General features: G+C 48.2%; 59 protein-coding genes and 1 other annotated feature. Of the genes, 6 read left to right on the top strand and 53 right to left on the bottom strand.

Annotated features, from left to right (window positions below):
- Window positions 1-11: 11 nt before the first annotated feature.
- The 3 genes from ACM6JA_RS05035 to ACM6JA_RS05025 all read right to left on the bottom strand — a co-directional run bounded on the left by ACM6JA_RS05035 (window position 12) and on the right by ACM6JA_RS05025 (window position 2,774).
- A complete protein-coding gene (locus ACM6JA_RS05035; RefSeq protein ID WP_414851436.1) occupies window positions 12-851 on the bottom strand; it encodes a metal ABC transporter permease in 840 nt (279 codons plus the stop codon).
- Window positions 852-886: 35 nt separating this feature from the next.
- Window positions 887-1,657: a metal ABC transporter ATP-binding protein gene (locus ACM6JA_RS05030; RefSeq protein ID WP_414851435.1), complete on the bottom strand. Its 771-nt coding sequence runs from the start codon at window positions 1,655-1,657 to the stop codon at window positions 887-889.
- 136 nt (window positions 1,658-1,793) lie between these two features.
- On the bottom strand, window positions 1,794-2,774 hold the full coding sequence (locus ACM6JA_RS05025) for a metal ABC transporter substrate-binding protein (protein WP_414851434.1): 981 nt from the start codon (window positions 2,772-2,774) through the stop codon (window positions 1,794-1,796).
- 192 nt (window positions 2,775-2,966) lie between these two features.
- Between ACM6JA_RS05025 and ACM6JA_RS05020 the strand changes: the two genes are divergently transcribed.
- The 3 genes from ACM6JA_RS05020 (at window position 2,967) to ACM6JA_RS05010 (ending at window position 5,197) form a co-directional block, all read left to right on the top strand.
- Entirely contained in the window at window positions 2,967-3,461 is a 495-nt protein-coding gene (locus ACM6JA_RS05020; RefSeq protein WP_414851433.1) for a PCYCGC domain-containing protein, read from the top strand.
- Window positions 3,462-3,572: 111 nt separating this feature from the next.
- The gene (locus tag ACM6JA_RS05015; RefSeq protein ID WP_007729943.1) at window positions 3,573-3,908 is read left to right on the top strand and encodes a PadR family transcriptional regulator; all 336 of its coding nucleotides are present in this window, start codon (window positions 3,573-3,575) and stop codon (window positions 3,906-3,908) included.
- Entirely contained in the window at window positions 3,905-5,197 is a 1,293-nt protein-coding gene (locus ACM6JA_RS05010) for an FtsW/RodA/SpoVE family cell cycle protein (protein WP_414851432.1), read from the top strand. The genes ACM6JA_RS05015 and ACM6JA_RS05010 overlap by 4 nt, the downstream gene beginning before the upstream one ends.
- A 61-nt stretch (window positions 5,198-5,258) precedes the next feature.
- Here the strand turns inward: ACM6JA_RS05010 and nadA are convergent, their stop codons facing one another.
- From nadA to ACM6JA_RS04935, 15 genes are all read right to left on the bottom strand, one after another.
- Window positions 5,259-6,203: a quinolinate synthase NadA gene (nadA, locus tag ACM6JA_RS05005; protein ID WP_017246967.1), complete on the bottom strand. Its 945-nt coding sequence runs from the start codon at window positions 6,201-6,203 to the stop codon at window positions 5,259-5,261.
- 137 nt (window positions 6,204-6,340) lie between these two features.
- Complete coding sequence (locus tag ACM6JA_RS05000; protein WP_414851431.1) at window positions 6,341-7,210, bottom strand: HAD family hydrolase; 870 nt, start codon at window positions 7,208-7,210, stop codon at window positions 6,341-6,343.
- 347 nt (window positions 7,211-7,557) lie between these two features.
- On the bottom strand, window positions 7,558-9,504 hold the full coding sequence (gene ftsH, locus ACM6JA_RS04995; protein WP_414851430.1) for an ATP-dependent zinc metalloprotease FtsH: 1,947 nt from the start codon (window positions 9,502-9,504) through the stop codon (window positions 7,558-7,560).
- Between the two features lie 69 nt (window positions 9,505-9,573).
- Window positions 9,574-10,113: a hypoxanthine phosphoribosyltransferase gene (hpt, locus tag ACM6JA_RS04990; RefSeq protein ID WP_017246961.1), complete on the bottom strand. Its 540-nt coding sequence runs from the start codon at window positions 10,111-10,113 to the stop codon at window positions 9,574-9,576.
- Window positions 10,110-11,537 (bottom strand): tRNA lysidine(34) synthetase TilS, encoded by a 1,428-nt coding sequence (gene tilS, locus ACM6JA_RS04985; RefSeq protein ID WP_414851429.1) that lies wholly within the window; start codon window positions 11,535-11,537, stop codon window positions 10,110-10,112. Before tilS ends, hpt begins: the two co-directional genes overlap by 4 nt.
- Window positions 11,509-11,961, bottom strand: a complete 453-nt coding sequence (locus tag ACM6JA_RS04980) for a threonine/serine exporter family protein (protein WP_414851428.1) — start codon at window positions 11,959-11,961, stop codon at window positions 11,509-11,511. The genes tilS and ACM6JA_RS04980 overlap by 29 nt, the downstream gene beginning before the upstream one ends.
- Before the next feature lie 5 nt (window positions 11,962-11,966).
- Window positions 11,967-12,716 (bottom strand): threonine/serine exporter family protein, encoded by a 750-nt coding sequence (locus ACM6JA_RS04975; protein WP_414851427.1) that lies wholly within the window; start codon window positions 12,714-12,716, stop codon window positions 11,967-11,969.
- 15 nt (window positions 12,717-12,731) lie between these two features.
- The gene (locus ACM6JA_RS04970) at window positions 12,732-13,667 is read right to left on the bottom strand and encodes a serine/threonine protein kinase (RefSeq protein ID WP_414851443.1); all 936 of its coding nucleotides are present in this window, start codon (window positions 13,665-13,667) and stop codon (window positions 12,732-12,734) included.
- Window positions 13,657-14,418 (bottom strand): vWA domain-containing protein, encoded by a 762-nt coding sequence (locus ACM6JA_RS04965; RefSeq protein WP_007726408.1) that lies wholly within the window; start codon window positions 14,416-14,418, stop codon window positions 13,657-13,659. The genes ACM6JA_RS04970 and ACM6JA_RS04965 overlap by 11 nt, the downstream gene beginning before the upstream one ends.
- A gap of 120 nt (window positions 14,419-14,538) precedes the next feature.
- Window positions 14,539-17,013, bottom strand: a complete 2,475-nt coding sequence (gene spoIIE, locus ACM6JA_RS04960) for a stage II sporulation protein E (RefSeq protein WP_414851426.1) — start codon at window positions 17,011-17,013, stop codon at window positions 14,539-14,541.
- A 285-nt stretch (window positions 17,014-17,298) separates the two neighbouring features.
- A complete protein-coding gene (locus ACM6JA_RS04955) occupies window positions 17,299-17,670 on the bottom strand; it encodes a S1 RNA-binding domain-containing protein (protein ID WP_173620741.1) in 372 nt (123 codons plus the stop codon).
- A gap of 41 nt (window positions 17,671-17,711) precedes the next feature.
- A complete protein-coding gene (locus tag ACM6JA_RS04950) occupies window positions 17,712-18,020 on the bottom strand; it encodes an FtsB family cell division protein (protein ID WP_007726411.1) in 309 nt (102 codons plus the stop codon).
- Window positions 18,021-18,039: 19 nt separating this feature from the next.
- Window positions 18,040-18,612, bottom strand: coding sequence for a spore cortex biosynthesis protein YabQ (gene yabQ / locus ACM6JA_RS04945; RefSeq protein ID WP_414851425.1), 573 nt, complete (start codon window positions 18,610-18,612; stop codon window positions 18,040-18,042).
- On the bottom strand, window positions 18,609-18,893 hold the full coding sequence (yabP, locus tag ACM6JA_RS04940) for a sporulation protein YabP (protein WP_007726414.1): 285 nt from the start codon (window positions 18,891-18,893) through the stop codon (window positions 18,609-18,611). The genes yabQ and yabP overlap by 4 nt, the downstream gene beginning before the upstream one ends.
- 373 nt (window positions 18,894-19,266) lie before the next feature.
- Window positions 19,267-21,306 (bottom strand): copper amine oxidase N-terminal domain-containing protein, encoded by a 2,040-nt coding sequence (locus tag ACM6JA_RS04935; RefSeq protein WP_414851423.1) that lies wholly within the window; start codon window positions 21,304-21,306, stop codon window positions 19,267-19,269.
- Window positions 21,307-21,506: 200 nt separating this feature from the next.
- Here ACM6JA_RS04935 and ACM6JA_RS04930 point away from each other — a divergent pair, with 200 nt between their 5' ends.
- Window positions 21,507-22,025, top strand: coding sequence for a hypothetical protein (locus ACM6JA_RS04930; RefSeq protein ID WP_414851422.1), 519 nt, complete (start codon window positions 21,507-21,509; stop codon window positions 22,023-22,025).
- A 22-nt stretch (window positions 22,026-22,047) separates the two neighbouring features.
- On the opposite strand, the gene ACM6JA_RS04925 is transcribed toward ACM6JA_RS04930, so the two are convergent.
- The 12 genes from ACM6JA_RS04925 to glmU form a co-directional block, all read right to left on the bottom strand.
- Window positions 22,048-24,183 carry a GDYXXLXY domain-containing protein gene (locus ACM6JA_RS04925; RefSeq protein WP_414851421.1) on the bottom strand — a complete coding sequence of 712 codons (2,136 nt, stop codon included), beginning with the start codon at window positions 24,181-24,183 and terminating at the stop codon, window positions 22,048-22,050.
- Window positions 24,184-24,294: 111 nt separating this feature from the next.
- Entirely contained in the window at window positions 24,295-24,588 is a 294-nt protein-coding gene (locus ACM6JA_RS04920; RefSeq protein WP_012683879.1) for an RNA-binding S4 domain-containing protein, read from the bottom strand.
- Complete coding sequence (gene mazG / locus ACM6JA_RS04915; protein ID WP_414851442.1) at window positions 24,575-26,047, bottom strand: nucleoside triphosphate pyrophosphohydrolase; 1,473 nt, start codon at window positions 26,045-26,047, stop codon at window positions 24,575-24,577. Before mazG ends, ACM6JA_RS04920 begins: the two co-directional genes overlap by 14 nt.
- Window positions 26,048-26,056: 9 nt before the next feature.
- Complete coding sequence (locus ACM6JA_RS04910; protein WP_007726423.1) at window positions 26,057-27,721, bottom strand: polysaccharide biosynthesis protein; 1,665 nt, start codon at window positions 27,719-27,721, stop codon at window positions 26,057-26,059.
- Window positions 27,722-27,829: 108 nt separating this feature from the next.
- Window positions 27,830-28,372, bottom strand: coding sequence for a stage V sporulation protein T (gene spoVT / locus ACM6JA_RS04905; RefSeq protein ID WP_007726425.1), 543 nt, complete (start codon window positions 28,370-28,372; stop codon window positions 27,830-27,832).
- A gap of 236 nt (window positions 28,373-28,608) precedes the next feature.
- Window positions 28,609-29,679 (bottom strand): peptidylprolyl isomerase, encoded by a 1,071-nt coding sequence (locus tag ACM6JA_RS04900; RefSeq protein WP_414851420.1) that lies wholly within the window; start codon window positions 29,677-29,679, stop codon window positions 28,609-28,611.
- A gap of 40 nt (window positions 29,680-29,719) precedes the next feature.
- Window positions 29,720-33,268, bottom strand: a complete 3,549-nt coding sequence (mfd, locus tag ACM6JA_RS04895) for a transcription-repair coupling factor (protein ID WP_414851419.1) — start codon at window positions 33,266-33,268, stop codon at window positions 29,720-29,722.
- Window positions 33,269-33,414: 146 nt separating this feature from the next.
- Complete coding sequence (locus tag ACM6JA_RS04890) at window positions 33,415-33,645, bottom strand: anti-sigma-F factor Fin (protein ID WP_007726431.1); 231 nt, start codon at window positions 33,643-33,645, stop codon at window positions 33,415-33,417.
- A 61-nt stretch (window positions 33,646-33,706) separates the two neighbouring features.
- On the bottom strand, window positions 33,707-34,276 hold the full coding sequence (gene pth / locus ACM6JA_RS04885) for an aminoacyl-tRNA hydrolase (protein ID WP_173620749.1): 570 nt from the start codon (window positions 34,274-34,276) through the stop codon (window positions 33,707-33,709).
- Window positions 34,277-34,381: 105 nt separating this feature from the next.
- Complete coding sequence (locus tag ACM6JA_RS04880; protein WP_414851418.1) at window positions 34,382-34,990, bottom strand: 50S ribosomal protein L25; 609 nt, start codon at window positions 34,988-34,990, stop codon at window positions 34,382-34,384.
- Window positions 34,991-35,081: 91 nt separating this feature from the next.
- Complete coding sequence (locus ACM6JA_RS04875) at window positions 35,082-36,032, bottom strand: ribose-phosphate diphosphokinase (protein WP_007726399.1); 951 nt, start codon at window positions 36,030-36,032, stop codon at window positions 35,082-35,084.
- 22 nt (window positions 36,033-36,054) lie between these two features.
- Window positions 36,055-37,440 carry a bifunctional UDP-N-acetylglucosamine diphosphorylase/glucosamine-1-phosphate N-acetyltransferase GlmU gene (gene glmU / locus ACM6JA_RS04870; protein ID WP_414851417.1) on the bottom strand — a complete coding sequence of 462 codons (1,386 nt, stop codon included), beginning with the start codon at window positions 37,438-37,440 and terminating at the stop codon, window positions 36,055-36,057.
- 195 nt (window positions 37,441-37,635) lie between these two features.
- Here glmU and ACM6JA_RS04865 point away from each other — a divergent pair, with 195 nt between their 5' ends.
- On the top strand, window positions 37,636-38,652 hold the full coding sequence (locus ACM6JA_RS04865) for a CobW family GTP-binding protein (protein ID WP_414851416.1): 1,017 nt from the start codon (window positions 37,636-37,638) through the stop codon (window positions 38,650-38,652).
- Between the two features lie 55 nt (window positions 38,653-38,707).
- On the opposite strand, the gene spoVG is transcribed toward ACM6JA_RS04865, so the two are convergent.
- The 11 genes from spoVG to metG form a co-directional block, all read right to left on the bottom strand.
- On the bottom strand, window positions 38,708-38,995 hold the full coding sequence (gene spoVG, locus ACM6JA_RS04860; protein ID WP_007719936.1) for a septation regulator SpoVG: 288 nt from the start codon (window positions 38,993-38,995) through the stop codon (window positions 38,708-38,710).
- Between the two features lie 191 nt (window positions 38,996-39,186).
- The gene (locus ACM6JA_RS04855) at window positions 39,187-39,567 is read right to left on the bottom strand and encodes a RidA family protein (protein WP_007719935.1); all 381 of its coding nucleotides are present in this window, start codon (window positions 39,565-39,567) and stop codon (window positions 39,187-39,189) included.
- Between the two features lie 6 nt (window positions 39,568-39,573).
- Window positions 39,574-40,407, bottom strand: coding sequence for a pur operon repressor (purR, locus tag ACM6JA_RS04850; RefSeq protein WP_007719934.1), 834 nt, complete (start codon window positions 40,405-40,407; stop codon window positions 39,574-39,576).
- A gap of 55 nt (window positions 40,408-40,462) precedes the next feature.
- Window positions 40,463-41,341, bottom strand: coding sequence for a 4-(cytidine 5'-diphospho)-2-C-methyl-D-erythritol kinase (gene ispE / locus ACM6JA_RS04845; protein ID WP_414851441.1), 879 nt, complete (start codon window positions 41,339-41,341; stop codon window positions 40,463-40,465).
- A gap of 216 nt (window positions 41,342-41,557) precedes the next feature.
- The gene (locus ACM6JA_RS04840) at window positions 41,558-41,737 is read right to left on the bottom strand and encodes a small, acid-soluble spore protein, alpha/beta type (protein ID WP_017246937.1); all 180 of its coding nucleotides are present in this window, start codon (window positions 41,735-41,737) and stop codon (window positions 41,558-41,560) included.
- Window positions 41,738-41,854: 117 nt separating this feature from the next.
- Complete coding sequence (gene veg, locus ACM6JA_RS04835) at window positions 41,855-42,127, bottom strand: biofilm formation stimulator Veg (protein WP_005830485.1); 273 nt, start codon at window positions 42,125-42,127, stop codon at window positions 41,855-41,857.
- Between the two features lie 216 nt (window positions 42,128-42,343).
- Window positions 42,344-43,237, bottom strand: coding sequence for a 16S rRNA (adenine(1518)-N(6)/adenine(1519)-N(6))-dimethyltransferase RsmA (rsmA, locus tag ACM6JA_RS04830; RefSeq protein ID WP_007719925.1), 894 nt, complete (start codon window positions 43,235-43,237; stop codon window positions 42,344-42,346).
- 3 nt (window positions 43,238-43,240) lie between these two features.
- Window positions 43,241-43,789 (bottom strand): ribonuclease M5, encoded by a 549-nt coding sequence (rnmV, locus tag ACM6JA_RS04825; RefSeq protein ID WP_007719922.1) that lies wholly within the window; start codon window positions 43,787-43,789, stop codon window positions 43,241-43,243.
- A gap of 171 nt (window positions 43,790-43,960) precedes the next feature.
- Entirely contained in the window at window positions 43,961-45,058 is a 1,098-nt protein-coding gene (locus ACM6JA_RS04820; protein ID WP_173620755.1) for a 3D domain-containing protein, read from the bottom strand.
- A gap of 358 nt (window positions 45,059-45,416) precedes the next feature.
- The gene (locus tag ACM6JA_RS04815; protein WP_414851415.1) at window positions 45,417-46,187 is read right to left on the bottom strand and encodes a TatD family hydrolase; all 771 of its coding nucleotides are present in this window, start codon (window positions 46,185-46,187) and stop codon (window positions 45,417-45,419) included.
- Window positions 46,188-46,214: 27 nt separating this feature from the next.
- Entirely contained in the window at window positions 46,215-48,242 is a 2,028-nt protein-coding gene (metG, locus tag ACM6JA_RS04810) for a methionine--tRNA ligase (RefSeq protein WP_414851414.1), read from the bottom strand.
- Window positions 48,243-48,300: 58 nt separating this feature from the next.
- Window positions 48,301-48,555: a binding site (T-box leader), on the bottom strand.
- Between the two features lie 444 nt (window positions 48,556-48,999).
- Here metG and ACM6JA_RS04805 point away from each other — a divergent pair.
- On the top strand, window positions 49,000-49,248 hold the full coding sequence (locus ACM6JA_RS04805) for an AbrB/MazE/SpoVT family DNA-binding domain-containing protein (RefSeq protein WP_007719913.1): 249 nt from the start codon (window positions 49,000-49,002) through the stop codon (window positions 49,246-49,248).
- 60 nt (window positions 49,249-49,308) lie between these two features.
- Here the strand turns inward: ACM6JA_RS04805 and ACM6JA_RS04800 are convergent, their stop codons facing one another.
- The 12 genes from ACM6JA_RS04800 to ACM6JA_RS04745 form a co-directional block, all read right to left on the bottom strand.
- Window positions 49,309-49,821: a class I SAM-dependent methyltransferase gene (locus ACM6JA_RS04800; protein ID WP_414851413.1), complete on the bottom strand. Its 513-nt coding sequence runs from the start codon at window positions 49,819-49,821 to the stop codon at window positions 49,309-49,311.
- A 161-nt stretch (window positions 49,822-49,982) separates the two neighbouring features.
- Complete coding sequence (gene rsmI, locus ACM6JA_RS04795; RefSeq protein WP_414851412.1) at window positions 49,983-50,855, bottom strand: 16S rRNA (cytidine(1402)-2'-O)-methyltransferase; 873 nt, start codon at window positions 50,853-50,855, stop codon at window positions 49,983-49,985.
- Window positions 50,852-51,127, bottom strand: coding sequence for a GIY-YIG nuclease family protein (locus ACM6JA_RS04790; RefSeq protein WP_007719905.1), 276 nt, complete (start codon window positions 51,125-51,127; stop codon window positions 50,852-50,854). Before ACM6JA_RS04790 ends, rsmI begins: the two co-directional genes overlap by 4 nt.
- A complete protein-coding gene (locus tag ACM6JA_RS04785) occupies window positions 51,102-51,869 on the bottom strand; it encodes a tRNA1(Val) (adenine(37)-N6)-methyltransferase (RefSeq protein ID WP_007719904.1) in 768 nt (255 codons plus the stop codon). The genes ACM6JA_RS04790 and ACM6JA_RS04785 overlap by 26 nt, the downstream gene beginning before the upstream one ends.
- 108 nt (window positions 51,870-51,977) lie before the next feature.
- On the bottom strand, window positions 51,978-52,349 hold the full coding sequence (yabA, locus tag ACM6JA_RS04780; protein WP_007719903.1) for a DNA replication initiation control protein YabA: 372 nt from the start codon (window positions 52,347-52,349) through the stop codon (window positions 51,978-51,980).
- A gap of 28 nt (window positions 52,350-52,377) precedes the next feature.
- Complete coding sequence (locus tag ACM6JA_RS04775) at window positions 52,378-53,193, bottom strand: stage 0 sporulation family protein (RefSeq protein WP_007719901.1); 816 nt, start codon at window positions 53,191-53,193, stop codon at window positions 52,378-52,380.
- 3 nt (window positions 53,194-53,196) lie between these two features.
- A complete protein-coding gene (holB, locus tag ACM6JA_RS04770) occupies window positions 53,197-54,177 on the bottom strand; it encodes a DNA polymerase III subunit delta' (RefSeq protein WP_047074446.1) in 981 nt (326 codons plus the stop codon).
- A 16-nt stretch (window positions 54,178-54,193) separates the two neighbouring features.
- On the bottom strand, window positions 54,194-54,640 hold the full coding sequence (locus ACM6JA_RS04765; protein WP_007719898.1) for a YaaR family protein: 447 nt from the start codon (window positions 54,638-54,640) through the stop codon (window positions 54,194-54,196).
- 92 nt (window positions 54,641-54,732) lie between these two features.
- The gene (locus ACM6JA_RS04760; protein WP_007719896.1) at window positions 54,733-55,062 is read right to left on the bottom strand and encodes a cyclic-di-AMP receptor; all 330 of its coding nucleotides are present in this window, start codon (window positions 55,060-55,062) and stop codon (window positions 54,733-54,735) included.
- A gap of 133 nt (window positions 55,063-55,195) precedes the next feature.
- Entirely contained in the window at window positions 55,196-55,837 is a 642-nt protein-coding gene (tmk, locus tag ACM6JA_RS04755) for a dTMP kinase (protein ID WP_414851411.1), read from the bottom strand.
- 39 nt (window positions 55,838-55,876) lie between these two features.
- Window positions 55,877-57,349 carry an aminotransferase class I/II-fold pyridoxal phosphate-dependent enzyme gene (locus ACM6JA_RS04750; RefSeq protein WP_414851410.1) on the bottom strand — a complete coding sequence of 491 codons (1,473 nt, stop codon included), beginning with the start codon at window positions 57,347-57,349 and terminating at the stop codon, window positions 55,877-55,879.
- A gap of 104 nt (window positions 57,350-57,453) precedes the next feature.
- Window positions 57,454-57,636, bottom strand: coding sequence for a sigma factor G inhibitor Gin (locus ACM6JA_RS04745; protein WP_007719893.1), 183 nt, complete (start codon window positions 57,634-57,636; stop codon window positions 57,454-57,456).
- Between the last annotated feature and the right edge of the window lie 35 nt (window positions 57,637-57,671).

Below are 57,671 nucleotides of genomic sequence, written 5' to 3'. Positions count from 1 at the left end.
TCGGATAACTCTTACCGGAAAGCGACCCGCAGCTTCTTTACACCCAATACAACCAGCATAACCAGTACTGCCATCAGTACAATTGTACCACCAGATGCCCAATCTAGGAGATAGGCAAAATACAAACCGCTCAACACGGAAAACTCCGCGAACAAAATCGACAAGAAAATCGTTTGACGAAAGCTTTTCGCGATTTGCAGACTGGCAGCCACCGGAAGGGTAATCAGCGCCGAGATTAACAAGACACCGACTATACGCATGGAAGCCGCAATCGTCAGAGCGACGAGCACCATGAACCACAGGTTGATCGAACGCCTTGCCACGCCGGAGACGCGAGCGAATTCCTCGTCGAAGGAGACCGCGAAAAGCTCCTTGTAAATCAACAAAACTGTCCCTAAAACGACAACTGCCACACCAATCAGCGCATACAAGTCTTCGATGGACACTGTTACGATTTTTCCGAACAAGTACGAGTACAAGTCTGCATTAAAACCGTCTGCGATACTGATCAATACCGTAAACAGCCCAAGCCCCGCGGACAAAATAATCGGAATCGCCAAATCTTGATACGCTTTGTACACCTTACGCAGCCGCTCGATAAACAACGAACCAATCACTGCAAACAACATTCCGAAAAACAGCGGATTGACTGCGGAGAAGAAGGCCACCTTTTTCGAAATGAGCATCCCGGCAGCTACACCGGACAGCGTGACGTGTGACAAGCCATCTGCCATCATCGACAAGCGACGAACAATGAGAAAGGTGCCCAAAATAGGGCAAATCAGACCAATTAAAACCCCTGAAAACAGGGTATACCGCAAAAAGTCATACTGCCACCAATCAGCAAGCATGTGCATATTCCTTCTTTCTTACCTATTTACAAAGCTTAATGATGATGAGACAGCAGTCTGACCGAATCACCGTACATACTTTGCAAGATTTTTTCTTGGTTATGCTCAAAATCGTGCGCCGTTCCGTGGAAGTGAATTTTCTTCTGCACACAAGCCACCTTGGTCACCCATTGCGACATGACTCCCACATCGTGGCTGACGATCATCATCGTCAATCCGTTCTCTTCCTTCAGCGAACGAAGCAAGCTGTAAAATTGATCGATCGATTCCTGATCGACCCCGACTGTTGGCTCATCGAGGATCAGCAGCTCCGGTTCAGCTACGAGAGCTCGTGCTATGAATACGCGCTGCAATTGCCCGCCGGACAAGTTGCCGATTCGTTGATCCAGCTTTTCCAGCAAGCCGACACGCTCCACCGCAGCCCGTACACTCTCATGATGCTGACCCGTCAGTCTGCGAAAAAGGCCCACTTTGCCGACCAATCCAGATGACACGACTTCTCGCACCGTCGCCGGAAATCCACCCGCTCCATGCGCGACCTGTTGAGCAACGTATCCAATGCGATTCCATTCACGAAACTTGGATAGTGGTTGCCCGAACAGCTCCACTGTCCCTTTGTTTGGCGTCAACAGACCCAAAATCAGCTTCATCAGCGTAGATTTTCCTGATCCGTTCGGCCCGACAATGCCCACAAAGTCTCCGCGTTCCAGTGTGAATTCAACCTCATCGAGAACCTGTTTGTCTTCATATTGAAAGGAGACGCCTGTGAGCTTAATGACGGGCACCTCTTGTTTATTTGGTTCCATGAAATATCCATCCCTTAAATCGGATTTGTTCTTATTTGATCCCCTTCATCGTACTACGATTTTGCCCGAACCACAAGCATCCTACTAATGAATGAAAAAATGCCGCTTGGCAAGCGACATCTTTTCGAGGGAAAGCTTATTGGAGTGCAGTCTTTAATGTATTCATATTGTCGCGCATGATGGACAGGTAATCACGGCCTGCCTTTACATCGTCTTCCGTCAAACCTTCCAACGGATTAAGCGTGGCTGTCTTCACGCCAGCTTCCTTCGCAATCACTTCCGCTACCTTCGGAGAAACCAGCGTCTCGAACAGCACATACGAAATGTTATGTTCTTTTATATGCTCGACCAAGCTCTTCAACTCAGCCGTGGATGGCTCATCAGAAGGATTGACCCCAGAGATCGATACTTGCTCCAACCCGTAGCGTTTTGCCATATAACTGAATGCGCTATGAGAAACCATGAATTCTTTCTTCGGCGCTTGCGTAACCATATCTTTGAACTCTTTATCCAGCTGCTCCAGGTCTTTTGCTAGTTGTGTGTAGTTCTTTTCGTAATCGGCAGCGTGCGCTTGATCCTTTTGCACGAGCGTATTTTTGACCTTCTCTGCCTGTGCCTTCAGTTGCATCGGATCGAGCCATACATGAGGGTCCAGATCCCCGTGGTCATGTCCTGCTTCTTCTGCGTGACCTTCTTCTGTGTGTCCTTCTCCTTCATGCTCATGCTCAGCTGCACTAATCAGCTCGAGACCTTCCGTCGCATTAACGATCGTGGTCTTGTTTTTGTCGAGGTTGGTTACAGCCTTCTCTACCCACAGCTCCAAACCACTGCCGTTATAGGCGAAGATATCTGCTCCAGACAGAGCGACCATGTCTTTTGCAGTTGGCTCGAAATCGTGAGGCTCTACACCAGCGGGAACCAGATTCGTTACCTCCACGTGTTCACCGCCGATTCGCTTCGCTACATATTCCAAGGGGTAAATAGTCGTGTATACTTTTGGCTTCCCGGACGCGTCACTGCCAGTTTGCGGAGTACCAGTCGTTTCATTCGCTGCTCCACATCCCACCAGCCCCACTGCCGTAATGAAACTGAGGGCTGCCAACATAGCTCTTTTCATTTATATTTCCTCCTGCTCCAATTCAAAATGATTCCGATTTACGTTCTCGTCGTTTTTCATTATACGGAGAGGAGCCTAAAAAGTAAATAGGATTTATTCCGATTTAAATATCATAAGTGTGCATCTTCTCTCCCAGCTTCACAATTTCTCCATCTCATTATGATAAAATAACTGGCAGGAGGTATGTCCAAGATGAAACGTAAATCATGGTTAGCCATTACTTTTATCACCGCAGCTCTGCTTACTGCCGGCTGTGGCTCTAATGATCAAGCTGAACAGAATAAAAGCGATCACACGCAACACGCTCCCAATGGTGATTTGCAGGAATTGACTGCTTCCGCTGATCAGCTACCGAAATTTTTAGACAACCAAGACCCTGTCATTATTGGATCCTACAAAGTTGCTGCGGCAAACCGCGAGCTGCTCAAATCCATTCCATGCTATTGTGGCTGTGGTGAAAGTGCTGGACACGGGCATAATGGCAACTGCTTCATCAAAGAAGAAAAGTCTGATGGCTCCATCGTCTGGGATGACCACGGCACTCGTTGCGGCGTATGCATGGAAATCGCTGTTATTTCCGGTAAGATGAAAGAAGAAGGCAAATCTACAAAAGAAATTCGTGACTACATAGACCAAACCTATGGCCAAGGCTACGGAAAACCAACTCCTACTCCGATGCCTTCCTAAACACATATAACAAGACTTCCTGACGAGGAGGTCTTTCTTTTTTCCGTTTTATGGAATAAAATGATACATAGATATTCGAGGCATCGAAATCCGAGGTATAAGGAGGTAGCTATGGCAGTCAACAAAGAGTTGATGAAAGGCAGTACGGTCATTCTCATTCTTACCTTGCTGGAACAAAAAGCAATGTATGGCTATGAGATGATCAAGACGATGGAAACTAGCTCGAACGGTGTGCTGTCCCTTAAGGAAGGCACGCTCTATCCCATTCTCCATACCCTTGAGTCTGAAGGAAAAGTCGAGGCGTTTTGGAGCGAAGGTGAAGGAGAGCGAAAACGCAAATATTATCAAATCACCCGCGAAGGCAAGAAGCATCTCAAAGAGAAAAAACAGGAGTGGGAATCTTTTCGTACCGCTGTTGACTCCGTGTTGGGAGGACAGCCTACATGAGCGAAAACAAGCGAATTGCACATTACATAAAAGAAGTTTGCGATCAGATCAAAAACAAAGAGGTTCATCCAGCCATTACGCTAGAGTTGGGGAATCATTTCGCCGAAAAGATCGAGGATTATCGTGAGGCTGGGTATACGAAAGATGAAGCAACTCGGATTGCGATTGCGGAGATGGGTGATCCTGTCGATGTAGGGCGTCACCTACATCAAGCGCATAAACCGCGGATTGAGTGGGGGATTGTTTCTATTGTTGGAATCTTGCTAGCTATCGGGCTGGTTACCCTGTATTCTCTTCATATTGCGGAAGATAATCGTAATTTGATCGGGAGACAACTGGTCGGAATCATGATCGGAACAGTCGTACTCGTGGCGATTCTCTTTTGGGATTACAGTAAATTAAAGAGATATAGTAAGATTCTGTATTTCGGCACGATGATCTTACTCCTATATACACTGCTCGCAGGCAGACCTATAGCCGGTATCCAGTATCTAGACATCGGAGGTTCTCCACTCCATTTCATTGGAATCAGTCCCTTCCTGTTCATCGTAGCCCTCGCAGGAATTTTCACAGAGTGGAAGGAGCACAATCGCTACACCATCGTAAACGTGATTTCGTACTTCCTACCTCCTTGCCTGCTTCTCACGTTAGGCCAATATGAATTTGCCATTCTCTTATATGTCGGTGGCTACATCGCGCTCGTGATTGCCACTAAGCCTAAAAAGCTTGTTATACTGAGCTTCTTCGCTATGATTTTCGCGTGTGTCGGAGGGATGGTTTACCTGTTCGCTAAGCCTTATCAGCTAGATCGTCTGATTTACTTCCTGAATCCGTACCTCGAACCAGATGGAAGAGGATATATCATCATTCAATCCTTGAAAGCCATCCAGTCAGCTACCTTATGGGGACAAGGCTTCGGAGCCTCTCTAGATGCATTGCCCGCCCTTGAATCTGACTATATTTTTGCCTACATGGTGTATATCTTTGGACCAATTGTAGGGATAGCCTTTTTCATTCTGGGCGTTATGCTGTTGCTTCGTTTGCTCCATGCCATCAGAAGAGTAAAAGATGTATACGGATCCTTGCTGTTATCCGGTATGATTGTACTCTTTTTCACGCCGTTTTTCTGGAGTATTTTCATGACTGTCGGTCTAGCTCCCCCTATAACTGTGAATCTACCATTCGTTGGCTTTGGAATCGTGCATACCGTATTGCAAATGGCCTTGATGGGACTCGTCCTGAACATTTACCGACGAAAAGACATCCAGCCTTTGATCAAAGCCTCCTAATAGAAAAAGGGAGTAAAGCCCCTGCGCTCTACTCCCTTTTTGCATTTTATCAGACTGCCCCTTAAGCAGGCGCTACCGCAAGCATGCGCTCCAACGAAGCACGTGCCGCATCAGCAACATCCTTCGGAACAAAAATCTCCGGCTTCATATTCTCCAGCGCCTCGACGCACTTCTTCAGGTTGTTCACCTTCATATTCGGGCAAACGAGGTACTTAGAAGCGAAAATGAACGTTTTGTCCGGGCTGTCCTTTTCCAGCATGTAGCGTGTGCCATCTTCCGTTCCGATAATAAACTCTTTGTGCGAAGACTCACGGCAGTATTTCAAAATTCCGGTCGTGGAACCAACGTAGTCAGCCAGGGATACCACTTCTGGGCGGCATTCCGGATGAACGACAACCACAGCCTCTGGGTGCTGCTGCTTCAACGTCATAATGTCTTCTACAGACAGTTGGTCATGCGTATTGCAGTACCCTTCCCAAATAATCATTTTCTTGTCCGTGAATTGGGATACATAGTGGCCGAGGTTTTTGTCCGGCACCCAAATGATCTCATCGCTGTCGATCGACTCGATCACGCGCTTCGCGTTGGACGACGTACAGCAGATGTAAGTTTCTGCTTTGACATCCGCAGAAGTATTGATGTAAGCCACTACTTTTGCATTTGGATGCTGTGCTTTGAGCTTGCGGAGCCCGTCTACGTTCACCATGTCCGCCATTGGACAGCCAGCTCGTTCGTCGGGTATAATGACGGTCTTCTGGGGATTGAGAATTTTTGCACTTTCTCCCATAAAGTGAACCCCACAAAACAAAATCACATCGGCATCCGTTTCTTTCGCTTTCTGCGCCAATCCAAAGGAATCTCCAATGAAGTCAGCGACCTCTTGAATCTCGGGACGTTGGTAAAAGTGAGCAAGAATGATGGCATTACGCTCTTTCTTCAGCTGCAGCAGTCGTTCACGTAACTCAGCGTTGCGCTGGGCTTTTTTTTCTAACGCTAAAGCGTCCATGGAAAAAATCCCCCTACGGTGGTGTCATAATTTACGGTCATTGTAAGCGTATAACCTCACCTTGTCAACGTGGTACATTTTGAACGAAAAAAGCAGAAGCCGGCCTGTACAGAGGCAGTTTCTGCTTTTTCATTTTCTTATTCGCCTTTTTCTCCGAGAACGCGCTCCCGAATAAATCGGGCAACGCCTTCCTCATTATGGTGCGGGGCGATATATTTGGCGACCTGCTTGATCTCGTCAGAAGCGTTTTCCATTGCAACGGAATATCCTGCGCCTGTTAATGCCTCACGATCGTTTTCTGCATCGCCAAATGCCATGACTTTCTCGGGGGAGATTCCCCATTTCTCACAGAAGTATTGAAGCCCTTCCCATTTGGAAACCCCTTGAGGAATCACCTCAACATTCTGCTTGCCGGATGAAGTGATGGTCACTTGCTCGCTCCATGGCTTCAACTGCTCTTTCACCCACTCCAGACGATCCGGGTCTTGATGCCAGATGAAGAATTTGACGATTTCTACTTCCCCGGACTCTACTTTTTCCAGCATCTCTGCCAATGGCTCTACACGAGCGAGCCTGTAGTAAGGAAAATTCAAGATCGAGAATCCTTCCACAGATGCGTCCTCACTCATGGTCGCTTCCAAGCGTTCACGGTCTTCTTTGATCATCCAGCGATTGCTGTTGGTATCATGAAGCTCATAATATATCGTTTCTTGCCTCAGTGCATGGATCGCACCGATTACCATCTCAGTAGGAAGGAGCCATCGACGGACCAGCGTGCCATCCCCTTCGAAAACAGCGCCCCCATTGCTACAGACATACCCGTCAAAAGGAAAGGAATCGATCGGAATTTGAGCGGAGCCATACATCCTGCCCGTAGACAAAACGAGTTTGCAGCCTTGCTGTTGTAATTGGCGAAGTGCTTCTTTTGTTCCTTCTGTCAGCTTTGATTCGTGAGTCAGTAAGGTTCCATCCATGTCAAATGCAGCCATGCCTGGTGTAAGCAACATATCCAATCCCTCTCATTCGCTTTGGATTTGCCTTTGAGTCAACATAGTGGAGGAGAAGAAAAAGCGCAGTTCTCTTCGACTCTGACACGCCAGCAGGGGGATTCACTGGCCGTCTCCACTTAAAAAAGGGGACCGTCGAGACAAAGCCACCCTACGGGCGGAAGCTTCTCAAGGAAGAAGTGTTCGACAAGCGTGGTCCCCTTTTTTAAGTTCCGACTGGGGTGGCCTGTCAAGGTCTACGAGCCCTGCGCTTTTTCTTCTCACCAGCTTTATTGGTTCATCGACACCTTTTAAAAACGTAACCTAATACTTTCCGATATTGCAAAAAAGGGCACCTGAGGCGCCCCTTATTGTTTCGGTTCTTCGTTTGTATCTTCTTGCTTTGGTTCTTCTTTTACTTCTTCCAGCTTCGGTTGAATGTTCACGACCACATCTTTATTTGCATCTGGATCGTTATCCATTTTACCTGTTTCGATCAATTGCTTGATCTGCTCAGCATCGAGAGTCTCTACACGGAGCAGCGTGTTTGCAATCAGATCGAGCTGATCACGGTGCGTCGTCAGCAATTCGGTACACTTCGCGTAGCACTCGTGGATAATATTTTGCATTTCCTGATCGATTTCGTATGCAATCTGATCGGAGTAGTTACGCTCATTGCCATAGTCACGGCCCAGGAATACCTGTCCTTGACTCTTACCGAACTGCATAGGACCGAGCTTGCTCATTCCGTATTCGGTAATCATGCTGCGAGCGATAGCAGTCGCGCGCTGGAAGTCATTATGTGCGCCGGTACTAATGTCCCCAAGCACTATTTCCTCCGCAACACGTCCACCCAACAGACCGACGATTTTGTCGAGCAGGTCCGTTTTGGTAGCAAAGAAACGGTCTTCTTTCGGCAGCATCACTGTGTATCCGCCAGCTTGGCCGCGCGGAATGATTGTTACCTTATGTACCATTTCTGCATTTCTCAGGTGGTATCCGATGATCGTATGACCTGCTTCGTGGAAGGCAACCAGACGTCGTTCGTCTTCGCTCACTACGCGAGACTTCTTCGCTGGACCCGCAATCACGCGGTCAATCGCTTCATCTACCTCAGTCATGTTGATTTGCTTTTTGTTTCTGCGGGCAGTCAAGAGAGCTGCTTCATTCAACAAGTTCTCCAAATCTGCGCCCGTGAAGCCCGATGTACCGCGAGCAATCACGTCCAGCTTCACGTCTTCACCAATCGGCTTGTTACGGGCATGAACCTTGAGCACCGCTTCACGGCCTTTGATATCAGGACGATCAACTGTAATTTGACGGTCAAAACGTCCCGGACGCAAGAGAGCCGGGTCGAGAATGTCAGGTCGGTTGGTCGCAGCAATCATGATGATTCCTTCGTTTCCACCAAAACCGTCCATCTCTACGAGCAACTGGTTGAGAGTTTGCTCGCGTTCGTCGTGGCCGCCGCCGAGTCCAGCTCCGCGTTGACGACCCACGGCGTCAATCTCGTCAATAAAGATAATGCAAGGAGCATTTTTCTTCGCATTTTCAAACAGGTCACGTACGCGGGATGCACCCACCCCAACGAACATTTCCACGAAGTCAGAACCGGAGATACTGAAGAACGGTACACCAGCTTCGCCTGCAACAGCGCGAGCGAGCAAGGTTTTACCTGTACCCGGAGGTCCTACGAGCAGTACCCCTTTTGGAATACGAGCGCCAACCGCATTGAACTTACGGTTGTCTTTCAGGAAATCAACGACTTCCTCCAGCTCCGCCTTTTCTTCGTCCGCTCCTGCTACGTCGTCAAAGGTAACTCGTTTCTTCTCTTCGTTGTAAAGCTTCGCGCGGCTTTTACCGAAGTTCATTACTCGGCTTCCGCCACCTTGCGCGTTGTTCAGAAGAAAGAAAAACAGGATGAAGATGATGACAAACGGAATGATAGAGGTCAAGAACGTGAGCCAAATGCTGTTACCCTCGGCAGGATTGACAACTACACTCTTCATCTTTTGTGCATCGATTTTCTCTTCGACTAGCTTAACAACATCAGAATCATACAAAGGAACATTGGTAAAAAATTTGTTACTTTCCTGTCCCGGAATAGCTTTTGCTAACGTACCTTCGACCCTGTAAGTACCATTCTCTGGTCGAATCGCCAACTCAGTGACGTTGTCAGCTTTTAGCTGTACCCGGAATTCCTGATATGTAAGTTTCCCAACCTTATCAGTACCGGAGAGGATGAAATTCACGATCCCGACCGTGACAAGAAAAATCAGTAGGTAGAACCCGGTATTACGAAAAAAGCGATTCATTCCTTACCTCCTCTCACGAACAGACACTTTTCACATTTTATCATAGAAAGCACAGTCTCCACAACAAAGCTACTTTGTGTAGACCTCAGGCTTCAATACACCGATATAAGGCAAGTTACGGTAGTGCTCGTCATAGTCCAAGCCGTATCCCACAACGAATTCGTCTGGAACATCGTAACCCTTATAGTCTGGTGAAATATCCACCTTGCGACGCTCTGGTTTGTTCAAGAGAGTCACCACTTTTACAGAAGCAGCTTCCCGATGGCGCAACAGCTCTACCAAGCGGCTCAGCGTCAGCCCACTGTCCATGATGTCTTCTACAACCAGCACATGTCTGTTTTGCACAGATGTATCGAGATCCTTCAAGATTTTCACCATGCCAGAGGATTCTGTCCCGCTTCCGTAGCTGGAAACAGCCATGAAATCCATTTCGCACGGAATATCCATGTGACGGATCAGATCAGCCATGAAAACGACTGCGCCTTTCAGCACGCAGATGACCAACGGATTTTTATCCTTGTATTCTGCAGCCAGCGTCTTGCCTAATTCTTGAACTTTTACCGCGATATCCTCTTCTGATAGCAAAATCTTCTCGATGTCTTGATTCATGAAAAAACCTCCCGCCAATCTTCTCCAAACTCTACCCGCACGTGTAGAAAACGCCTGGTCTGTCCATTGACAGGCGCTACGGCGGAACGGCGCACACCTGGTACCAAAATCACCTCATCGCCCGCCGTCAAAAGCGGAAGTTTGTCACGCCATGCTCGCGGAACTTTGGCATCAATCAATAAATCCTTCAGCTTCTTTCCATCTGCTGAGCCAAACAGGGTGATGCGGTCTCCAGGTTTTCGGTTACGCAAATACAGCGATCCTAGCAACTGATCGGCATCAAAGACCGCTTCATTCGCCGGGAGTCGCTCCCAATCCATGGGACCTTCCAGGTAAGTAATATGTACCGTGGCCTTGCTCTCGTCGATCCAGGTTACACCGGGAACGGCGAGCTCGTAACTATACGTATGTATGCGATCCTGTCGCTTCCTACGACGAAAATTGATTCGCTCGTACACCCGGTCGACTACCAGGTCATTCGGCAAATGCAATTCCGCAGAAGGGCGACTTCCCCCTAGCATGTGCAAAACGGTCTCCACATGTTGCGAAGACCATTCGGTATGTTTTGAGAGATAACTTAATATTAGAGTAATCATTCTCCTTTGTAAAGCAACGTCACAAGTTTGAAACTTGTCATTGTCCATCAAAAATGCTTCTGGTTTTTTCTCAATGGTTACCTCTTTCAACTGCTCCCGTGCCAGCCTCATTAAAAGCGCTTCGTCCTGACGGATTGCCTCCGCAGTAGCCAAGATATGCTCTCGATACTTGTCATTCACTTTTTCCAATAAGGGCATGACATTCAGACGCAGCAGATTGCGCGTATACTTGCGTGATTGGTTGCTGCTATCCTCACGAGGGACGAGTTGATGTTCCCGACAGTAGCCTTCCAGTTCTTGACGCGTTTTATGCAAGAGCGGACGCACGAGCTCAATCGGGCAATCCGCAAGCATTCTTCGCTTCGGCATCCCTGTCAGTCCATGCAACCTGCTGCCTCGCACAAAACGAAAGAGAATCGTTTCTACCTGATCGTCAGCATGATGGGCCAATGCCAGCTTGGTCGCCCCTTGCGCCAGACCTACCTCTCGATAAAGCCGATAGCGAATGTCGCGACTTGCTTCTTGCCCGCCCAGTCCCGTTTTCTCCATATAAGCGGGAACGTCATACTCAAACAGGTGGAAAGCCACGCCGAGTTCACGACATAGCTCTTCTGCATAGAGCGCGTCCTGCCTTGCTTCTTCCCCACGAAAGCCGTGGTTCAGATGGACACCATGCAGCTTCCAATGATACTGGTATTGTTTATTGAGAGAAGCCAATATATGCAACAGTGCGGTAGAATCGTTGCCGCCGGAAATTCCGACAACAACGGTCTCACCTGGAAGCAAAAGTCCCTCGGACTCAATCTCGTTGCGCACGCTTGCCAGCATAGCGGGCTCCTTTCCAAATCGTCAGAACCGAAATTCCAAATATAAGTCCAGAAGCAATCGCGCCGGCCACCATCAATGTCTTGGTCGCCAGAGTAATCCCTCCAACATAATCATTATTCACGAAGGCAAGCATGGCTTTGTAAGCCAACGATCCCGGTACAAGTGGAATAATGCCCGCGACGCTAAAATTCGTAGAAGGAACTCGCAGTATAATAGATAAGAGCTGACTGAGCAAAGAGACAGCAGCAGCTGAAACAAACGTCGACAACAAGACCTCTGCACCGTAGATAGGAAGAATGGAGTAGACGAGAAAACCGACCACTCCGGCTAAACCACCCGCTACGATTGTTCGAACCGGCACATTGAACAGCACACACCACGCTACTGAAGAGGCGAAGCTAAGCGCCAATCCTTGTAACAACATCGTACTCACCTCGTAAACGAAAGAATAATGGCCGTGGCTACCGCTACGGAGACAGCTGTCAGCATGGCTTCTACTCCGCGTGAAACACCTGCAACCAAATCACCAGCCATCAAATCCCGAAGCGAGTTGGTGATGGCGATCCCCGGGAACAACGGAAGCATCGCGCCAATAATAATGATGCTTAAATGCAGCTGCGGAAAGATCGTTACGCTTAACAAGGCGAAAAGCCCCCCAAGTAAAGCGGCGGAGAACTCCGTAAAAAACTTCATCCGGACAAACTGTTCTAAATATTCCTGGCTCAGGTTCACAATCAACCCGGCCATCGCAGAAGGAATCAGACTGCCCCAATCTCCCCCTGCAAGCATAGAAAAGGAGCCACTGGCTGTAGCGGCTGCTAAATGCTGCAACCATTTCGGATAGATCTGCCTTTTCTGATCGATCTCACGCAGCGTCCGATAGGCTTGCTCCAAATTAATTTTCCCACCGACAAACTGTCGGGAAACATCATTCACGAGCGTAATTTTATTGAGGTTGGTCGTACGTTTCGGGGTACGAACCATTCTTGTATGATCCTGTCCACTGCAACGAAAGGACAGAATGATGCTCGTAGGCGTAGCAGAGCTGTTGACGTCATCCATCCCCGCAGCCTTCGCAATCAATGCCATTGTCTCTTCCGTCCGGTATGTCTCTCCACCGTTTTTCAATATTATCGAGCCTGCCAACAAGCAAGTATCCATCACCAAATCTGAGGACACGAACCGTCACATCCTTCACATAAACCATGCGTAATACAAAGTGCCAGCCAATAAGAGTAACGAGGCGACAAAAAGACCGCTAATTCCCGCCCCTGCGCTCCCTTTCGTCCGTGTTTTCTTTTGCGGCTTTTGCGGTTTGGCGCTCATGCTATCTCGCAAGACTGCCAACAGCTCCGCTCGCATTTCTTTCGCGGTCGCAAACTTACCGTGAAACGCCTTCAATAAAGGCTCCCGATAAGGGTACAGGCTGTCACTTTTTCGTATTATATCACAGAGTAATATCGTGTGACGTGGGTCACCAAGGCTGTTTTTCCACGTTTCCGGTCCAACCGTCAGACGCACCATCATCACGGCTGTCGAGAACAGGTCATAACTTACTTCAGCCCGTCTATCACCTGCGTGCCAAAAAGCTCGATCATACTCTTCTGTAAACTGCCGAACGGCGTTGCCCAGCTTGGTCACTCCACCGAAATCAATCAAGCGTACCTGCTTGTCCGTTTGGGTAACCATCACATTCTGCGGTTTCAAATCACCAAAAATATAGCCATGCTGGTGCAAAACATCCAGTCGCGCCAGCAATTGAACCATCATCACGGCCACCCAGTCCGTACCCTCTTGCTTGATATGTTCATCCAATTGCAAGCCTTGAAGATACTCCATGGCATAAAACGTACAGGCCTTCCCGTTTACAATGAGATCGTCCACGTCACACAGGAGCGGTCCCACTTTGGAATCCCGCCCCTGCTGTGTGCTTTTCAACACATTCACTTCCATTAAAATATCTATGCCTTCCACACCGACCTTAACCGCGCGCTGGACGCCACCTTGGGATACCAAGTACACGGTCCCGTTTGCACCACGCCCCAACTCCCGTAAGACGTGGTACGATTTTTTGTTCCACTTGCCTGTAAAGTGCTTGGGCAGGTCGGGGGTGGCTGCCTTAAAAGACATGGTCACGCAGCATTCCGTTCGAGTCGTCCTCTTCGTCTTGGTCGATGTAACGCTCTTGCAGCGTGCGTGGGAGCTTGTCCTGCTCAAACAGGGCAATTGCCTCTACGATGGCGGGGCCTGTAGGAGTAATTCCGCTCATCGCCAAATCACTCGTAATTTGATGGGCCTGCTCGACCTTTTCTGTCCACGGAATGCGGATATCTAGATGCTTTTGTTTCCCCGGAAATGAACCGACCGCCATTCTGCTTTGTCCACTCCGCGAATGCAAACTAATACTGAAATCGTGTATCGCTTGCTGAACAGCCGACAGCTTTGGCTTCATACTTCCTGAGGTATCCACCAGCATCACGACGTTCAAGCTGCTTTTTTCACCTAACTCGTCAACCATTCCGGCAACCTGCACTCTTTTATCAGGTGCCAGCTCCTCTATTCCGGAATCGCCTAAAATCTCTTTTAATTCTTTATTAACCACTTGATGAATGGTGCGCGTCATTGCTTTTCGCGTCAGCATTTGTACCGTTTGCGCAAGCTGTTGGGGGTACACGATGTCGCAGAGTCCACCGCCTGCTTCCGCAATATCCCTAATTTCCTTCTCCCCTTTCTCACCCAGCTCACTCTTGTCGATTACGCCAATCACATTGACCGTAATTCCTTGCTCTCGTGCCAATGCCGCTGCAGCAACGGGACTCATCCCCGAGTTGGAGCAGCCGTCTGTCACTACCAGTATTTGACGAAGTGTCGCTTCTTTCACAATAATCTCCCCATTCGATCTGTTTTGTCAGCCCCAGCTCCGTGTAGCGATCGTTCATCCACTTCACTTCGCAGGGTATTTTTAGCAACAGTATCGACGGGTAATAGAGAAAACATACTTCTAACTCACAATCCGTGGACGCTCGAGCTTCTCCATCCCATGCACCGCGATGGCAGCCCACTGTGGTACAAAGCGGTCAATTCGCGCCACCAACACAGTCATGTCATCAACAATTTGTCCGGAATGCTGGCGAATAACTTTTTCCAACAGTAAATCAGCGACCTCCTGTGGGTCATTCGTCTCCAGTTCACTGATGATTCGCTTCATCCACGCTTGCCTATTCTCAATATGGCGCGGCGCCTCATAGATGCCGTCGGACATCATTACGAGCAAATCACCTGGCTTGAGCATACGAGATACGACATCCACCTCGATTTCTTCCAAAATCCCCACTGGCAGGTTGTTGGCGGTGATCGTGATGACATCTTTATTTCTTTTGACAAAGCTCGGGGTGGAGCCGATTTTTACAAAACGCGTATGAGCTGTTTGCAAATCGATCAGAGCCAAATCCACCGTCGCAAACATTTCCTCCTTGGAGCGCAGGGCGAGCACGGAGTTAACGGTTTTGATCGAAATTTTTTCGTCCATACCAGAACGCAAAAGCTGCTGGAGCATATCGAGGGCGGACTGACTCTCTATGGATGCCCGCTCGCCATTTCCCATTCCATCGCTGATCGCCAGCGCCATTTTTCCATTACCCAAATCCATCGTGCGGAAGCTGTCACCAGATAATAGCTTGCCGTCCTTGGCTGCACCTGCGACCCCGATATCGATCTCATATGTTTTGGCGGAAGCAAGGCACATCGTGCATGAACCGTCTTTTTGCGCTTCACAATGCCGCTCGCGAACCACAATGTTTTCTCCCAAAATCTCCGTGAGCATGGGAGCCACGATCTTCGCGCATTCATCGCGGCCATAGCAAGTCGGCTGACTGATTTCGATATCGACCTTCCCTTCTTCCAAGCTGTGTATTTCTACGCGGCGTACCGACAGACCCAAGCCCTCCAATGCTTGTGAGACCTGCTTTTCCTGAAAGCTCAGCTCCATGCCCTCCCGTTGTATTTCCCGGGCAAAATCACTCATGACACGCGAGACTCCCGATAGCTGGTCAGCTACGAGCATCCGGCTTTCCTTTACCTGCTTTTTCAGTTGGTCAAACGATTGCTGGCGATCGTATTCCTGCTCCATTACAGTCATGACCTTTTCGGTTTTGACACACTTGCGCTCCCAATCACGCGGCGGTGTAACGCCAGCCAAGGTACCATTCTCGTACACTTTTTCCATTAAAAAGCGCATTCCCTCATAGGTCGATTGCGTATCTTTTTCCCAGCATTGTTCTTTTTTCCAGCATTTCTGGCAGGTGAATTCAGATACGCGGCTAAGAAAGGCATCGGCCTGTTCTTCTATTTCTTCAGGATCGGCTGTCTGGGCAAAGCTATTGGAGAGTTGCGTAAACAAATCGGAGAATTGCTGGATCTTGCCCGCTGTCACATCGCGGACTCTGCGCATGTATTCTTGATGGGATTGTAGATTCTCGGGAGTCCCGGGGATAAATCGGGCTACTTTTTTCCAAAGAGCAGCGGGGGTCAGAATGAAGAGCACAATGGCCAGAGAGGTTTCAATCAAGGAGAAGTAGAGTGTCTCTTCTGCTCCACCGTAAATCGCAAGAATAGCCGTACCGATCAACAAGCCTGCAGATACGCCCACTTTGCCGCCTTCCTTCAGCAAGCCTGCCAGAAGACCGGAAAAAGCGAGCAGATTGATTTGTAAAAGAGCACTCACATTCGCCAGACTGAGGATGAGACCTGTAACCACACCAACAGCCGCACCGATCGTGCCACCACCGACAAAAGCAAAGACGAGCAGCAAATAGCGTGTAAGTACATGCTCCATCGAAATGCCTTCGACCATCCAATCCACAGTACCCGTCATCAAGGAAGCCAGTAAAATGACTAACGAAACGATCTCTTCATTTTTGAGAGGCTCATAAGGCTTCGCCAAATGAATGATCGATAAAGACTGGATGAAGATGAGCGTCAGTACAAAGCCAAGAATCGCTTCCACTGCTACCATCACGAGCTCGTAGGTCGTTACCTGATTGGTCAGAACCGCATACAACAGACGGCTGATGAAAATTGTCCCGACGACCAGCAAAGGCGTCCGTGAAAAATCTTTGTTGCGCATTTTATTCATCAGTTTGCAGGCAAACAAGGCAAGTATCACGCTCAAGGCGGTTTCCAGTCCAACAGGCACCGACTGGGTAAAAGCGCCGATAATAAGAGCCATCCCCGTGACAAGCAAACAATCTCGACGAATATAAAACATGACAATGAAATACGGTATAGCAAAGGGGGTTAGCTCTTCCACGATTAGAGCTCGTCCTAATAAGAAGCCCATGAGGATGGGGAGAACATTCCACTTCTCTATGAAATCTGCTGCTTTTTCTCCCCACGTCTGGGCAGTGGTACCCATTCGATCGGACACTTGCCGCGTCCAAGCCTGTCCGGCTTGTGTTACGTTTTTGTTCGCAATCATTTCGCTCCACCCCGTTCTTGGTCAATGTGTTTCTCCATTATACGGAGGGGGCATTGTAAAATTTGTCAAAAATCCAATGAATATTCACAGAATCGTGCGACAAATTCAGTAACGCAAATGGACAAAAAAAACCGACGTTATGGCGGATAACGTCGGCTGACAGGTGATTCGCGCTTTGCGAAACGGGCTTAGGATACTCTATTCGTCAAGACTTTGAAATGACCTTCCTATTTTTACAGTCAAAATGCGCTTTTCACAAAGAAAGAAAAGTCATAATTTTCCGAATCAAAAAGACCGACCGCGGCCCTTTTTCTCTACGCTTTTCTTCAAGGAGGACTGCCTGTCTTCACTTTCTTTCAAAAAGCGGTTCAGCTTTTCTTCAAAGCCTTCACTTCGCTCCCGCTGATAGCGGGGTGGCCGTTCCTTTACCATTGTTTTTTTGATAGAAAGCCCGATCTTGCCCTCACGGAGGCTGAGGACTTTTACTTTTACCGTATCTCCTATTTTTAAAAATTGATGGATGTCCCGGACGTAGACGTCAGCAATTTCACTAATATGCACCAGTCCGGTCACATCGCCCGGCAGTTGAACAAACGCTCCGAATTTGGTGATACCCGTGACTTTCCCTTCCAGTATGCTCCCGACCTCGATCTCCATGACGTGGAATGCCTCCCTCTCGTTGAAGATCAGCTGTATACTCAATCCGGAATGATATAGATGCTTTCGCCTTGCTTGGTAAACAAAATTCGCTTACGTACCAGCTCCGCCAAGTACTCCTGATCGTTTAGCCGGCTTGCTTCATAGGTCAGATCCTCTTGTTTTTGCTGCAAGACCGCTGATTCTTGCTTCAGGGCTTCCAGCTCTGTCTCCTTCTTGGACAACTCGCCACTTTGCAAAAACAAGGTATAGCTAGTCCAGACGAAAAAGCACAGGATCACAAAGAAAAAGAGACGCATTCTCCTTCTTTGCCCTTTTCGGTTAATGGAAGAGGTTCTTGCTTCCTTCATCAGTACGACCACCTCGAATCTACTCCCGTTTTCTCTTTGAGTGAAACCAATTCTTCCAATTGGTCCAAAATCCTGTTGTTTTTCCGAACATTTTTTTCCCCAAATGTTGACCCCATCTGGCAAAAGGAGAGGTGACAAAACGCGTCACTTTCCACAAAAAGCCGAGGATCGCGAGCAACACAGAATACAAAAATGTCAGCACCATGATGATCACTCGGAAAAGAAAGAGCACAGGACGTACAAGCAGGAAGTCTATAATTTTTACAACCGTACGGTAAAACCACTGACAGAATTTTATCACGCGGTGCAAGAAAAGGATATACTTCTTACTACCTAATAAGAAATACAGCCACGCGCCAAAGATCATTCCAAAAAATATCGGAAACCGAATAATCCCGTCGTTCACTTTCACCAAAATCAAGAAGACAGCGCCCATACTGCCCACCCAAAACAGGATGTCAAAGAAAAAGACCAACCAGAGTGGCAGTCTGGCCTTTCCTTTAAATACATGGTACGTATCGAATCCCATACCCATCAGTGCACCACACGTCGACATGGCCAATACCGTCTGTAACTGGATGGCGATGTTCACTTGAATAACTTGCCGAAGAATCCTCTCGACCGATCGCCGGCCTGCCCTTGCTCCAGATAGGCCATCTCGTGAACGAGCCCCTCGATCGCTACTTCTCCGGTTTCCAGACTCAAATTTTTCATATGCAGGTTTTGGCCTCGTATGGTTAAAAAGCCGCCGTCCGTCTCCAAGAGGAATTCTTCGCTGTCAAAGCTTTCGACGTTTTTTACTCCCGATATCGCTAAGCTGCGACGATTAATCATCACGACTTCATGACGTGGCCGTCTCGTGTGATCGTTCATGATTACTCCCTCCTCACGTACCCTTCTTGTACTATCGTATGGGGAGGGATGTCCTGTTAGAACAAAAACGGTATTGACCGTTTTTGTTGACCGCGAGCGGTCGCATTACCTCTAATGAAAATCATCGAGATGTTTTTCACAAAAGAAAACCCCGTATAAATACGGGGTCAGGCTGTCGAGAAACCCCCAGTCTGGATTTCTCGGATTAAGATAAAAAATTTTGACCTTCTAGATTCGCTTCTAAGGCGTTTTACGAAGGTGGGGAGACATATTTGTACCCCCTAAAATGGCACAGAAAGTCCCCTTTTTTGCGAAAGGGGACTTTCTCAACACTCTGACCCCGTATAAATACGGGGTTTTCGTCTAATTATCCTTACTTGTAAACGGTGTAGTTCCCGTTCACATAGATGATCTTGTAACCGGTACGCTCCGTGATGGTTTTCAGAGGCAGAGTAGGAACGTTGTTTTTCAACTGAACTGCTGCAGGCAGCGTTACATTTTTGCCATTGATGGTCGCTACGTTTGAACCGACCTTAAATTGCATAACCGTATTGCCGCTCACGACTTTGGCAGTCGTTTTGGTGTAGCTGATCGAAAATCCGAGGGCATCACGGAAAAACGTAGTTGGCATCAGCGTGTTGCCATTTACGGTATACGGTGCCACTGCGAGTCCGGTTGTTTTACCAGCCTTCGTAAAGGAAGCGACGCTCTGCTTGAAGCTCACGCCATTTAGAGACACGATGGTCGCCGGACGAGAGAAGAGCAAGCCTCTCTCCTCGGAATTGTAGACGCCAATGTTGTACACACCGGGAGTAGCCGGATTCACAATGCCAGCTGTCTCGGCGATATTGACCTGAGCTGCTGTTTTTGCCGGAATATCCTGGGCAGGAATAATAATCAGATTTTGTCCGCGCACACCAACAAAGCTAGCGGCCACACCATTCACCGTTACTGTGTTCGCTGGCAAGTAGGCTGGGACACGGAAGCCAACTGGGAGTACGACTTCAATGAAGCCCTGATTGCGAACAATCGGAGCACCCATGGCTTTGATACCGATTGAAATACCAGCAGGAGTAGAGGCAGTCGCTCTCGTCAGCCCAACCGTTGCCAATGTATTGTCCACTGCGACTGGTGGAGTCATTCCTGTGATTTGGAATTCCTTCGACTTATAGGTCTTGTTGTCAATCTTGGCCGCCACGGTATATGTTCCCGCTGTTTTCGGAGCGGTCAAGTAGCCTTCGAATGCAAACTTGATGCTCGCTCGATTTGTGCTATTGAATCCGTATGGTGTTCGGAAAAGAACCTTATTTCCCAACACGCTTACATTCGTCACTTGAGCACCATTGACGGTGACGCTATTGCTGGTAAGGATCGGCGGAACAGTTACCCCACTTGGGAATTCAACTTCAATTTCTGCGTTCGACCCCAGCTTGGAGGAAAGATCCGCTTCAAATGTATAGCTCGTGCGCGCCCCAGCTGAACTGTCCGACAAAGAAACGGTGAATGGCGTATTGCTTGTGCCTGTAACCTCTACATCTTTTGACTTGTATTTCTTGCTGTCATATTCAATTTCATACGAATAGTACTTGTCTGGTTTGGATGGGTTTACTATTCCGGCTGAAGAAGTAAATTCCAGTTTTATGTAACTATCACCATCTGCACCACTCGGAATTTCAATCCGAATTGAGTCGTCATCGAGACTTGAGACCTGATCTGCTTTGTACCCGTTTACCTTCACCTCAGACTTGCTGATGCTCTTTGGCAGCATGTCCCTTGAAGGGAAATTGACGTAGATGTATTTGCCCTCTTTCAGCTTGCTTTTTGAAGAGAGATTAAATTTTCCGAGCGTTAAAGAGATTCCGTCCTCGGCATTTTTACTGCTCTGAGATGCCTCGAAGTCGCCCTTGCTACTGCTACTGCTACTGCTACTGCTCGAAGATTTGCCGATGCTGATTTTTTTACCCTTGTAGCTATTTTCCTCACTCGTTTTTACTTCGATCTCATAGCTGCCTTTGTCTTCCGGGTTGGTGATGTTTTCAATAGTCAATGTGAGAACAGTGCCTTTTCTGATCCTTTCATCGACTTCGATCTCAACTACATTTTTGCTGACGGATACGCTGTCGATCGAGATCTCATCATCATCGTCATCTTCAAGCGTGATGTCTGATGTTCTCAGCTTTTTATCTACCGAATAATCTGAAGGGAATCTAACGTAGATACTATCCCCCGCTGTTAATTCCTTATTGATTTCAAACTCAATCGTATATTCTGTTTCCTCATCCACATCTGTATCGTCTGCAGAAACATCCTCAATAGAGAGAGCATAAGCCGCTTTTGGCTCGAGCATCAGTGGGCTTGCCAACACCGTAGTGGCCAGAAGCACTGAGATCCCTTTGTTTATGCTTTTTTTCAACGGTAACGCCTCCTTCTCTACAATTCCTTACTATGATAGGAAATGTTCGGCAGGAAAGGGTTACAGACTGGTAACGAATGATTTAACCCACAGTTTGGAAAAGTCGATCCACCCAAACGTATCGGTTTGCACCGGAATTCCAAACACCTAACCACATCGCTGTCAGACTTGCTCAGGAGTTTGCCCCGCAGAGCTTTGGCTTGTTTAACTGGTTTACTGTTGATCTGGCCGGCATCAATATATTCAGCTTGATCCAGCTCGAAAATACGCTTCTCGTGGTATTGTTCTCTCTTGCCGTCACCAAGCTCATTGAGCACTTGAAAGAAGCTCCTGCCTTGTATATAAGTGGACTGATGTATATTGCCGGGTACTCACTGATCATGTACAGCAACTCCCTTATCGTTATTCTGGCAGCAGTGCTTATAAACACGATGGGCGAGCTGATTCACGCTCCCATTCGCCAAACCTATCTGGCGCAAATTGTAAAAGATGATTTGCGTAGCTCCTACATGGCTGTGAACGGACTCGTAGTGCCCGGCGCGCGGATCATAGGGGGCAGTCGGTATCACTTTGGGAGCTGTCCTCCCGACCTATCTAATGGCACTCCTTATCTTTTCTCTGGTGGTCGTAGGCGTCATCCTCACCCGATCGATCGTGTTGCAAATGGATTCCAAAGAACGTTTACTTCCTCACGCAAAAGAAGCTGCCCGATGACATAGGCAGCTTCTTCTTCGGTACTATCTACTGGTTCGACAGGCTCTCCAGGATGGCATCGCCTCTCTCACCAATTTTCACGATAGCGTACTTGGCATTCCGCTCCACTTCAAGTCCGGTTCCTTCTGGGACAAAATAGCTTTCTATGCCGTATTCCACCCGATTGATACCGAACGTGCTTCCATTAATCACCACATCCGATGGCTGAGGCTCGTAGTTACGATTCCATTGACCATCAATCTCATAATAGCCACTGTAGCTGTGCAATCCGTCTGTTTGTTGACGCAGTACGACTCGAATCTTTTCCCCTGAGTCAACCTGTTCCTGGTCCAGTGTAGATATGGTGTAGCCAAGTCTGACGTAATCACCTTGCAGCAACGAACGCGGATCGATTGGGACCAGCTCCAGCTTCACCGTTTTTCCGTTGGCCAGGATTGTCTCACTGCTCCATACTTGATAGCCAATCAAAACAAATTGCAGCAAAATGACAGGAAGCAACACAAGCGCTTTTCTCACAAAAAGGGAAGGCTCGCTTCTCGACCATTCGATTTTCGACCTTCGATCCCACCACAAGGTAGCGATGAAAAACACCAGGCTGAGCAGAAGCAGGCTCAGTGACTTGTGCAGCAAGCTCCATAGCATGTCGTAGTACTTCATGAGGAGAAAGGCAAACCAGAAACCGAGCACGATTCCGAATCTCACCTTATTTTGCTGATGCAATGTCCGGTACAACAAATACGTGCTGACTGCGAAAAAAGCCAGATTCACTACCACATTCATGGAGCCCGATTGAAACCGTTCCTCAGTCAGGATCAAAAGTGAGAGTAAGGCATACACCAACGAGCTGTTTTGCAAAACGACTGGCAATTGCTTTACGTAATGCATCGCCAATTGCGTAGTAAATATGATCAAGATTACATATTCAAAGGAAGGCAGATACTCATCCAGCTTCGTAGCCAGGACGACTAAAAAGGTCAGCTGTGTCAAAAGCCGCGCCGGAATGGCAGAGACAGCTTTCCACACGTATAACAGTACCAACAGGAAAACGATCCAGTAAGCTCCTTCTAAAAAGAGAACAGCACCGACACCCAATATATACCCCATTGAGAGCAGCGTATATCGTACCGTTGCATTCATCTTGCTCATAAACACCACAGGGCCAATAAAGCCAATTAATGAAAGGAAAAACAGTAAATCAATAACCGTTTCCTCTTCAATGATCAGAAAAAGTAGACCTGCTATCGAAATGGCTCCAATGGATGCAGCGATAGTCGTGACGAGAACTGTGAATGCCTCTTGAAAAAACACAACCCATTTGCTTTTTTGATACGCTGATTCCTTGCGCAGCCAATTAATCCCTGTAACTGCTCCCCAAACAATGAGTGCGGTCAGCAGCAGCATCAAAACAAAGAAGCCTTCTGAGAAATACTTCACCATGTAGGTTATGAATGTAACGAGCACAAACAGCGAGAGCAACGAGGCCGTCACAATCAGAAACCCGCGACTCGGCACCCATTTTAAAAACGTGACAAACAGGATCCCGCCCGTCAGGACATATAAAAGCTCAGGGAGTGGACCATACACTTCGGTGAAGGATGAACCGAAAAGACTGACGGAAAACGTCAGAAACGATAAGTAGTAGATCGGCTTGGAATGTAATTTCCCCGTAGAGGTTAGCCAGAACAAGATGATATTACCCAAGGCAATCAACCAAAACATCATGAACCACCACTCGTCTTCACGCGCTACACGAATGACGGATGGATGGAGAAAGAAATAAATCGCCAAATGAGCAAGGACATAGGTGATGACATAGAATGGCTGATACCGCGTCAAAATCGCGAACAGCAAATTCGGAATGAGCCATACGACGAACAGCATGTAGCTATCGGCATGACTATTGTATATTTGCCCCAACAAAGCCACACTGATGCCAAAAGCCAAGCCTCCAGCCACCAGAAGCCAATTGCTCAAAAACGTATGTCGTTTGATGAAACGCAGTCCATAGGATAATAAATAAAAAAGAACGAGGATTGCTACACTGACGCCGATCTTTTGCTCCCTGACCATAAGCGGCCAGTTCGAGGCAAAAAAGTACAGGATAGATGATAGCAGAAGCGAAATGGACAAAAAGTAGCCCGTTCGAACTCCGTTTTGTTGCATACAGCACACATCCCTTCGGAAATGCCTTCAGGTACTCTCATTATATCCTTTGATTGGGAAAAAAGCCTAAAAAAAAGACTGCCATCTCGGCAGTCTCTTTTTGCGCGCACATTACCCTTTGAGGTAGGCGTCTTCTTCTTTTTCATCACGCGGAACGGGAACTTCGCCAATGACGGTATACAGCGAAGCCGCTTCTTCCTTGCGCGGGTTTTCCTTGATGTCCTCTACTTTTACCGACACGATTTTTTGTCCGAAACGGATCGCCAGCTTGTCGCCGATTTTCACGTTACTGGACGCCTTTGCAGGGCGATCGTTGATTTCCACACGCTGTTTGTCGCATACTTCTTTTGCGAGCGTGCGCCGCTTGATCAGTCGGGACACTTTCAAATATTTATCGAGTCTCATGTTTGGCTTCCTCCCACCATTTGTCCATCTCTTGCAGGTCTGTCTGCTCGAAGGTACGACCCGCCTCTTGCAGCTTGCCTTCAATATAGGAAAAGCGCTTCTTGAACTTGTTGTTGGTCAATGCGAGGGCTTCCTCCGGATCGAGCTTCAGGAAGCGCGCCAGATTGACCACCGCGAATAGCAAATCACCCAATTCGCCAGCGCGTTCCTCCTCTGATGCTTCTTGCAGCTCGCGGTACTCCTCTTCTACCTTTTTGTACACGTCTGCAATATCGTCCCAGTCAAAGCCGACTTGCGCTGCTTTTTTCTGTAGCTTGTACGCATACATCAATGCTGGCAAGTCACGCGGTATTCCCGCCAACTGTGATTGGACCGTTACATCGATGCCTTTTGCTGCTTTTTCCTGTGCTTTGATCTCCTGCCAATTCGCCAGTGCTTCCTCGGAATCATTCGCGCTCTTTTCCCCGAATACATGCGGGTGACGGCGAACTAGCTTTTCATTCAACGTCGCGACAACATCATCTACCGAAAAATATCCGTCTTCGGCTGCCATCTGCGAATGCAGCATGATTTGCATCAACAAATCACCCAGTTCCTCACACATCGCATCTGGATCATCGTCGTCGATCGTCTCCAAAACCTCGTACGTCTCTTCAATCAAGTTTTTGCGGATGCTTTGATGTGTTTGCTCGCGATCCCACGGGCATCCATCCGGACTGCGCAGGATCGCCACGATCTCCTTCAAGTAGGAGAATTGGCGGTACGATACCTTCTCATCCTTCGTCGGCGGCACATACACCAGGGACAAATTCCCGAAATGATCGAGTCTGTCCAGTTCATACAACGGCACTGTCTCAATGATTTCTTGCCCCGCTACCCCTACGGCAGTCGCTACTGTCACCTCGTAATCGTCCGGCAGCACTTCCATCAAGGTCAGCTTCACATCAGAAGCCACAAAGGCATCGTACACTTGCGCGATAATCGTATGCAGGCCCGGTGATACTTGATGAGCAGCGAGCGCCGTCCCATCCAGCAAAGAGAATCCCTCGATCGGGTCGATATGTAGGCGGGCAAACAACGGATCGATAAAGCTCTGTCCACCGCCAATTTTTATTTCTACACCACGGTTTTGTCCCTCTGCCAACAACAGCTGCACGGTACGTTCTGCCACCAAAGGATGACCTGGCACGGCATAGACAAGACTTCCTGCTTCGTTTACCCGTGAAAAAAGCCGCTCCACAATATCGGTGTACACATCCGAAAACGTATCGTGCTGCTCATATACATCATCAAAGGACTCAATCGCGATGCCTTCTGCGATCAACTCGGCTACGACCGGATGCTCTTTCGTACGCAAATACAGCTGTTTAGCAGCTTTAAGCGTACGATAGATGCCATAAGGAAGCTGGTCCAAATCTCCGGCACCAAGACCGACTACGGTAATGGTCTTATTCTTCATTTCCACACGTCACGCCTCCTTTTCGTTCATTCTTGCTTTCTCCGCTGGGAGGAGCTTATATTTCGTTAACAGCGAAGCAATTCGCTTCCCTTTTGGCAAAAATTGAATATCGTTTCTCGTAAGTCCACCCGTTTTCAAAAGCGCCAGCAAATAGACCAATGCTCCTGAACCGACAGCAATCAAGCCTACCAGCGTATAGAACAAGCGATTTGAAAGTCCGGCACCGCCGAGCACTGTATTAGCGAGCCACTCCACAATCAGCACGACAATCGACATCACCACGACGGACACAAATGGCTTTTTCACCGTTTGGTGGAATCCAATGTGTGCTCCTGTGTATTTGATTACCGCAAGAACGTTCAGTCCCATGGCGACCAAATAAGCTAAAACAGTGGCCACTGCTGCACCAGAAATACCCCAGAACGGAACGAGCGCCAGATTGAGGATGAGCTTCACCAACACACCAATAAACAGGTTGCGGGCAGGTCGCATTACGCGTCCCAAGCCTTGCAAAATCCCCGCGCTGGCAATACTCACTGTGGCGAAAATAATCGTGAAAGACTGTACAGCGAGGGCCTCGGTACCGTTGCTGTCTCCGTAGAGCATGACGTTGATCGGCTCCGCCAACAGAGCAAGTCCAAAGGAAGCAGGCAATCCCAACAGGAAGGTAAGTCGAATCGCGATTTCGGAACGATGAGAGATCAATTGATGCTGACGCTGAGCAACAGCTTCACTGATCGCAGGCACTAATGCCAGAGACAAGGACGTGGCGAAAAACGTACCAAACTGAATGAGTGGCTGACCACGGTCAAATGCACCCTTTAAGAGCTTGGCCAAGTCCTCCGGCGTCCCGCTCCATTGCAGCATATTGACGACGGTCATCGAGTCTACAAGCGGAACAAGCGGCAGAACCAGTGCGCCCATACAAATCGGAACGGCGTAGGTCAAGAGATGACGTAATATTTGACGATTGGTCCACGATTGCGCTGCCGATTGCTGTACGTGACCGATGGACAGCTGCCCCATCTTCTTGTCCGCTCTCCAATACCAAAGCAAGACGAGAATAGCAGCAATGGCACCTGGAAAAGCTGCAAAAACGGCACCTGTACCAGCCAGGTAAGGGTCCTGATACACGTTCATCGCCCAGAATGCAGCAACCAGAATGAAAATCACTCGAATGAATTGCTCAGCAACCTGAGAGACTCCAGTCGGCATCATATTTTGATGCCCTTGAAAATAGCCGCGCAAGATCGCAACCATCGGCACCAATGGCAGTGACCAAGCTACTGCTCGGAGCGGGGTAATCAAATGCTCATCACCCATCATACGAGCAATCATAGGTGCTCCTCCATATAACAGTAAGAAGAAAAAGATCCCGAGAACAACCAGCGATATACTGGCTACTCGAAACGCCCTGCGCGCCCCGATCGCATCCCCGACAGCGACGCGCTCTGAGACGATCTTGGAGATGGCAATGGGGAAACCCGCCGTCGCTAGAATCAACAACGCGGTGTACAGCGGGTATACTTGCATATATACGTACAAGCCGATATCTCCGGCAATGTTTTGGTATGGGATGCGGTATACAGCGCCTAACAGCTTGGAGACAAGACCGGCAATTCCAAGTATCGCCGCGCCTTTCACAAATTGAACGGAAGCCTTTTCTTGAGCCATGTGCGTGAAATTTCTCCTCTCCAACCTAAAACTTCGTTCATTATACCACAAGGCCATAGGCACAAGAAAAACAGCCCCGGGGTACGAGGCTGTTTTTGCTGATCGATCCTACTGCTCCATCTGCTTTGCCAGGAAACCGGCCGCTGTTTCCGACATTTTGATCTCCAAATCACTCATCTTGGTTGACTCGTTTTTGTTGAGGAGGATCACGGACCCGATTGGATCGCCTCCTGCTACAATCGGTGCAACGACGAACGAGCCATAAGTCTCGTTCATGTCACGACAAATTTCATAAGAGCCTGTGTTTTTCTCCAGTCTGGTCTTTCTTTCCTCCAAGCATTTCTCGACAATACTGCCAATTGGTTTCTCCAAGTATTCCTTTTTGGATGCCCCCGACACAGCAATGACAGTATCCCTGTCTGAAATCAGTACGGTATGATTCATGCTTTCATACAAAGAGTCCGCGTACTCTTTTGCAAAATCACCCAATTCTCCAATCGGTGAATACTTTTTGAGAATGACTTCTCCGTCACGATCCACAAAAATCTCAAGCGGGTCGCCCTCACGAATGCGCAGTGTACGACGAATCTCCTTAGGAATCACGACCCTACCGAGGTCGTCAATTCGACGAACGATACCAGTTGCTTTCATGTCTTGTTGCCTCGCTTTCCCGTAAGAAGTGGGTAGTGAATAGATGGTGGTTGGTTAGTTGTATTTTTTCCTCAAATTCTAATTTTAACTATGGGTGAAGGTATCAATTTTTACCAGTTACTTCAATTACTCTCCCCCGGGTGGTAGCGAGTGATAATAGTATTTGCCCATGTTTGAAGAATATGCGAGAAAACGAAAAAACAGGGAAACGAATTCCCTGTTTTTCTTCGAACTTCTTATTTCTTCGCCGGAGCATCATTTTTGGACTGCGGGATGTTGAATTTCGTAATGAGCTTGTCCAGCTCGTTCTTGGCGAAAGCATCGTAGGCTTTCTCCAAAGAACTCGCGCGGAGCTGTTCCTTCATCTCATCAAAGGTCTTTTCTTTGCGATTCTCGACCTTAATAATATGGTAACCAAAATCAGTTTTTACTGGCGGGCCAACTTCACCGACTTTTTGTGTCAGGGATGCTTCTTTAAATTCTGGTACCCATTGCGTTACATCTGCATTTTCGTACAAGCCGCCAGACTCCTTGCTGCCTGGGTCATCTGTGAACTCTGTTGCCAGCTTCGCGAAGTCTTCACCCTTTTTCAGGCGCGCCACCAAGTCATTGGAGATTTTCAACGCCTCTTCTGGTTTGCGCTTTTCGGTAGAAATCAGGATGTGGCGAACAGAAGCAACGGTACGGGAAGCTTTGTCCATTTGATCATAGGTTTGCTTCAGCGTAGCATCGTCGATATTCTTTTTCATCACATTGATGGACTGGTTGATCAGGTCCATCTGATTTACGATCATGTCCTTAGTTACGCCTTGGCCTTCCAAGAGCTTGTTGAACTGAGCTTCATCTTTGCCCAAAAAGCCCATGTACTGCGTTTTGATTTTCTCGAAGGTTTTCTCAGCGAGTTCTTTGGACTCTTTTTTCATGGCATCGTCAGAACGGCTAGCCATAACCTTGGTAGCTGTATACTCACGAGCATAAGCTTTCAACGAGTTGCTATCAGCCATTTCAATCATGGTGCCTTGTTGTGGGTTCATGAAGTTAATGACACGCAGGAACTCTTCGAACTCTTGTCCTGTGACAGTTCCTCCTTGATACTCCACAATGACCGCTTTCTGGTCTGCTGCGTAAGGCAGAGTGAGTTTAGGGAATTGTACCAAAGGATCGTTAGCAGCAGCTTGATTGCCGCCATCTGTCTGATTCGCTGGAGTTTTTGGTTCTTGTTTCGCTTCTTCTGCTTTTCCGCCGCAACCAGTCATGAGTGCCACGACCAGAACAGCCGAAGATAGAATCGCTACTGAACGTTTCATAAATAAGGTTCTCCCTTCCCGGGCAAGCCCATTTTGTCAGTTAAGACACAGGGCTCTCCGTACCGGTGTCTCTTCGCACCTGGTGAAATTGACGCAGCAGCTTTTCAACCAACTGCACGCCCTCATCTTCTTTTAACCCCTTTACTTTAACAGCAATCGTGATCTGTTGTCCACCCGACAGCCCAACCCTCTTGCTCCAGTTGCTGGTAAGCGCAAACAGCGCTCCACCATCGATGTTGTTGTTCTGACTAGGGTGCAGGAACAATTTGATCTCGTCTGGATTCTTTTGGCTAATTTCGGTGATGTGGTGCTTCAAGGCATACACACGCAAACGGGAAATGGTCAACAGATTATCAACCGGCTTTGGAACTGGTCCAAAACGGTCTAGCAGCTCCTCTGACAAATCGTCGACGTCTTCCAAGGTAGACACCGCGACAAACTTTTTGTACATCTCGATTTTTTGTCGGCTGTCCGTGATGTACATCGACGGAATATAGGCATCCAGTTGCAGATTGATCTCCACAGGTGTGACAATTTCGTGTTTGACTTCGCCCTTCAGCTCATCAATGGCCTCTTTCAGCATCTGGCTGTACAAGTCGAATCCGACCGTATTAATAAAACCATGCTGCTCAGCGCCCAGCAAATTACCCGCTCCACGAATGGACAAGTCTCGCATCGCGATCTTGAAACCAGAGCCGAGCTCGGTAAATTCCTTGATGGCTTGCAGACGTTTTTCCGCTACCTCTGTCAGCACCTTGTCCCGTTGATACGTAAAGTAAGCGTACGCAATTCGATTGGAACGACCTACACGTCCACGCAGCTGATACAGCTGGGACAAGCCCATTTTATCTGCATTGTAAATAATCAGCGTATTGACGTTCGGGATGTCCACCCCGGTCTCAATGATCGTCGTGCTGACCAATACGTCAAAATTCCCTTCCAAAAAGTCGAGAATGACGCCTTCCAGCTCGCTTTCGTTCATCTGCCCATGCGCTACAGCGATGCGGGCGTCTGGAACGAGCATAGAAATCTGTTCCGCCATCTGTTCGATTCCTTGTACTTGGTTGTAGAGAAAGAACACTTGCCCATCACGAGCCATCTCACGCTCAATAGCCTCGCGAACGAGGGCAGGGCTGTAATCCATCACATACGTCTGCACCGGAAAACGATTTTCTGGCGGTGTTTCGATAACAGACAAATCACGCACACCGAGCATCGACATGTGCAGAGTACGTGGAATCGGCGTAGCGGTCAGAGTCATGACATCCACATTCGTTTTGATCTGCTTCAGCTTTTCCTTGTGGCTCACACCGAAGCGCTGCTCCTCGTCTACGATTAACAGACCGAGCTCGCGGAATGTCAGGTCTTTGGAAAGCAGACGGTGCGTACCGATGACGACATCGACTGTGCCTTCCTTCAGTCCTTTTAGTGTGGCATTCTGCTCTTTACGCGAACGGAATCGACTCAATACCTCCACGCGGATTGGATATTCCGCAAAACGCTCACGGAACGTCTCGTAATGCTGCTGTGCCAGAATCGTAGTTGGAACCAAAACGGCTACCTGTTTTCCGTCCATGACAGCCTTGAAGGCAGCACGAATCGCAACCTCTGTCTTCCCGTAACCCACGTCCCCACAAACGAGGCGATCCATCGGACGTTTGCGCTCCATGTCCGCTTTCACTTCAGAAATCGCGCGGAGCTGGTCTTGTGTTTCCTGATACGGGAACATCGACTCAAATTCACGCTGCTCTGTCGTGTCGGGAGAGAATATATGACCGACAGCCGATTCGCGGGCTGCGTACAGTTTGATCAAATCTTCGGCGATATCCTTTACAGACGACTGGACTTTGTTTTTGACGCGTTTCCACTCGCTGCCACCCAAGCTGTATATCTTCGGCTGTGCCTCTTCGCTCGCCACGTACTTCTGCACATGGTCGATTTGATCAATCGGAACAAACAGACTGTCTCCTGCGGCGTATTGAATATGAAGGTAATCTTTATGAATTCCGAGAATTTCCTTGGTTTCAATTCCAAGGTATTTTCCAATCCCGTGATTGACGTGGACGACGAAATCACCAGGTTTGAGCTCGAGGTAGTTTTTGATACGCTCCGCGTTGTTCATCGTCTGTTGAACCTTGCGTGCCTTGCGCTGTTTCGCGGTAAATACTTCACCTTCCGTAATAACAACCAGCTTGTTTAGCGGCAGCTCAAAGCCTGTCTGGAGGTTTCCTAAAATGATCGTAGGACGCCCCGGAGGCACCGTCTCCACTGCATCTGTTAAAACGTCCGCTTCCATTTCGTAGTCATGCAGGACACGCTCCAGTCGCTTCGCACGCTCCAAATCAGCTGCGACAAAGACGATCTGATCCTGGGACTTCTTCCAACGGGCCAGTTCTGTTTTCAGTACGTTCATCTGTCCGTGGAAGTTTTGCATGGTGCGGCAAGTCAGATTCACGATGTTTTGCGGCTGGGTCTTCGGTGATTGTCTCAAAAATAGGGAGAGGTAAACGATCTGGCGCTTTTTCGTCGACACGATCTCGTCGTACGTGCGCGACAGGCTGAGATTGGACATATATTCGCCCTGAATGATGCGTCCTGTCAGCCATTCCCCTTCTTCTTTTTGCAATTGCGCTGCCGTATCCAACACACGGGAAGGCTCATCAACGATCAGCAAGGTATCGGAAGGCATATAGGACAATAATGTATCGCCGGTCGGGTAAATGACAGAGATGTACGAATACAGCTGTGCAAAACGCTGTCCTTGCTTCATTCTCTCTGCATCAGAGCCGATTCGCTCCATGACCTTTTCCTTGGCAGCCCCATCCTTCAAATTAGCGAGGGTTTCTCCCAGCTTTTGTTCTAAGCGAACAGCCGATTCCTGCAATAACGGAGTCGTAGCGATCATTTCTTTTGCCGGACCGAGAATATACGTCTGAACGGATTCCAATGACCGTTGGGAGAGCATGTCAAACGTACGGATGGAATCGATCTCCACATCAAAAAGCTCAATCCGCACCGGCCACTCCGAATCGATCGGATACAAGTCGATAATTCCACCGCGAATACTCATTTCTCCCTTGCGCTCGACCATGTCTACTCGCTCATAGCCAAGCTCAATACATCGGAGCAAAAAGGACTCGATATCGAGCTCATCACCGACGGATAACTGAATTTGTGCTTCCTTCCATACTTGCGGGGGAACGACCAAGCGACGCAAGCCAGCAAAAGGGGCAACCAAAAAACCCGTAAAGCCTTGGGCCAGACGGTTGAATACATGAATTCGCTGCGCCAGCATTTCAGGGCTGGCAATGGCAAGCTCAGAGCCAATCAGCTCATTACCGGGATAAAGCAACACCTGATCAGAGGGAACCAACTCGATCAAATCTTCGTATACTTTTTGTGCTTGGTACATGTTATGCGTCACTACGCAGACCGGACGATCTGACATTTGTTGTAATGACGCCATCAATACTTGCCGGGCGGAACCAGCTAAGCCAGAGACAAGCTGCTCATATAGCCCCTTCTCCAAACCAGCCACGATTGTCCCGACGTTCGTGTCCTGTTTCATCGGGTTAATGATGACTTGCATTCACTAATCCCCTCTCTAATTCTTCTGTCAACTAAAATCAGACCGTCGCTTACGTTCACAACAACCGCAGGTCAGCCATGCGAAAAGAAGCCTTAGCTCCCCAAGCTAAGGCCTTGTCAGTGCAAGCCTTCCTAATGCGTATCCACTTATTGAAGTGGGTTTCCGACTAGCGAAAGCTCTGGATGCTGAATCAGCGCTTCACGGCAATAGTCGCACGTGATGCTGACGACCGTATCTCCACTTTGTTCTCTCGATATTATAAGAGCACGTTCCTCCGGGGTCAAGGAATCAAACCCGAGCTGCGCTTCTGTTACTTGCGATTCGTCAAATTCTGCAATCTTCATGCCGCAGCAACGACATGTATAACGTATGCTCATGCACATACCACCCCCATACTGTTCCTATCGGTTAGTATGGACGATTGGGTGGGAAATCATACTACTTCTTCAAGCTGTTGTAATGGTTCATGACCTTTAAAAACGACTCTCTTGTCCACATGGCGCATGCATCAGCAGCCAAGCTCACCGCTTCTTGAATGTCGGCTCTTTCCGCCACTGGAAACGTATTCAAAACATAGTCGCTGACGCTCCGCCCTGGTTCAGGACGACTGATTCCGACCTTGATTCGTTTAAACTCCTGTGTGCCCAAATGCTGAATCATCGACTTGATGCCGTTGTGCCCACCAGCGCTGCCTTTTTCCCGCAGACGAAGATGTCCAGTCGGCAAATCAAGATCGTCGTAGATGACGACGAGATCGTCCGGAATCAGCTTGTAAAACTTGAGGACTTCCGCTACCGATTCACCGGAGAGATTCATGTATGTCTGTGGCTTCACCAGCAGTACCTTGTCGCCTTCGATTCGACCTTCGCCCACGAGGGCACGAAACTTGTTCTGCGTAACAGGAATTCCCCATTTGTCGCTAATCTTATCTATGGCCATAAAGCCAGCATTATGTCTGGTGTCTTCATATTTTTTGCCGGGATTGCCCAATCCAATTATGACTTTCACGCTTATTCCCTCCTACTCTCTTCCCATTGTACTCGAATGGTCACGTGAACAAAAGGAAAAGGGCAGAGATGAAATCACCTCGCCCTTCTTTTTCATGCCCCGATTTTATTCGTTAGCGGTTCCTGCTTTTTCGGCCACTGCTTCTGCTTCTTGCTCTGCATCAATCGATTCTTCGGACTTGACCTTAACTGGCAGGACACTGATCAGCACTTCCGTGGAATCCAGCCCTAGCTCCACTCCTGGTGGGACAGTCAGATCCGCTACCAAAACGACATCCCCGATATTGAACCCGTCGACATCGACCAGGAACGATTCTGGTATATTACCTGGCAAGCACGTCACTTCCACACTGTGGCGGACAAGGGTAGCCACACCCAACTCCGGATCTCCTGTCATGAGGACAGGAACGGACGTGTGTATTTTTTCATTCATATTGATCTTCTTAAAATCTGCATGCAAAATGTTCCCCTGCAAAGGATGCCGTTGCAGCTCATAAACCATGACATCGTGCGTGTCCCCGTCTACACTCAACCGGAATGGCTTGTTCGTCGCCTGGTGACGCAGGGCAGCATCCAGCTCTCTTCCTTTGAGCTGAATCGGCTTATTGCCCACTTCGCTGCCGTACATAATACCGGGAACCCAACCTTCCTTGCGCAGTACCTTTACAGCATTGCCTGTCTTTTTTTCACGAGACTGTGCTTGTAATTGTTCCACAAAAAAACCTCCTTCGGACCGCTAGTAAAAGTTTCCTCACTAGCTTGTCCATCAGAGGTTTAGTTCAATCCCCGAATAGGGGATTGGTATATTAATCGAACAACTTGCTTACGGAAAGCTCTTCGTGAACACGAATGATTGCTTCACCAATGATTGGCGCTACGGAAAGAACGGTAATCTTATCGATAATTTGTTCTTCTGTCAGCGGGATCGAGTTGGTCACAATCAGTTCCTTGATCTTCGAGTTAGCAATACGCTCGATAGCAGGACCAGACAGAACTGGGTGCGTGCAGCATGCATATACTTCACGTGCGCCTGCTTCTACAAGTGCACTTGCAGCCAGCGTGATCGTTCCAGCAGTATCGATAATATCGTCGATGATGATCGCTGTTTTGCCTTCGATGTTACCCACGATGTTCATTACTTCGGCTACGTTTGGTTCTGGGCGACGTTTGTCAATAATGGCAATAGGCGCTTCCAGACGTTCTGCCAATTTACGAGCACGGGTCACTCCACCGTGATCTGGAGATACGACAACGATATCTTTCAGACCTTTTTCAGAGAAGTGTTTACCCAAGATAGGCACACCCAGCAGATGATCAACCGGAATATCGAAGAAACCTTGGATTTGTGTTGCGTGCAGATCCATCGTAATCACACGTTGTGCACCTGCTGTCTCGATCAGGTTCGCAACCAGCTTGGCCGTGATTGGATCACGTGCACGTGCTTTACGATCTTGACGAGCATAACCGTAGTAAGGAATTACCACGTTAATACTCTTAGCCGAAGCGCGCTTCAATGCATCGACCATGACCAAAAGCTCCATCAAATGCTCATTAACAGGAGCAGACGTAGGCTGAATGACAAATACGTCACAACCGCGAACGCTTTCATTGAGTTTGAGTTGGCATTCGCCATCACTAAAGCGCACTACTTGTGCGTTTCCGAGTGGTACACCGATGTGTTCGGCGATTTCTTTTGCCAGTTCCGGGTTTGCGTTGCACGTAAATACCTTCAGTTTTGGGTCGCGGTAGTTAGCCATGATCTTCTCAAGAACCTCCCGTTTATGATTGCTTTTTGCCCTTGCGAGGCATTTTGTTCGCGTAATCGATTTTATTTACTTGACGCTCACGTGCGATCGCAAGCGCATTATCTGGCACATCTTGATTAATAGTCGATCCTGCAGCTACATAAGCATTTTGTCCAACTGTAACAGGCGCAACCAGATTGCTGTTGCATCCGATGAATGCTCCATCTTTTACTGTTGTTTTATGCTTCACTGCGCCATCATAGTTGACGGTAATCGTTCCACAGCCAATATTGACTCCGTCTCCGATCTCCGCATCTCCTACATAGCTGAGATGAGGAACCTTCGTACCGTCACCAATTTTCGCATTTTTCAATTCCACGAAATCACCGATTTTGGCATTGCTTCCAATCTGTGATCCTGGTCGAACATAAGCAAATGGCCCTACAGATGAGTCGCTTTCCACACTCGAATCAACCATCACCGAGTAAGAAATGTTCACGCCACTCGCTACTTCCACATTCGTCAGATCCGCTTGGGGTCCGATTACACAATCAGCTCCAACGGTTGTTTGTCCACGCAGGAAAGAACCTGGGTGGATCACCGTATCTGCCTCAATCTTCACATCAGTTTCGATGTACGTAGAAGCTGGATCAATGATTGTCACACCATTTCGCATGTGACCAGTCATAATACGTTTTTTCATGTAGGCTTCTGCTTCCGATAGCTGTACACGATCGTTAACACCCATTGTTTCCTCCGGGTCAACCGCTTCGTATCCAACTACCTTTTCACCTGCCTCACGCAAAATACCGACAACGTCTGTTACATAGTATTCGCCTTGTGCGTTGTCATTTTTCACTTCCGCCAAGGCTTTCCATAATTTTCGATTGTCATAGCAGTATATGCCCGTATTAATTTCACTGATCGCCCGTTCCGCTTCTGTAGCGTCCTTATGTTCCACGATTCGCAATACTTCGCCCGCCTCATTGCGCACGATACGCCCATAACCTGTTGCATCAGGTAATACGGCGGTTAATACAGTTGCAGCCGCTTGCTGCTCCTCGTGATAGGTCAGCAAGGCTGACAACGTAGTCGCTGACAAGAGGGGAACGTCTCCATATAAAAGAAACGTAGTTCCTTCTTTATCCTGTAAAAACGGCGCTGCCTGCGAAACGGCATGTGCCGTCCCCAACTGTTTTTCTTGCAGTGCATAAGTGACGTCATCGCCTAGTTTGGCGCGAACAGCGTCAGCACCATGACCTACGACGACAACGATATCCTGAACCTGCATGGACGCCATCGTATCGACTACATGCTGAACCATAGGCTTTCCGCACACAGGGTGCAGGACTTTGTACAGCTTCGATTTCATCCGTGTACCCTGACCAGCAGCCAGAACCACGGCATGGATCTTAGACATGTCAACCCTCCATCGTAGAAGTTCCACAATGACTATATCCTAATTCATATGTGAATTTCAAGACAATCGATACAGGATTATCCCCGATTCCTTGCATTGCCAGTTGTTAGACACAAGGCAGACAACATTTAATTTTCTGACAGAAATGTGATATATTGTTGGGCGAAAGGGGTTATTTGAAGGAGGTAGGATTAGATGAGCGCAGAGATATACTTGCTGACTGGGTATTTAGGAAGCGGAAAAACCACCCTTTTGCAAAAATGGCTGACTCATTTGCGCATCACAGACCAGAAAGTAGTCGTCTTGATGAATGAAATGGGGGAGGAAGATATTGACGGGGAACAATTGCAAGGCTTCGGCTTTCCTGTCAAAAAAATGCTCGATGGCTGCATATGCTGCTCCATCAAGGGCGAGCTGACGGAGAGCTTGAAAGATATTATGAACGCCATTGCGCCAGACCGAATCCTCATCGAGACTACTGGCGTAGCCGATCCACTTGATGTCATCGATACGATTACCCATCCAGAGCTGTATGATCGACTGGAGTTAAAGGGGACCATTAGTGTTGTCGACGCCTCTCGCTTTCTGGACCTCAACTCACGCTTCTCCTCGACTGCCACTCTGGTCAAAACGATTCGAAACCAAGTTCGTTACGCAGACCTGCTTCTTTTGAACAAAACCGATTTGACCAGCCCTGATGTCATAGAGCGGGTCCGTCAAAAGCTCAGTGAAATCAATCCGACTGCACCCATACACGCTACTGTTCAGGCAGAAATAGAAGTCTCCAGGCTTTTGTCTGTCAAACGCACCGTTCATGAGCGACCGCTCGACAACGAGACCAACCACCCCATTGCCGTACAGAAAAGCATCGGCCGAATGTCCACGATGGACAGGCTCAAGCAATCCCTTGGCCTAAAAACAAGCCAACCCTCTCTCTACAGTAGTATCGAAACGTTTTCCTATGTATTCACCGGACCCGTAGACGCGAAAAAATTTGAGGACTTTCTATACGATCTCCCCAAAAACGTCTATCGGGCAAAAGGCTACGTCCAGTTCCACGGAAAGCCTGAGCTGATCTCGTTTCAACATACCGATAATCAGGTGCTCCTGTTCCCTTTTGAAAATTTCGGACCGAAAATGGTAGCTGTCTTCATCGGGGAAGGAATGGACCGAGAAATTATTTTGAACAATCTAAAAAAATGTTATGGTTAACGGACGCCGAAGCACCCTGCCGCAAGTGACAGGGTGCTTTGAGTATAAGGACTTTTTAAGCACCAGCTTCGATAGTGCTTTCTTCCTCTTGACCTACGCGGTCGTATTCTGTGAGAACTGCTGCCTGAATTTTTTCACGGGTAGTCGAAGAAATCGGATGTGCAATATCACGGAATTCTCCATCTGGTGTACGCTTGCTCGGCATAGCTACAAACATACCATTATTTCCGTCAATGACACGGATATCATGAACCACAAATTCATGGTCAATTGTAATGGATGCAATCGCTTTCATCCTACCATCCGTATTCACTCGGCGAAGTCTTACGTCTGTTACTTCCATCTAGTTCACTCCCTTTATCTATGTAACGCGTTTAGGATTATTTCCACCCGCTGGGTAAATATTCCTGCTTATCATTATGCAATATTTGAAAAAATATATAAATATGTTTATATGTAATTTTTTGGAAAAATTTTCTGCAAGTACAAAAAACAGCCCAATGCGCGTGGCATCAGGCTGTTTTCCATTTTTTTCTATTCGATATAAGCTACGATTTCGATTTCGACTTTTACATCACGCGGCAGACGTGCCACTTCTACAGTGGAACGAGCTGGCTTGTGATCGCCAAAATATTGGCCGTACACTTCGTTCAGTTGACCAAAATCATTCATGTCCTTGATGAATACAGTCGCTTTCACTACATTCGTCAGGTTGCCACCGGCTTCTGCCAGTACCGCTTGAATGTTGGAAAAAACCTGATGGGTTTGCTCCACGACGTCACCTTCTACCAAAGTGCCGTCTGCACGCAGCGGAATTTGACCCGATGCAAAAAGAAATGGACCTACCTTTGCAGCTTGGCTGTAAGGACCAATAGCGGCAGGAGCCTTGTCAGTTGAAACAAAAGAGATTGCCATACTTATCTACTCCCCTCTATTTTCAAAAAAACTGCCCAGCTCTATTTCGATTTGCTTGCCCTTGAAGTCTACATCCTGTAGTTTTGCAAGCGATACATATTCATCTACCAAACGCTCAGAAACATCCGCTGTCGTTTCTACCAGTACGCCGCATCCTACTACGGTTGCACGGAATTCCTGCAACAGATCAATCATGCCCCGCAATGTCCCGCCAGCCTTCATAAAGTCGTCCACAATGAGGACGCGAGACTGCTCGGCCAAACCGCGGCGAGCGAGTGACATGGTTTGAATTCGTTTACTGGAACCCGATACGTAGTTAATGCTCACTACTGAACCTTCCGTCACCTTGTTGTCACGGCGCACAATCACAACAGGCACATTCAAAAACATAGCGGTCGCATACGCAAGTGGAATCCCCTTTGTTTCCACCGTCATGACGACATCCACATTTTTATCCGCATAAGCGGTTGCAAAGAGCTTTCCGATCTTCGCCATCGTTTGTGGATTTCCGAGAATGTCGGACATGTACAAGTATCCACCTGGCAAAAGTCTCTCTGGATTAGCGAGTTGACCGATCAGTTCGCGCATGAAGTGAAGGGCCTCTTCCGTTTTGACCTGTGGAATATACTTCACTCCGCCTGCCGCTCCCGCCACCGTTTTCAACAAGCCTACCCCTTGGACTTCAAAAGCCTCTTTGATGATAGACAAGTCTTCACTGATGGATGATTTCGCTGCGCCGTATTGTTCCGCGAAAAGAGTGAGAGGAGTCAGCGTATGGGGGTGGGCGAGCAAGTGCTGCGTCATGTCAACCAGACGTGCACTTCTGCGCAATTTCTTCATGGCTCTTCCTCCAAAACCGAATATTATGCTGTTAATGTATCATTTCCATACGGGTTTATGCAAGTATTTCCCCATCTTGAGCGCCTAACATTCGGACAACAAACACATCTTTGACAAAACCTCGCAACGCGTTGTAAATCCGATGTACTTTCGCTTCCTTTTGCACAAGAGCAAACACAGTAGGACCGCTGCCAGACATCAGGACACCATCTGCCCCCGAAGCGATCATGAGATCCTTAATCTGTTTTACTTGTGGATGGAGCGAGAGCGTGACGTTCTCCAACACATTCCCAAGAGATTGGCACATGAGTGAAAAGTCTTGCATCGCGATGGCTTGCAGCATTTGTTTGGTATCGGGATGATTATCGATCTGGGCCACACGCAGGTTTCCGTATACATCCGGAGTAGATACTCCGATAGGCGGCTTGGCTAGAATGACCCAGCACGGTGCAGGCGCTCCCAGATGCGCAATCTGTTCACCACGCCCCGTCGCCAGCGCTGTTCCTCCATAAACGCAAAATGGCACATCAGAGCCAATTTCCGCGCCGATTTTAGCCAGCTCATCTCTGGTCAACCCGAGATTCCATAATTGGTTCAAGCCGCGCAATGTTGCAGCTGCATCACTGCTGCCACCGGCCAGTCCAGCCGCAACCGGAATTTGCTTGTCGATATACAAGTGTACGCCCTGGCGTACTTGAAATTTTTCTTTCATGAGCGTTGCCGCTTTATATGCGTGGTTACGGATATCATCCGGTACGAAGCTGGCAGAACAGTCCAGCGTAATCTCACCATCTTCGCGTAGAGTCATGTCCACACGATCTGCCAAGTCTACGGTTGTCATCACCATTTCTACTTCGTGATAACCGTCCGGCCGTTTGGCAAGCGCGTCGAGAGTCAAATTAATTTTGGCCGGAGCTTTGACCGAGATACGCACGTAATTCACCTCTGCCTACTTTCTAAATTTCCTAGTTTCTTATTGTAGCATAGGCAAACTCTCCCATGCCACTTGATCAATTAAAAAGAATAGGATCGAGATCATTATGGGTATTTCGAAAATTCAGCTCTCTTTACAGAAAAAAAGCCGGGTTGCCCCGGCCTTGTCAACGAGTGTTTATATGGTGAGAAACGTCCGTACGATCAAACCCAAACGTTACAATCGCTTAGCGGCTAATGCTTCCTCAGCAAGCTGAACAGCGCGCTTGACCATGTTACCCGCGTCCCGTGTCGTGATGCCTCCCCAACCCTCGGCTTTTACCGTATCGTAAAACCCAAGCTCTTTGGCCAGCTCCATCTTAAACTGCTCTGACATCAGTCCTCGTCTGCGACCCATAGCACCCTCCTTCTCGTTGACAGGCTTAGTGTGCTCCATGCCGCTCTTTTTATTGCCTCAACCAAATGTTCAGAGCTTTTCGATATAAAAAACAAAACAGTAGAACCCAAAAGGGCTCTACTGTTGTACAAATGTGATGCGGATGTGCTCGTTTTCGCGGCACACCGTCAATTCTACTGTTTCCGTCAAGATGTCAGCATAGCTGTAAGATACCCGCTCAAAGAGTTGGTCGTCATCCAGCTTTACCACAAACACAGATGGGTAAGTTTCTTCGAGGATGCCACTACGTTCAACGGTTTTGCGGCGACCGCCATTAGCCTTCAGCAGGATGCGCTCACCAATGTGTCCGTCTAAACTACGTTTAATGTCAAGTAACGCGTTTCTTGCCATTGTTTCATCCACCTCGCTTACATCTAGTATAACAGCTCCCTTATATTTTGTCAAAGAAATAAAAAATTATAGCAACCCTGCGGATATTTTGTCAACGGGGTTTTTTTCATAAAAAACGTAGATATTTGTCAAAAGATATGCATAAAGGGCATAAATACGCAAAAACCCCCATTCTTGGGTGATCTCGCCCAAAAACAAGGGGGTTGTCTACACGATTTACGTAATCAGTCCGCGGCGCATACCTTCGTTCGCTAGGCGGGCAAATTCGTCCAAACTGAGTGTTTCACCACGCCGAGTCGGATCGATCCCGATGTCAGTGAGCATCTGTATTACTTCATCCTTTTGGGTTTTAGGAAACAGTCCGTTCATTAGGTTGTTCAACAACGTCTTACGGCGCTGTGCAAACGAGCTGCGTACCACCCGGAAAAACACATCCTGATCGTCTACATCCACTGGCGGACGATCTCTTACCTTTAAGCGAATCACTGCCGAGTCGACATTCGGACGCGGAATGAACACACTTGCAGGCACAATCATCGCTACTTCTGTGTCTGCATAGAATTGAGCTGCGACTGAAAGAGAGCCATAGTCTTTCGTTCCTGGTTTGGCTGCAATTCTCTCTGCCACTTCCTTTTGAATCATGACCACGATGTTTTCGAGAGGCAATCTCTCTTCCAGCAGCTTCATCAGGATGGGTGTCGTCACATAGTAAGGCAGATTCGCCACTACGCTCAGCTTTTCCACTCCTGTCATCTTTTCTTCTATTAACTTCTTCAGATCCAGCTCCAGTACGTCCCCATGTACGACTTCAATATTTTCATAGGGTGACAGCGTGTCCTGCAAAATAGGTAAAAGACGCTGGTCGATTTCGATCGCCATCACTTTTTTGGCTGCTCGTCCCAATTGCTCCGTCAGCGCACCGATACCGGGCCCAATTTCAATCGCTCCCTTTTCCTTGGTAAGGTCTGCCTCTGAAACAATGTTATGTAAAATATTGGTGTCTATCAGGAAGTTCTGGCCCAAACTCTTCTTAAAAGAAAAGCCGTACTTCTCCAATATTTCTTTTGTGCGCGTAGGTGTGGCAATATCCTTGCCCGCTATTTGGGTCATGGCTTACTCCCTCTCTTTGTTGATGGCCGTAATGGCCGCTTCGAATTCTGCTCGACTAATTTGGAAGGCATTGAGCCGCTGCAGCATTTGCTTGGCGTTGGCGTATCCGATCCCCAATGCTTCTCCCAGCTTAATTCTGCGTTCTTTGGCATCTACTCCGGACGTCAGGCCATTTGCCAACAGATCGTCAGAAGTAATCTCTCCAGCCGTTTCCGCCATTTCGGTACGTACTTCTGAGAGCGCACGAATAATCACATCAGGTGTCGCGTTCTCGACGCCGATGTCGCCCTTTTTGGTCCCGTCCTCTTGGGTAATAAATGCATGCTTGCAGCCTGGAACTGACTTGCTGATAATTTTTCGGATGCGCTCCCCTTGATAATCGGGGTCTGTAAAAATAATAACACCGCGTTTTTGTTGCGCCAGCCTGATTTTTTCAATCGTTCTTTTATGAATGGCAGAACCGCCAGTTTCAATCGTATCGGCATTAACCGCACGCTTGATTGTTGCGGTATCGTCTCGACCTTCCACCACGATGACTTCCTTGATCTTCATCATGTGCTCCCACTTTCGTACAAACTCGGTACGGTACTAGTGTTCCAAAAAAAACCGTACCTCAAGCCAAAAATACATGAAACATTTGGTAAAACAGGATCGTCTAACTAACAAACAGCTTATCACAATAACCTTGGAGGAAACAGAAGAACAGGAGCAATCGCTCCTGTCCTAAGGCTTCTGTGGTCCAATGATATATACAGTTTTGTTTCGCTTGCGACCGAATTTCCTCGCCTCGGACTCCGTGCCTACGAATACGTCGATTTTGCCACCTTTCATGGCACCACCCGTATCTTCAGCTCGACGATACCCAATACCTTCAATGTACACCCACCATCCATACGGAATGACTTTAGGATCTACAGCGATGGTGTGACCTGCCTTGGCTTTTACCCCTGTCGATGTGCGTCCATATCCCGGAGAGCTTGGGTGTTTGCCACCTCCCGAAGGAGTATAAGCAGTCAGGGTAACCCCGTTCAATACTTTTTTCGGCCTAAACACTTTTCCACCACGCGAGACCGGACCCGCTGCAGAAGCAACCAGGACCCGATCTGGTTGACCCTTTTTCTGCAACATTGGGATTGCGGTACCCATGGCTACGACATTATCTTTCTTCGGTACAAGTACATCTCTTTTGACCAGATCACGGGAGACTTCTTTTCCATCTTCCATGACTAGCTTATAGTGTGCAATTGCCTTACCTTCTTGCCCGCTCTGTAATACGCGGGTCTTACCTTTTTCCAGCGCTGGATCATTTTTGCGTATTTCTTGAAAGGTGACTCGCTCATCGACTTTTACCATTTTCTCAACAACCCGCTTTACGCTGATCGAGGAGTCCTTGGTAAGTGTAGCGGTCAATGCCGGTTCTACCCGGTCCTTCTCACCTAGCACGATGCCGCCGTCCTTCAACGCACCAGCAACATCACGACTAAGTGTCTCTATCGTTTTTTTCTGCCCGTCAACCTGGACTGGTATGGACCAGGTCGTATATAAAGTAATGAGTGCTCCGTCTGATAGCTTCGTCTCAGGTGTCGGTTGAAGGGAATCCTTTTCCGTTACCGTAATGTTCCGCTCGGTTAAGAACTGCTCAACGGTCTTGGCTTTTGTAGCGACCGTCTTGCTTTCTCCGTCCAACGAAAAAGTGACCTGTTTTGGCTGAGTAGCCTGGGCAGAGAAATAGCCAATCATGGGAACGAGCACAAGAGCAAGGCAGCCAAACATGACTAGCCCACGATTCTTATACCTTTCCCATATCGCGCGTAACTCCATTTCCCACACTCCTTTTCCTAGAAAAGCACAAGGCTCTTCTTGTCTAGCCAGGTAAGGGTCGATGTAATTGCACTAATATTCTGGAAGTGGCCGGTACTTCACAAGGTCGGCTTTGATTGTATTTCACTTTCCCGGCTTTGTCAAATTTACCCTCCCTTTTGGCTGAAGCGATAATGGTACCAGACTAGCAAAATAGGCATGGCGAATGGTAGTAGAAACCTGTCGAGAAGCCATGTCGGATGGACAATAATCGTTCGACACATTGTTCATCGTATGCGTCGACAAAATGGAGTAGAACCCGGTTACTTGACACAAAAAAACGGGAAATCACGTGATCAATCGTGATTTCCCGTTTTTATTAACCGTTCATGCGAAAAAGACGTCTGGCGTTGTCTGCGGTAATTTGTGCCATTTCCTCATAAGACAAACCATGAATGTTCGCCATTTCCTCACAGACGTAACGCACATATCCACTCTCATTTCGCTTTCCGCGGAAAGGATGCGGAGTGAGATATGGGCAATCTGTCTCTATCAACAACTTGTCAAGAGGTACCTTCGCTGCTACTTCTTTTGGCTGCTTGGCATTTTTGAATGTAAGCGGACCACCGAACGAAATATAAAAATTCATATCGATTGCCTGCTTCGCTGTTTCCCAGCTGCCAGAGAAGCAGTGCATGATGCCGCCAACATCTGCTGCCTTCTCTTCCTTCAGGATCGTCAAAACGTCTTGGTGCGCATCGCGATTGTGGATGATGATCGGCATGTCGAGCTTGCGAGCCAGACGAATCTGCTTGCGGAATACCTCTGCCTGCACATCACGTGGCGACGTATCCCAGTAGTAGTCCAAGCCCATTTCGCCCAATCCCACTACTTTCGGATCACGACTGAGTTCCTCGATCCATTCTAGGTGTTCGTCTGTCATGTCCTTGGCATCTTGTGGATGCCAGCCGATGACGGCGTAAATAAAGTCATACGCATGAGCCAAATCCATGCAGGTTGGAATTGTTTCCGCGTTGAATCCGATGTTCACAATCGTACTGACGCCATTTTCTTGCGCACGAGAAATGACCTCTGCACGATCCTCATCGAATTCCTTCGCATTTAGATGAGCATGGGTTTCAAATAACAAGTTGGGTCCTTCCTTTCCTTGCCCTCGTTACTTCACGATTGCTCCGTTTGGCATACTTGGGTCAACAGTCGCAAGTGTCAACTGATCTCCTGCCGATGCTGCCAAGATCATCCCTTGAGACAGCTCACCGCGAAGCTTCACTGGCTTCAGGTTGGCTACGAGGATCACTTTTTTGCCGACCATATCTTCTGGGGAGTAGTATTTCGCGATACCAGAAACAACCTGGCGCTTCTCGTAGCCGAGATCCAATTGCAGAACCAACAGTTTGTCAGCATTTGGATGCTTGGCACATTCCACTACCTGTGCGATGCGCAGCTCTACTTTTCCAAAATCGTCGATGCTGATTTCTTCTTTTGCATCAGCTGGTTTGTCCGTTGCTGCTTCTGTTTGGTTGGTGTTTGTTTCACTCACAGGTGCTTCCCCTTTCAAAGCTGCTTTCTTTTTCTTGTTTTCCTCCGCTTGGCGACGTGCCTCTGCTGTCGATTCATCGATGAAAGCCAGTTCCGCTTGAACATCCAGACGAGGGAAGAGCAGTTCCTTGCGGCTAACGGTACTTCCAGCAGGTAATCCACCCCATACACTTGCAGATTCCCAGTTGGTTGCTTCTTCATTGCCCAAAATACCCAGTTGGTCCCAAATTTTCGCTGGTGCTTTCGTCATGAACGGTTGGATCAGCACGGAGCTAATGCGGATGCTTTCCACCAAATTGTACATAACAGTTGCCAGACGACCTTTGGTTTCTTCGGATTTTGCCAAATTCCAAGGCATGGTCTCGTCGATGTATTTGTTTGTACGTCCCACCAGTTCCCAGATGTGAGCCAGTGCATTGGAGAAGCGCATTTCTTCTATATGCTCTTCCACCAGCGCCTTCGTTTTCATCGCGAGGCCGATCAAGCTGTCATCCGGCTCTCCTGCATCCTGTGGAGCTGGAACGATACCATCGAAATATTTCTCAATCATCGTAGCGGTACGGCTCAGCAAGTTTCCGATGTCATTAGCCAAGTCGTAGTTCAGGCGCTGTACGAACGATTCTGGCGTGAAGATGCCATCCTGACCGAAGTTGATTTCACGAAGCAGGAAGTAGCGAACGCCGTCAGAACCGTAACGATCGATCAAAACCTTCGGGTCAATGACATTGCCCTTGGATTTTGACATTTTTCCATCCGGCATCAGAAGCCAGCCATGACCAAAAATTTGTTTTGGCAACGGGATATCCAGTGCCATCAACAGGATTGGCCAGTAGATCGTATGGAAGCGCAAAATGTCTTTTCCAACCATGTGAACATTGGCCGGCCAGAAGTTACGGTATTTGCTGTCGTCCTCGGACAAATAGCCGAGAGCGGAAATATAGTTCGTCAATGCATCGATCCATACGTAAATAACGTGCTCTGGATCGCTAGGCACCTTGATTCCCCAGTCAAATGTACTGCGGGATACGGACAAATCCTGGAGACCTGGCTTCAGGAAGTTGTTGATCATTTCGTTGCGGCGGCTCTCCGGTTGAATAAATTCAGGGTTTGCTTCGATGTGCGCAAGCAGTCTGTCCTGATACTTGGACATGCGGAAGAAGTAGTTTTTCTCCTTCACTTTTTTCACTTCGCGACCACAGTCTGGGCAAGCATACCCGTTGTCCGTTTTCGCTTGTGTTTCTGTCCAGAAAGCCTCGCAAGGTACACAGTAGAAGCCCTCGTACTCGCCCAAATAAATATCACCTTGGTCGAGCAGGCGCTGGAACACTTTTTGTACGACTTCTTTATGACGAGGCTCTGTGGTACGGATGAAATCGTCATAAGAGATGTCCAGCTTTTGCCACAGATCCTTTACCCAATCGACAATCGGGTCGATGAATTCGAGAGGTTGTTTGCCATCTTCGGCTGCACGCTCTTGGAGCTTTTGACCATGCTCATCTGTCCCTGTCAGGTAATACACATCATAGCCGCGCAAACGCTTATAACGAGCCATAGCATCACACGCGATTGTGGTGTAGGCGTTACCGATGTGGAGTTTGTTACTTGGATAGTAGATCGGCGTTGTAATGTAATAAGTAGGTTTCATTGCAACTATTCCCCTCCTGTTTACGTTTATTAAAATAAGGAAAAGCCCACCCCAAAAAAATTGGGGCGAGCTCTATCTCGCGGTACCACCCAAACACTCCGTCCCCCTCACGGAAAACGGACTTGGTAAGTCAAACATGACTCTACCCGTAACGTGGGCATACGTCACAAACTACTAGGTACGGTCTATGCCGTCACTGTTCATCTGCAAGACTCAGGGTCCATGTTCAGCTTGCTCACTTATACCGGTTCTCAGCTACCCCGGCTCTCTGAAATAAGGAGGATCGGCTTACTCTTCCCATCATGGTCGTTTGCTATCATTTGCTGTATTTATCCTCTATTGTACACGACCAACCTGTTTTGTAAACATCCTCGGCAAGCCCATTTTCCTGAGGAATTTTATCGCTCGCTTCACACCAACTTTACAAAATACAAGAAGAAAAGAGAAAACTTGGAGTTTTTGTCGAATTGCCATGTTCGGTTTCGACATTCGTCGACTTATTCGACACCCAATTCTTCCAGTAAATTTTATCCATAAAAATTTCCATATCGCTTCCAACACTTTGAGAAACACCGATTTAACAGCATTTTCGATTTGAAAAAACATTTTGCTTTTCAAGGAATTGTCAAAATCATGTTGACACCTTTGGGAATGGCTGGTATGATTATCCCAACAGAAAATGTCGAATATTGACGATAAATGATGAGTGTATAACAATAGCATCGACATATACAGTTTTTGGGAGGAGATTTTAACTATGATGAAATCAACCGGTATCGTTCGCAAAGTAGATGAATTGGGTCGTGTTGTAATTCCAATCGAATTGCGCCGCACTCTGGGTATCGCTGAGAAAGATGCTTTGGAAATCTACGTTGACGGAGAGCGCATCATCCTGAAAAAGTATGAGCCTGCATGTATCTTCTGTGGAAACGCTGACAAAGTATCTCATTTTAAAGGTAAAATTGTGTGCCAAGATTGCCTGACAGAAATGCCTGTTAAACGCTAATATCATTTGATTACATAAACATGCCTTTGTGGGACGAGCCCCACAAAGGCTATTTGTTTGCTATTTTTTCTTCAACAGCGCTCGGAAGAAGAACAGCCTAGGCGCATACAAATCAGAATAGACCACATCAGCCGGCATTTCAAAAGATACATCGCCAGAAAACTGTAGCCCAACCTCCACCAAAACTCGTTGCAATCGCGCTAAATTGATCAGCGGGTAATCAAAAGTGAGTACGAGCTGTCCATCGTCTTTTAACACTCTGTGAAATTCGCGGAATGCTTGCACCATAATCGGGTCTTCGAGATGCTCGAGAACAGAGATGCAAAATACAGTATCAAACTTTTGATTCGAGTACGGCAAGTAGGTCAAATCGGCTCGACAATAATGAATACCGTCAAAATAATGCGCTGGCAAGCCATCTGCTACTCTTTTCCCAAATACATCCACAATATCTTGATAGATCGCTTCCTTAGACAGTATCCGATAATCGAGATCACAAGCGTGTACTTCTCGACAATGATCAGCCAAATAAAATTTGAATGGGTGGCAGATCCCGCATGCTGAATCAAGCACAACGTCATTCGGATTGGCAAACCGTTTAGCCCAGGCATATTCGTACGGTCTACTGTTCCATGTAACCGGCAGCGCCCCTTACCATCGTATTCACGTACCCGTCGAGATGACGAAAAGAAAAAAGCCGACCGTATCGGCCAGCTTCGCTCACTCATTACCTTCTATTCCCGATGATATTCGTTGTAAACATCTCGTTTGGATACATTTCGATCATCAGCTGCTTGCTTGATGGCTTCCTTTTTCCCCATGCCTTGTGCACAGTAATGATCCACGTGCTCCACGATACTCAGCGATTGCCACCAGGTATCATCGACTTCCGCTTCCAACGGCCCGGTGTTCCCTTCGACAATGACACAAAACTCACCGCGTACCTCGCCGCTTCTGAGCCATTCCAGCAGCTCGTCCAACGTCCCGCGCACAAATTCCTCGTAGCGCTTTGTCAGTTCTCTTGCCAAAACAGCTCGCCGATTCCCCCACGCTTCCCGCATGGCAGCAAGCGTCTTTTCCACTCGATGGGGAGCTTCATAAAATATCAGCGTTTCTGGATATCGCTTCAGTCGTTCCAGCTCTTCGCGTCTTTCCTTGTTTTCGCGTCCCATAAATCCGCAAAATATGAAGCGATCAGTAGGAAGACCGGAAGCAATCAAAGCTGTCAATGCCGCATTGGCACCTGGAACGGGGATGACAGAAAATCCCGCTGCGGTCGCATCTCGTACCAGCTCAGCACCCGGGTCGGAAATTGCTGGCAAGCCAGCGTCGCTTACCAAGGCAATTTTCTTGCCCTCGGAAAGCCACTGCAACAGCCCATTTCCACTTGCTTCCTTATTATGCTCGTGATAGCTGACCGTTCGTTTTTCGATTTGAAAATGATTCAGTAGCTTTCTTGTCTGGCGCGTATCTTCACACGCGATGACATCGACTTCACGCAACGTATTTAGACACCGCACCGTGATATCATCAAGATTGCCAATCGGTGTAGCCACCAAATAAAGGACTCCTGCTTCTTCTGACGCAAAACTGCGTTGCACATTCATTCGGAGGCCCCTCCAATCAATTCTTCTTTTTTCTTGCGCGTTAATCGTTTGATGCTCTCCTCACGCTTGAGACCCCAGGAACGGTCTGCTCCTTCTTCCCAATAGAGCAGCTCCACTGGCCCGCGGCCTCTCGTATACTTGGCACCTTTTCCTTCATTATGAGCAGCCAAGCGACGGATCAGCTCTGTCGTATATCCGGTGTAGAGTGTCCCATCCGCACAGGAGAGGATGTAGACATAGTGACTCTTACTCGAGGGAATCTCGTCTGCCATAATAGATTTCCTGTAGTTCTTCACAGTATTGCTCTCCATTTTCATACACAATCAGCGGTGGCTGAATTCTCAGCTCCGGCTTTCCACCCCTTATTCCCTCGATCAGAACCATATTCGGCTCTGCTTCCCTACGCGGATAAACCAGACGCATCCGTTTCGGCTCGATGCCATATTGGCGCATAAGCGAAACGATGTCAATCAAACGTGTGGATCGATGCACGAGCGCCAGCTTTCCGCCGTTTTTTAGCAGCTGGCTCCCCACGCGAATGACATCCTCCAAGGACAGCATAATCTCATGACGGGCGATCGCAAAGTGCTCGCTGATGTTTTTCTCCCCACTGGTCGCAGGCATATACGGCGGATTGCACGTGATCAAATCGAAATTCCCGTGCCCAAACAACGACACCGCATCCTTCACATCGCCATGATGCATCGTAATTCGTTCATTCAAACCATTCAATGTCACATTGCGGCTTGCCATACTGAACAAACGCTCTTGAATTTCGATTCCATCAAAACTGGCTTCTGGCGTACGCGTGGTCATAATGAGCGGTATAGCTCCATTGCCCGTGCACATATCCAATACTTTTCCGCGCTTTGGCACCGATGCGAATCGTGCCAAAAGAACCGCGTCCATCGAGAAGCAAAAAACTTCGTGGCTTTGGATTATTTTCATTTCATGTGTCAATAAATCATCGATGCGCTCTGTTTCGTAAAGCGGCACGTTGGTGACAGGTTCCATCTACGGCTCGTACTCCCTTTTGTTCTTGTCTTATTATTCCTATCCGGAAAAAAGCGACCTGACACGTGGCCCAGGTCGCTTTTTCATGTGGTGCTGGTTACTCACCGCTTATTTTTGAGGGCCGCCGCTCAGGAATGAGAGACAGAACAGGCAATCCCCTTCTTTTCGCAGGCTGCCGAAATGCACATTGCAGATATGAAATCCTTCCGCGTACAAACGAGCGAGATTGTCATATCCTTCTCCAACCACTGCCTTTTTGGCTTTTTCCTTCGCGACAGGGCTTGTTCCCTTTTGTTTTGCTTGGGAGCCGGTCTTTTTCCTGTCTAGTCGGGTGCGAAGGTGCTGGTTTTCAACGAGTAATTGGGCGTTTTCCTCCATCAAAACAACGATGACGTCTTTCAGTTCACCAATTTCTTTATAAAGGTCACCAATACGTTCTTCAATACTCGCCATCTTGACGAAGATTTCCCGTTTGTCCACTAGCTCACCTCTCCCCTACCCCCACGCTTTATTCAAAGGTGGGGAGACCTATCGCAATCTCATCCAATCCGAATTCGGTGACACGTTTGTCGATTGAAAGCTCTACTTGGATAGATTGGTCAAGTACGTTTACGGAAACGACTCGTCCATTCCCCATCGGGGTGGTGACCATTTTGCCAACGTCCGGCATCTCATCCTTCGAGCTTTCATAGTTGTCGTTCTCGTATTTTAAACAGCACATCAACCGGCCACACAGACCAGAGATTTTAGCTGGATTCAACGAAAGATTTTGGTCCTTGGCCATTTTGATCGAGACAGGCTCGAAATCGCCGAGGAACGTCGAACAGCAAAGCAACCTGCCACAAGGCCCGATCCCGCCGAGCATTTTGGCTTCGTCACGCACACCAATCTGGCGAAGCTCAATCCGGGTACGGAATACGGAGGCGAGGTCTTTTACCAGCTCACGGAAATCAACCCTGCCGTCAGCGGTAAAATAAAAGATAATCTTGTTGCGGTCAAACGTGTATTCCACATCGACCAGCTTCATATCGAGCTTGTGCTCTTTGATCTTCGTCTGACATACAGCAAAAGCATTCTTGGCGGCTTGCTTGTTTTCATCCACCTGTTTAGCATCTCGCTCGTCTGCCATCCGAATGACCTTTTTCAGCGGCAATACGACATCAGACTCAGCCACTTCTTTTTTGCCAATGACGACCTTGCCAAATTCGACCCCTCGCGCCGTTTCAACGATGACGGTGCAGTCTTGCTCAATCGGCAGTCGGTCAGGGTCGAAGTAATATATTTTGCCCGCTTTCTTAAAGCGGACCCCAACAACCTCGTACAAGGGTTATCCCTCCTGGAATTGAAGAACCAACCGCTCAAGAGCCAACTGTGCGTTGGCATTTCGCTCTATCCGATTTTTCGTCTCCATGACCAAATCTATCCCACGCAAGAGCTCAGCTTTTGTCCATACCAGTGCTTGTCCTTGCAGCACATCCTGTTGGTCGCTGTTAATGAGATGGGCATGCCTGCCTACTTGCAAATACAGGATATCGCGCAGCCAAAGGATGAGCAAATCTAAAAAGAGGGGTAGTTCCTCTTTACTTTTGTCGCTCTTTTGCAACATATCATGGATCGTTAAGAGTGCAGAGGAATTACGCTGTTTGCACTCCTGCACCAATTGTATCACTAGATTTCTTAGCTGTGCAAACGATTCTGATTGGCTGAGTGTCATGGCTTCTTCCACATTTGTCGTAATGTGGGAAGCAACCTGCGCCATTCCCGCCAAAACGCCCTCTGCACGCAACTTTTCCGCAATCGATTCTGCAGAAAGTGGTGAAAATTGAACGATTTGGCATCGAGATAAAATCGTAGGAAGAATCGCATGGCTATGCTCTGTTAAAAGCAGGGCCAGTACACCAGCGGGCGGTTCCTCCAGAAACTTGAGCAGACTGTTGGCAGCCTGTGTCGTCATTTTATCGACGTGCTCAATGATATATACCTTGCGTGATGACTCGACGGCGCGCATCGCCATTTCTTTTTGCAGCGAACGGATCTGGTCGATTTTAATCGAAGCCCCATCAGGCGTAATAAACAACACATCCGGGTGATTGCCACCCTCTATGCGCCTGCATGTAACACAGGCCCCGCAGGCGTCTGCCTCCCTTTCCGAACAAAAAAGGGACTTCGCCAGATGCAGGGCCATCTGCTTTTTACCTGAACCTTTGGGACCCGCAAGCAAGTAGGCGTGTGCCAGTCGTTCGTTTCGCAAACTATGATACAGCAGTTCTTGTGCTCGTGGCTGCTGAGAAAAACGGGTCCATGTCATGATGGTTTCACACCCACTAAAAATACAAATTGATCAACATGCCGCGGATTTCGCCAATCCTAGCTAACAAATCAATCGTTGGTGCCTGCTCGCTCAAGAGCTCATCTGTCAGTTTGAGCAGCTCTGCATCCACCTCTTTGACGATTTTGTACAGCCTGCTGCGACCACGTCGATTCATTCCTCGTCTATCGTCTAAGGCAATACCGAACTTCACAGCCTCTTCCATGAACTGCTTGACGAGATTTTTATAAGCATAGAAGTCACGAACGGCGCGGGAACGAGCAAGAATCTGTCCCTGCCTGTCTATGTCTGTCAGTAGCCGGGTAAGCTTCTCCTGAGACATACGTTCGTCTTCTCCTTGAATCATCGTGCCAAAATTCAGCTTTTCCAGTTGAGGATTCTTGCGTGAATCCGTCGTTTTAATCAAGTCCAGTTTAGGCCGTAACCCATCACTGATTTTCATATCGCCACCTCCGTCGCCCGATCCAATACAGGGTTTATCCCCATGAGATCAAGTATATACGAAAGTTACGAAAAAAGAGAGAAGGAACCACGTTAAAATGAGTGGAACTCTCCGACATCCAATACGAATACTGCCGCACCACCCACCTGTACTTCCAGCGGATATGGCATGAACGAGTCTACAGCATTACTGAGTGGAGAGACGGGAGTGACCATTTGTTTGCGGGATTTGCAATTATGCGCAATGATGTCGATTACTTCCGGCACGCTTTCGTCAGACGTACCGATCAAAAAAGTTGTGTTACCGGCGCGTAAAAAGCTACCCGTACTAGCCAGCTTTGTAGCACGAAAACCTTTTTTCACCAGTTGTTGAGACAGACGACCACTATCTTTATCTTGGACGACCGCAACTACCATTTTCATCGGCTATCACCCTTTCTCCCATGATCAATTCCGAATTTGACTTCTTCATTGTATGAAAAACACGTAGGCTTGGTACGTTATTTCGCTTAAACATATTATACAGCATGTACATCATCCTGCGGTACAGGGAACCTTATAATCTGTCTAGCAGTACCTGTAGGGCAGATTGATATACATGTTCCATCGGCTGCTCGGCATCAATGACGACAAAGCGCTCTGGATCGCGTTCCATAACCAGCTGATACCCTTCCCGAACAAGCTCATGGAAACGCATCCCTTCCAGATCGAGACGATTCACTTCGCGCCCACGGGAGGCATTAATCCGCGCCAATCCGGTTTCGGGCTGTACATCAAAGAACAAGGTCAATTCCGGCATGCAGTCACCGACAGCAAATCGGTTAATCTGGTAGACAGCATCAATGCCCAATCCCCGCGCATGTCCTTGATAGGCGAGACTACTGTCGATAAAACGGTCGCATAGTACCAGCTTGCCCTCTGACAAAGCAGGTAACACCTTTTCCGCCAAATGCTGGCCACGTGCTGCCGCGTACAAGAGAGCCTCAGTTCTTTCATCCATCTGCGTGTGGGCCGGATTCAAAATAATTTCCCGAATTTTTTCGGCGATATCAATTCCACCGGGCTCACGAGTCAAAAGCACATCGACTCCCCGCGCCTTCAGCTCTTTGTACAGCTTGGCGATGACGGTAGATTTCCCTGCCCCTTCTCCGCCTTCTATCGTAATAAATCGGCCTTTTTTTCCTGTTGCCACTTCCATACTCCTTCCACCCCTGTTGTAGCAGGCCAGTTGCTTAAATTATCGTAAAACCTGTATCGTTTGTAGCTGGTCGTCCTGTACGCCGTGGAATCGCGTTTGTCCTTTCGCCAATTCCTTCAGCATCGCCAGACTTTCTTCATCGATCCGCTCGCCTGGCACCAGCACCGGAATCCCTGGTGGATATGGAATCACCAGCTCTGCCACAATGCGTCCCAGAGCCTGCTCCAAAAGAATTGACTCCCTCGGGCAGTCAACGGCTTCATGCATCGGCAATGCCTGCTCACGCAAATAATGGGAAGACACGACTCCCGTCAAAAGAATGCGCTCCTCTCCCGGTTCTACTTGTGGCACCATCGATTCAAGCAATCTCCACAAAGCATCAAGGTCACGGGAGGATGTTCCTGTCGAGGCTGCGAGAAGTACATGAGAGTCATCCGCCAGCTCCGAGAAAATTCCGTGCTTTTCCATCCATTTCTGCAACTCAAATCCACTGAATTGGGCCGTTCGCAAATGGAAAAACAGCTTCAACGGGTCAAGCGTAGCGTATACGCTGTTCGTGGACAGTCGCGGCCAATCCAGCCACTCCAGTCGATCGAGTCGCTCCCGAAACTTGTCCAAAAGCGGCAACAACCTGTTCCACTCCTCGATCGCCGCAAGCGCCAGATGACGTCTGGCTACATCAAGTGAAGCCATCAGCACATACGATGGGCTGGAAGACTGAAGCATGGCAAGATGACGGAACAACCGTTCACGATCAATCCGCTCTCCCTGAATATGCAGCATCGAGGACATCGTCATAGCCGTGCCCATTTTGTGTGTCGATTGGACCGAAGCATCCGCACCTTCCTGCATGGCAGAACGCGGAAAGGCAGGATGGAACCCGTAGTGGGCACCGTGAGCTTCGTCTATCAAAAGCGGTACGTCAAACCGATGGACAGTAGCCGCCATTTTCGCCAAATCGATACCCATTCCATAGTAGGTCGGGTTCGTCAAAAAAACTGCCTTGGCATCGGGGTGTGCAAGCAGCGCACGCTCTACATCTTCGCGCCTTACACCCGCAGCGACTCCTGTTGCCAAATCGACGGCAGGTACTAAAAAGATCGGGGTTGCTCTCGCCATCATAATGCCGTTGAATACAGACTTATGGCAATTGCGTTGTACGAGAATCTTATCGCCCGGTCTGCATACCGTCATGATGAGGGCGATATTTCCTACTGTACTTCCTCCGATCAAAAACTTGGTCTGTTCCGCATGGAAGGCTTGCGCCGCCAAAGCCTGCGCTTCTGCAATGACACCTTGTGGCTGATGCAAGTCATCTGTCCCGCTAATTTCCGTTACGTCCAGCTCCAAGATGTCTTGAAAGCGATTTTTGGCATGGTTGTCAAAGCTGTGGCCCATTTTATGTCCTGGCACATGAAACGGATGCGGCCGATGCTTGGCGTGCCGTTCAAGCTGTTCATAAAGGGGCGCACGCTTTTGTCGCTCCCGAAATTCAACATCTCTCTCCAACACGCGCGACTCACGTCCTTTATTTTTATTCCCCTATTTTAGCATGATTTGGACACGCATGAGTCCAGCAAAAAAAAGACACCGGAATGCACCGATGCCTTCTTTCTTCACGCATCTTTTCGCAACCAAATGCGTCTCATCTGATGAATAAAAAATGGATACTTTTCATCCTGTACATCGGTATTGACCATTTCCTGTTCGCACCGCTGACAGATAAACTGCTCACAAATGGCGATTCCGTCATTCTGCTCTTGTTCACAGACGATACATCGCTGAGCAACTTTTTCCATAGTGAAAACGCCTGCCCTTTTCCTCAATATACCAA

The sequence above is a fragment of the Brevibacillus sp. IT-7CA2 genome (assembly GCF_949767855.1).
GTDB lineage: Bacteria > Bacillota > Bacilli > Brevibacillales > Brevibacillaceae > Brevibacillus.
The sequence above is the reverse complement of the archived record's forward strand: the minus strand, read 5'-3'. Positions and strand labels throughout refer to the sequence as shown.

Bases quoted from the DNA above. Each gene is read 5' to 3' on its own strand.
- ACM6JA_RS05035 (WP_414851436.1), bottom strand. From the start codon at position 851: ATGCTTGCTGATTGGTGGCAGTATGACTTTTTGCGGTATACCCTGTTT.
- ACM6JA_RS05030 (WP_414851435.1), bottom strand. From the start codon at position 1,657: ATGGAACCAAATAAACAAGAGGTGCCCGTCATTAAGCTCACAGGCGTC.
- ACM6JA_RS05025 (WP_414851434.1), bottom strand. From the start codon at position 2,774: ATGAAAAGAGCTATGTTGGCAGCCCTCAGTTTCATTACGGCAGTGGGG.
- ACM6JA_RS05020 (WP_414851433.1), top strand. From the start codon at position 2,967: ATGAAACGTAAATCATGGTTAGCCATTACTTTTATCACCGCAGCTCTG.
- ACM6JA_RS05015 (WP_007729943.1), top strand. From the start codon at position 3,573: ATGGCAGTCAACAAAGAGTTGATGAAAGGCAGTACGGTCATTCTCATT.
- ACM6JA_RS05010 (WP_414851432.1), top strand. From the start codon at position 3,905: ATGAGCGAAAACAAGCGAATTGCACATTACATAAAAGAAGTTTGCGAT.
- nadA (WP_017246967.1), bottom strand. From the start codon at position 6,203: ATGGACGCTTTAGCGTTAGAAAAAAAAGCCCAGCGCAACGCTGAGTTA.
- ACM6JA_RS05000 (WP_414851431.1), bottom strand. From the start codon at position 7,210: ATGTTGCTTACACCAGGCATGGCTGCATTTGACATGGATGGAACCTTA.
- ftsH (WP_414851430.1), bottom strand. From the start codon at position 9,504: ATGAATCGCTTTTTTCGTAATACCGGGTTCTACCTACTGATTTTTCTT.
- hpt (WP_017246961.1), bottom strand. From the start codon at position 10,113: ATGAATCAAGACATCGAGAAGATTTTGCTATCAGAAGAGGATATCGCG.
- tilS (WP_414851429.1), bottom strand. From the start codon at position 11,537: ATGCTGGCAAGCGTGCGCAACGAGATTGAGTCCGAGGGACTTTTGCTT.
- ACM6JA_RS04980 (WP_414851428.1), bottom strand. From the start codon at position 11,961: ATGTTGTTACAAGGATTGGCGCTTAGCTTCGCCTCTTCAGTAGCGTGG.
- ACM6JA_RS04970 (WP_414851443.1), bottom strand. From the start codon at position 13,667: ATGTCTTTTAAGGCAGCCACCCCCGACCTGCCCAAGCACTTTACAGGC.
- spoIIE (WP_414851426.1), bottom strand. From the start codon at position 17,013: ATGATTGCGAACAAAAACGTAACACAAGCCGGACAGGCTTGGACGCGG.
- ACM6JA_RS04955 (WP_173620741.1), bottom strand. From the start codon at position 17,670: ATGGAGATCGAGGTCGGGAGCATACTGGAAGGGAAAGTCACGGGTATC.
- ACM6JA_RS04950 (WP_007726411.1), bottom strand. From the start codon at position 18,020: ATGAAGGAAGCAAGAACCTCTTCCATTAACCGAAAAGGGCAAAGAAGG.
- yabP (WP_007726414.1), bottom strand. From the start codon at position 18,893: ATGAACGATCACACGAGACGGCCACGTCATGAAGTCGTGATGATTAAT.
- ACM6JA_RS04925 (WP_414851421.1), bottom strand. From the start codon at position 24,183: ATGCAACAAAACGGAGTTCGAACGGGCTACTTTTTGTCCATTTCGCTT.
- ACM6JA_RS04920 (WP_012683879.1), bottom strand. From the start codon at position 24,588: ATGAGACTCGATAAATATTTGAAAGTGTCCCGACTGATCAAGCGGCGC.
- mazG (WP_414851442.1), bottom strand. From the start codon at position 26,047: ATGAAGAATAAGACCATTACCGTAGTCGGTCTTGGTGCCGGAGATTTG.
- ACM6JA_RS04910 (WP_007726423.1), bottom strand. From the start codon at position 27,721: ATGGCTCAAGAAAAGGCTTCCGTTCAATTTGTGAAAGGCGCGGCGATA.
- spoVT (WP_007726425.1), bottom strand. From the start codon at position 28,372: ATGAAAGCAACTGGTATCGTTCGTCGAATTGACGACCTCGGTAGGGTC.
- ACM6JA_RS04900 (WP_414851420.1), bottom strand. From the start codon at position 29,679: ATGAAACGTTCAGTAGCGATTCTATCTTCGGCTGTTCTGGTCGTGGCA.
- mfd (WP_414851419.1), bottom strand. From the start codon at position 33,268: ATGCAAGTCATCATTAACCCGATGAAACAGGACACGAACGTCGGGACA.
- ACM6JA_RS04890 (WP_007726431.1), bottom strand. From the start codon at position 33,645: ATGAGCATACGTTATACATGTCGTTGCTGCGGCATGAAGATTGCAGAA.
- ACM6JA_RS04875 (WP_007726399.1), bottom strand. From the start codon at position 36,032: ATGGCTAACTACCGCGACCCAAAACTGAAGGTATTTACGTGCAACGCA.
- glmU (WP_414851417.1), bottom strand. From the start codon at position 37,440: ATGTCTAAGATCCATGCCGTGGTTCTGGCTGCTGGTCAGGGTACACGG.
- ACM6JA_RS04865 (WP_414851416.1), top strand. From the start codon at position 37,636: ATGAGCGCAGAGATATACTTGCTGACTGGGTATTTAGGAAGCGGAAAA.
- spoVG (WP_007719936.1), bottom strand. From the start codon at position 38,995: ATGGAAGTAACAGACGTAAGACTTCGCCGAGTGAATACGGATGGTAGG.
- ACM6JA_RS04855 (WP_007719935.1), bottom strand. From the start codon at position 39,567: ATGGCAATCTCTTTTGTTTCAACTGACAAGGCTCCTGCCGCTATTGGT.
- purR (WP_007719934.1), bottom strand. From the start codon at position 40,407: ATGAAGAAATTGCGCAGAAGTGCACGTCTGGTTGACATGACGCAGCAC.
- ACM6JA_RS04840 (WP_017246937.1), bottom strand. From the start codon at position 41,737: ATGGGTCGCAGACGAGGACTGATGTCAGAGCAGTTTAAGATGGAGCTG.
- veg (WP_005830485.1), bottom strand. From the start codon at position 42,127: ATGGCAAGAAACGCGTTACTTGACATTAAACGTAGTTTAGACGGACAC.
- rsmA (WP_007719925.1), bottom strand. From the start codon at position 43,237: ATGACCCAAATAGCGGGCAAGGATATTGCCACACCTACGCGCACAAAA.
- rnmV (WP_007719922.1), bottom strand. From the start codon at position 43,789: ATGAAGATCAAGGAAGTCATCGTGGTGGAAGGTCGAGACGATACCGCA.
- ACM6JA_RS04820 (WP_173620755.1), bottom strand. From the start codon at position 45,058: ATGGAGTTACGCGCGATATGGGAAAGGTATAAGAATCGTGGGCTAGTC.
- metG (WP_414851414.1), bottom strand. From the start codon at position 48,242: ATGAAACCTACTTATTACATTACAACGCCGATCTACTATCCAAGTAAC.
- ACM6JA_RS04805 (WP_007719913.1), top strand. From the start codon at position 49,000: ATGATGAAATCAACCGGTATCGTTCGCAAAGTAGATGAATTGGGTCGT.
- rsmI (WP_414851412.1), bottom strand. From the start codon at position 50,855: ATGAATGTGCAACGCAGTTTTGCGTCAGAAGAAGCAGGAGTCCTTTAT.
- ACM6JA_RS04790 (WP_007719905.1), bottom strand. From the start codon at position 51,127: ATGGCAGACGAGATTCCCTCGAGTAAGAGTCACTATGTCTACATCCTC.
- ACM6JA_RS04785 (WP_007719904.1), bottom strand. From the start codon at position 51,869: ATGGAACCTGTCACCAACGTGCCGCTTTACGAAACAGAGCGCATCGAT.
- holB (WP_047074446.1), bottom strand. From the start codon at position 54,177: ATGACATGGACCCGTTTTTCTCAGCAGCCACGAGCACAAGAACTGCTG.
- ACM6JA_RS04765 (WP_007719898.1), bottom strand. From the start codon at position 54,640: ATGAAAATCAGTGATGGGTTACGGCCTAAACTGGACTTGATTAAAACG.
- ACM6JA_RS04760 (WP_007719896.1), bottom strand. From the start codon at position 55,062: ATGAAAATGGTAGTTGCGGTCGTCCAAGATAAAGATAGTGGTCGTCTG.
- tmk (WP_414851411.1), bottom strand. From the start codon at position 55,837: ATGGAAGTGGCAACAGGAAAAAAAGGCCGATTTATTACGATAGAAGGC.
- ACM6JA_RS04745 (WP_007719893.1), bottom strand. From the start codon at position 57,636: ATGGAAAAAGTTGCTCAGCGATGTATCGTCTGTGAACAAGAGCAGAAT.